Below are 57,671 nucleotides of genomic sequence, written 5' to 3'. Positions count from 1 at the left end.
GGGCGCCACGCTGGCCGACGCCGCGAGGAGCGCCAAGGAGACCGCCGGGACCGCGGCGTCCAAGGCCGGAGACGCCGCCGCCCAGGCGAAGGACTGGACGACCCCGCGGGTCGAGGCGGCCATCGACTGGCTGCTGCCCCGCGTCGAGCACCTGTACAAGGAGAGCGTCAAGGCGGCCGCTCCCAAGGTGGAGAGCGCGGCCCTGAAGGCGTCGCCGGCCATCGACAGCGCGCACGACAAGCTGGTGGACGACCTGCTGCCCAAGCTCGTCGCGGCCATGAACGACGCCGCGGTCAAGGCGGGCGCTGCGGTCGAGCACGCTGCCGACTCCGCCGCGACCCGGGGCAAGGGCAGGGCCGCGGCGCTGGCTGCGGCAGCCGAGGCGGCCTCGGCCAAGAAGAAGCACACCGGCGCCAAGGTGTTCTGGCTGCTCGCCGCCCTGATCGGCATCGGCGCGGGAGTCGCCGCGTGGACCCGGTCGCGGTCCAGCGTGGACCCGTGGGCCGAGCCGTGGGAGCCGACGGACACCGGTTCGGCGCACACGCGCGTGGGCGATGCCGCGGACGCCGTGGGCGAGGCTGCCGGCAGCGCCGTCGCCAAGGGCCGCGACGCCACCCGCAAGGCGGCGGAGAAGGTCACCGCCGCCACGGAGAGCCTCACCGAGAAGGTGGTGGAGGCCAAGGACGACCTGACCGAGAAGGTCTCCGAGGCCACGGACGCCGCCAAGGAGAAGGTCGCCGGCGCGACGGAGGCGGCCAAGAAGGCCACCACGCGCCGGACGGCCAAGCCGGCCGACGCCACGGCGCCGGTGGTGGTCGACACCGACACGCCGCCCGCGGCGGAGCCGGTGATCGACTCCCCGCCGGACCCCGTCAAGAACCTCGACGAGGGCGACCGCCCGCTCTGACGCCTTCCGACCCGCACGGCCCCCGGTCCTCACGGACCGGGGGCCGTCGTCGTGGTGCCTAAACGTTTTGGCCGTTGACCCTCGTCCGGCCGCCTGAGGACGATGCGCGAGGCGCGTCGTGCCGGGGCCGCACCTAGGCGACGCCGGGGCCTCCCGCCGACCCCGCTGAGTCGACCGTCCCCAGTGCCGTGGAAGAGGACCCCATGCACCGCCCCAGAACCCGTGGTCGCGTCGCGATCGCGTGCACGACCGCCCTGACCGTCGCCGCCGGCCTGCTCGTCGCTCCGCTCGCCGGCGCCGCGACCGCCGCCGACCCGGCGTACAACTACGCCGAGGCCCTCCAGAAGTCGATGTTCTTCTACGAGGCGCAGCGTGCGGGCGACCTGCCGGCCGACAACCGCGTGAGCTGGCGGGGGGACTCGGCGCTGACCGACGGTGCCGACGTGGGCAAGGACCTCACGGGCGGCTGGTACGACGCGGGCGACCACGTGAAGTTCGGGCTCCCGATGGCGTTCAGCTCGACCATGCTCGCGTGGGGCGCCATCGCCGCCCCCGCCGGCTACACCAAGGCCGGGCAGCTGGACGAGCTCAAGAGCAACCTGCGCTGGGTCAACGACTACTTCATCAAGGCGCACACCGCGCCCAACGAGCTGTATGTGCAGGTGGGCGACGGCGAGGCGGACCACAAGTGGTGGGGCCCCGCCGAGGTCATGACGATGGCGCGTCCGTCGCACAAGATCAGCGCCTCGTGCCCGGGATCGGACGTCGCGGGCGAGACCGCGGCGTCGCTGGCGTCGGCCGCGATCGTCTTCAAGACCGACGACCCGGCGTACTCCGCCACGCTCCTGTCGCACGCCAAGCAGCTCTACGCGTTCGCGGACACCTACCGCGGCAAGTACTCCGACTGCGTGACGGCTGCGGCGGCGTACTACAAGTCGTGGTCGGGCTACCAGGACGAGCTCGTCTGGGGCGCCTACTGGCTCTACAAGGCGACCGGTGACGCCACCTACCTGGCCAAGGCGGAGGCGGAGTACACCAAGCTGAGCGTCGAGAACCAGACGACGACCCGGTCGTACAAGTGGACCGTCGCGTGGGACGACAAGGCCTACGCGATGTACCCGCTGCTGGCCATGGAGACCGGCAAGCAGCAGTACGTCGACGACGCCAACCGGTGGCTGGACTACTGGACCGTGGGCGTGAACGGCCAGCGGATCCCGTACTCGCCCGGTGGCCAGGCCGTCCTCGACTCGTGGGGCTCGCTGCGGTACGCGGCGAACACGTCGTTCGTCGCGCTGGTCTACTCCGACTGGCTGCCCGACGCCACGCGCAAGGCCCGGTACCACGACTTCGGCGTGCGCCAGATCAACTACGCGCTCGGCGACAACCCCCGCAAGAGCAGCTACGTGGTCGGCTTCGGCGCCAACCCGCCGCAGAACCCGCACCACCGCACCGCGCACGGCTCGTGGCTCGACTCGCTGACCGCACCGACCGCGACGCGGCACGTCCTGTACGGCGCACTCGTCGGCGGACCCAGCGGCGCCAACGACGCGTACACCGACCTGCGGTCCGACTACACCGCCAACGAGGTGGCCACCGACTACAACGCCGGCTTCTCGAGCGCGCTCGCGCGGCTGACGCAGGAGTACGGCGGCACCCCGCTGGCCGGCTTCCCCGTGGCGGAGCAGCCGGACGGCGACGAGATCTTTGTCGAGGCCATGCTCAACCAGCCTCCCGGTGGCACGTTCACCGAGGTCAAGGCCATGATCCGCAACCAGTCGGCCTTCCCCGCCCGGGCGCTCAAGAACGGCACCCTGCGGTACTGGTTCACCCTCGACGCCGGCGACTCGGCGGCGAACCTCACGCTCTCGGCCAACTACAGCGAGTGCGGCCCGCAGACCGCGAAGCCAGTGAGCGCGGGCGGCACGCTCTACTACGCCGAGCTCAGCTGCGTCGGTCAGAACATCCACCCCGGCGGCCAGTCGCAGCACCGCCGCGAGCTGCAGTTCCGGGTGACCGGTGGTTCCACGTGGAACGCGACCAACGACCCCTCGTTCGCGGCCCTCACCACCACTGCCCTGGCCAAGACGAAGGCGATCACGCTCTACGACGGCGGCCGGCTCATCTGGGGCACCGAGCCCACCGGGACGGTCACCGACACGACCGCGCCGACCGTGCCGGGCACACCGGCCGCGTCCGGCATCACGTCGACCGGCGCCTCGCTCGGCTGGACGGCCTCGACCGACGCCGGCAGCGGCGTGGCGGGCTACGACGTGTACCGGGTCCAGGGCACCACCTCGACCCTGGTCGCCTCGACGACCAGCACGTCGACGGTCCTTTCCGGCCTCACGCCGAGCACCGCGTACTCGTACGCCGTGCGGGCCAAGGACGTCGCGGGCAACGTGTCCGCCGCCTCCGCGGTCGGCACGTTCACGACGGCCGACCCGCCCGTCGAGGTCCAGCCGCCAGGAGCGCCCGGGACGCCGGTCGCGTCCGCGGTCACCGCGACGGGGGCCACCCTCACCTGGACCGCGGGCATCCCGGGGACGTACGCCCTGGCGGGGTACGACGTGTACCGGATCAGCGGGTCCACGTCGGCGCTCGTGGGCTCGACCACCGGGACCACGTTCGGGCTCACCGGTCTGACCGCCGGGGCTGCCTACACGTACGCGGTGCGGGCCAAGGACGTCGCCGGGAACGTGTCGGTCGCGTCCTCGTCCGTCACGTTCACCACCACGGCCGCGACAGACACCACCGCCCCGACCGTGCCCGGCACGCCGGTCGCCTCGGCGGTCACCCAGACCGGCGCCACCCTCGCCTGGGCGGCGTCGACCGACACCGGGAGCAGCGGTCTGGCCGGGTACGACGTGTACCGGGTCCAGGGATCGTCCTCGACCCTGGTGGCCTCGACCACCGCCGCATCGACGACGCTCGCCGGACTCACCGCGAGCACCGCGTACACCTACGCGGTGCGGGCCAAGGACGGCGCCGGCAACACGTCGGCGACCAGCCCGTCGGTGACCTTCACGACCCTGCCGACGACGACCGGCAGCAGCTGCGCCGTGGCGTACTCCGCCAACAGCTGGAACGTCGGCTTCACCGGGAGCGTCAAGGTCACCAACACGTCGACCACCCCGCTGACCTGGACCCTCGGGTTCACGTTCCCCTCCGGTCAGAAGGTGACGCAGGGGTGGAGCGCGACGTGGACCCAGACCGGGTCCGCCGTGACGGCCACGGGCCTCGGGTGGAACGCCACCCTCGCGCCCGGTGCCAGCACGGACATCGGGTTCAACGGGTCGCACACCGGTACCAACACGGCCCCGACCGCCTTCACGGTGAACGGGGTGGCCTGCACGGTCTCCTGACCTGCGGGACGACGACGGGCGCTCACCTCGCTGACCGGGGTGGGCGCCCGTCGGCGTTGCCTGCGGCGCTCAGTCCGCGCTGTGCACCGGGCGGACGTGCTCGCCCATCTCGGCCAGCTGCGCCTTCATCTCGCCGACCGTCAGGGTGTGCGCGACCCGCGGGGAGTAGAGCATCGAGCTTGTGATCGCGCCCGTGGCGCCGATCCGGAACGCGTCCGCCACGTGGCTGACCAGCCCGGCCCCACCCGAGGCGATGACCGGCAGCGACACGGCCTCGGTGATCCGCTGCGTGATGTCCAGGTCGTACCCGGAGCCCGTGCCGTCGCGGTCGATGCTGTTCACCACGATCTCGCCGGCGCCCAGGTCCTGCCCTCGCTTGGCCCACTCGACCGCGTCCATGCCGGTGTAGGTGCGGGCGCCGTCGATGGCGATCTCGTACCCGCTGGGGATCGTCGCCGTCGGCTCCACGCGCTTGACCTGCATGCTCAGCACGATGCACTGGCGGCCGAACTCGACCGACCCCTGCGTGATGATCTGCGGGTTGCGCACCGCCATCGAGTCGATGCTGATCTTCTCCGCGCCGGCCCGGAGCACCTCGTGCATGTCCTCGAGGTGCCGGATCCCGCCGCCGACCGTGAGGGGCACGAACGTGCGGTGCGCTGCCTTGCGGACCATGGCCAGGTCGATCTGGCGCTTCTGGGCGCTGGCCATGATGTCGTAGATGACGATCTCGTCGACGTCCTCGTGGTACAGCCGGTCGGCCAGCTCGGCCGGGTCCCCCACGTCGATGTTGTCCTGGAACTGCTGGGCCTTGGTGACGCGGCCGTCCTTCACGTCGAAGCAGGCGATCAGCCGGTTAGCGAGCATCGAGATCCTTCACCTCGTTCATGTCGAGATCGCAGAACGCCTTGAGCACCTGCAGGCCGGCGCGCGCGCTCTTCTCGGTGTGGAACTGCGTCGCCATGATGTTCTTGTAGGCCACGGAGGCAGCGAATTCCTGGCCGTAGGTGGTGACGCCCACGAGGGTGGAATCGTCCGTCGGCTTCGCGTAGAAGGAATTCACGAAGTAATAGAACCCGCCCGGCGTGAATGCCCGCGAGAACGGGTGGTCCCCGCGGACGTCGACATTGTTCCAGCCCATGTGCGGGACCCGGACCTGGGACCTGTCGAACTCGTGCACCGACCCCTTGAGCCAGCCGAGGCACTCGACGTCGCCCTCGTCCGAGTGCTCGAACAGCACCTGCAGCCCGACGCAGACCCCGAGAAAGCCCTGACCATCGGCCAGAACCTTCTCCGACAGGTGGTCGATCCAGCCCTCCTGGGCCAATGACTCCATGGTCACGCCGGCCGCCCCGACCCCGGGGAGGATGTACCTGTCGACCTCGTCGCACTCGCCGGGCTTGGCCACCAGCGCGTGGGGGACACCGAGGTGCTCGAGCGCATAAGAAATGCTCTGCGAATTACCGGTGCGGTAGTCGATGATCCCGATCACTTGCCCAATCCTACACCGGACGCCTGTCTCATATGTCGGACGTCAGTCGAGGAACAGGGCCTTCAACCGCACGGTCGTGAACACCAGCCCGAGTCCGATCATGACCACGAAGTACGCCACGTGCGTGAGCATCGAGCCGTCGACCACCCCGAGCGTCAGCCCGCGCACCAGCTCCACCGCGTGCCACAGCGGGAGCGCCTTGATGAGCCCCTGGATCCAGCCCGGGTAGACCGTGATGGGGTAGAAGGTGGCCGAGAACAGGAACATCGGGAGCATCACGAAGTTGATCCAGTCCATCTGCTGGAAGGTCTTCATGTAGCTGGTCACGGCCATCCCGACGCTGGCGAACCCGAACGCGACGAGCAGCACGGCCGGCAGTGCGAGCGCCGCCGACCAGGCCAGGTTCAGGCCCATGACCTGCATGACCGTCAGGAATCCGAAGGCGTAGACGCCTCCGCGCAGGAGCGCGTAGGTGATCTCGCCGAACGCCACGTCGAGCGGACCGAGCGACGTCGCCAGCATCGCGTCGTACAGCTTGCCGAAGTGCATCTTGAAGAACACGTTCCACGTCGAGTCGTAGACCGCGCCGTTCATGGCGGACACCGCCAGCAGGGCCGGCGCGATGAAGGCCGCGTACGGCACCGAGGTCCCGTCGGGGAGCTCGACGTCGCCGATGAACGAGCCAAGCCCGAGGCCCATGGCGAGCAGGAAGAAGACCGGCTCGAAGAAGCCGGAGAGCACGATGATCCCGCTGGAGCTCTTGGTCGCCCTGAGGCCGCGCGCGACGACGGACCGCGCGTTGCGCGCGTACAGCGAGCTGATGGCGCTGCGGGTGGGCTCGTGGGTGGTCGTCGTCGTCATCCTGCTCGGAGCCTCCTCACGAAGGCCCGCCGGGCCATGACCCAGCCGGTGGCGGCGAGCACGAGCAGCACGGCCAGGTGCACCCACACGGGCCACGCGCCCGGCGGCGAGCCGTAGGACAGCGACCGCCCGATCTCGCTCGCGTGCCACAGCGGCGACACCCAGCCGATCCACTGCAGCCACACGGGCAGGGTGGTCAGCGGGAAGAACGTGCCGGAGAACAGGAACAGGGGCGTGAAGACGAACCGCTGCACCAGGGCGAACTGCCCCTTGTCCTCCGTCAGGCCCGCGGAGAACGCCATGACCGGCAGGCCGAACGCCAGACCCGCCAGCACGCCGACCAGGGGCATGAGCGCGCCGGTGACCGGATCGCCCACGGCCCCGAACGCGACGATCAGCAGGTAGTAGATGGTCGTGGTGAACAGCATGCGCAGGACGACCGACAGGACCAGCCCGGCGGCGATCTGCGGGGGTGCGATCGGCGAGGCGTTCATGCCCCAGAAGATCCGTCGCCACTTGAACCCGGCCATGATCACGAAGGTGAACTCGTCCATGGCCACGGTGACCGCGGCGGTCGCCAGGAGCGCCGGCGCGACGAACCACACGTAGTCCACGAGCCCGTCCGCGCCGGACGCGATCGGCTGGTCGAGGAACGCGGCCAGGCCCAGTCCGATGCCGAGCAGGTACAGCAAGGGGTTGCCGACGCTGCCGACCACGATGGTCCAGCCGTACGCCTTCATGCCGCGCAGCTGGTGCTCGGCGATGTACCAGGCCCCGAACCGCCGGGGCCTGACCGCGGCCTCGACCGCGGCGTCGGTGACTGTGGTGGTCATTCGATCAGGCTCCGCCCTGTGAGCCGCAGGAACACGTCCTCCAGGCTCGAGCGTCGCACGAGGGACGTGGTCGGGTGCAGACCCAGGTCGGTCACCCGCTCGAGCACCGCCTCGCCGTCGTCGGCGTACAGCAGCACCCGGTCCGGGAGCACCTCGATCCGCTCGACCAGACCGGCCATCCGCACGGCGGCCTCCGCGTTGCGGTCGGACCCGAAGCGCAGCTCGACCACCTCCCGCGTCGAGTACTGCCGGATCAGGGACGACGGGCTGCCCTCCGCCATGATCCGGCCCTTGTCCACCACCACCAGCCGGTCGCAGAGCTGCTCGGCCTCGTCCATGTAGTGCGTGGTGAGCACCAGGGTGGTGCCGCGCTCCTTCAGTCGGAACAACCGGTCCCAGAGCACGTGGCGCGCCTGCGGGTCGAGGCCGGTGGTCGGCTCGTCGAGCATGAGGATGCGCGGCTCGTTGATGAGCGCGCGGGCGATGGTCAGCCGGCGCTTCATGCCGCCCGACAGGTCGTCGACCTTGGCGTTCCGCTTCTCCTCCAGCTGCGCGAAGCCCAGCAGCTCGTCGGCCCGCGACGCGCACACCGCCCGCGGGATCCCGAAGTAGCGGCCGTACACGATGAGGTTGTCGCGCACCCGCAGCTCGGTGTCGAGGTTGTCCTCCTGCGGCACGACGCCCAGCAGCGAGCGGATCTCCGGCCCGTGCGTGTCGGGGTCGAGTCCGAGGACCGTCAGGTCGCCGGCCGTGCGCGACGACACGGCGCCGACCATCCGCATGGTGGTCGACTTGCCCGCTCCGTTGGGGCCCAGCAGGCCGAACGACTCGCCCGGGGGGACCTCGAAGTCGATGCCGTCGACGGCGGTGAAGTCGCCGAAGCGCTTGGTCAGGCCGTGGGCGGCGATCACGGGAGCGGTCACAGCGGACCAACCTAGACGAGCGGACCCACACGAGCCGAGTGCTTTCAGGTTGACCGGGGCAGCGGAGCGGGGAAGCCTGCGGCCATGGACGACCTCTGGCCGATCTCCGGGCTCCGTGTCCGCAGCGGCGACCTCGAGCTGCGGTACATGGACGACGAGCACCTGGCGGCGCTCGCGCGGCTCGCCGGCGAAGGCGTGCACGCGCCCGACGCGATGCCGTTCATGGTGCCGTGGACGCGCGGGACCCCGACCGAGGTGGCTCGGAGCGTCCTCGCGTACCAGTGGGGTGCGCGAGGAACCGTGTCGCCGGCGAAGTGGAACCTCGAGCTCGCGGTCGTGCGGGGCGGTGAGGTGGTCGGCACCCAGGCGGTGATGGCGAGCGAGTTCCTGGTCACCCGGACGGCGGAGACCGGTTCGTGGCTGGGTCGGCGCCACCAGGGCCAGGGCGTCGGCACCCGGATGCGGCTGATGATCCTGCACCTGCTGTTCGAGGGCTTCGACGGTGTGCGGGCGACCACCAGCGCGTTCGACGACAACGGCCCCTCGAACGGGGTCACCCGGCGGATCGGCTACGTCGAGAACGGCATCGAGATCGTTGCTCGCGAAGGTCAGCCCGCGGTCAGCCGGCGCTATCTGCTGGACCGGGCGACATGGGAGGCGCGGCCGGAAGAGCTCCGTCCCGACGTGACGTTCCTCGGCCTCGACGCCGCCCGGGAGCAGCTCGGCCTCTGAGTCAGCGGTCCTCCGCGTCGTGCACGTACCGGGCCACCTGCACGCGGTTGGTCACCTCGAGCTTGGTGAACAGGCTGCCCACGTGCGTCTTCACCGTGGCCACCCCCAGGTGCAGCGACCGGGCGATCTCGGTGTTGGTCAGCCCGCTGCTCACCGCGTCCGCGACCTCCCGCTCCCGGTCGGTGAGTCGCGCCAGGAGCGTCCTCGCCTTGCGCCGGCGCCCGTCGTCGGCCGGGCGCGTGACTGCGGCGATCAGCTGGCTGGTGACACTGGGCGACAGCATCGGCTCGCCGAGCGCCACGCGCTGCACGGCGACGACCAGATCGGCCGGTGGGGTGTCCTTGAGCAGGAACCCGGCGGCGCCCAGCTGCAGCGCGGTGAGCACCATCTCGTCGGTGTCGAACGTGGTCAGGACGATGATCCGTGCCGTGGTGCCTCGTTCACGCAGCCGTCGGGTGGCGGCCAGGCCGTCCATCCGCGGCATCCGGATGTCCATGAGCACCACGTCGGGGAGCTCGCGCGCGACGACGTCCAGCGCCTCCTGACCGTCGGCCGCCTCACCGACCACCTCGAGGTCCGGTGCCCCGCCCAGGATCATGCGTAGACCGGCGCGCACCAGCGCGTCGTCGTCGACCACGACCACCCTCACGCCGGCCACGGCAGCCTCGCTTCCACGACGAACGCCCCGTCCGGTCCGATCCCGTGATCGAGCTCGCCCCCAGCCAGCTCGGCGCGCTCCTCCAGCCCGGCCAGCCCCACCCCGCCGCGCTGCCCGCCGGGCGGTGTCCGGACCGGGTTGCGGATCGCGATCTCGAGCTGGGCGCCGGGTCCGCCGGCCAGCCGGACGCTCACCGGCTCGCCGGGTGCGTGCTTGCGGGCATTGGTCAGGGCCTCCTGGACGATCCGGAACGACGTGCGGGACAGGGTCTGCGGCTGGGGCTCCTCGACGAGCCCGCTGGTGTCGAGGTCGACGTCGGAACCGGCCTCGCGCGCGTCGGCCAATAGCGCGGGCAGCTCCGCGAGGGTGGGCTGCGGGGGCTCGATGCCCTCGGCACCCGCGCCGGCCCGGAGGACTCCCAGCACCTGCCGGAGCTCGCTGAGGGCCAGGGCGGCGTTCGACTGGATCGTCTGCGCCGTCTCGCGCGTCTCCTCGCGGGTCAGGTCGTCGCGGTACGCCAGGGCGCCCGCGTGCAGGGCGACCAGCGAGATCCGGTGCGCGAGCACGTCGTGCATCTCCCGCGCGATCCGGGTGCGCTCGGCGTCGCGGGACCGCTCCGTGGCCAGCTCCCGCTCGCGCTCGGCCGTCGCCACCTGCTCGCGCAGCGACGCCACCAGCTCCCGCCGGGTCCCGATGTAGTAGCCGGTCGCGACGACCGCCGCGAGGTACGAGATACCCACGAGGAGCCCGACGAGCACGAGGTAGCCGCTGTTGTCCCGGTCGGGGAAGGCCGCGCGGTAGAACAGCTCGGACGCCAGTCCCGTCACGAGCGCCGTCGCACCGGCCGCGACCACCCAGCCGCGCCGGCGCCAGGTGGCCAGCGAGACCAGCGCGATCGTCGCCGCGCCGACGCTCGCCGAGGAGACGGTCGTCGCGAGGAGGATCAGCAGGGCGACCGGCAGGGGGTACCGGCGACGCAGCGCGAGCAGGCAGGTCGTCATCACGCCCAGTGCCAGGTCCACCACGAGGAGCGTCCCGGCGACGTTCTCCGCCGCCTCGGGCGAGACCGACAGGTGCTCGGCGGCGGTCACGCCCCAGGCGGCCAGCCCGACACCCGCCGCCACCAGGTACCGCCACACGCTCGACCACGTGGACAGCGCGGGCTGCGGCTGCGGCGGCAGGTCGGGGTCGAGGGCCATGACGGCAGCCTAGGCAGCGTGCGCGACGACCTCGCCCACCTTCAGGCCGGACCGCCTCCACCGTCCGGTGGACCCGGTCGCGGACGGCCCCGAGCCCGGCGCGTAGTGTCCGGATCGTGCGCTCGTCAAGGACCCCGCTGCGTGGCGCCTCGGTCACGGCTCTGCTCGTCCTGCTCGCGTCGTGCTCGCCGGTCGAGGGGCAGCGTGGGCCCCGGCCCATCGTCGCGTGGTCGGTCTCGGGAGACGTGCTCCAGCTGGTGGTCGACACGTGTCACGGCGACCCGCGGGCGACCGTCGAGGAGACCGACGACGAGGTGACCGTCACGGTCGTCTCGACGCGGCACGACCCCGGTGACGCGTGCCAGGACGTGGTCGAGGTGACGCTCAGGGAGCCGCTAGGCAGCCGGACGTTGATCGACGGGTTGTCGGGGCAGGAGCCGGAGCCCGTCGAGGGCTGAACGGGCGCGACGCCGCTACGCGTCGACGGTGGCGACCGGCTGCCGCAGGATCGTGCGCATCTTCTCGGGCGCGACCCTGCGGCGGTCGCTGAGGTAGATCTCGTGGTGCGTCCCCGTCATCCGCAGCCCACTGTCGGGGATGAACTCGTGGTGCAGCTGCGCCAGCACGGGGGCCTCGTCGTCGTAGGAGCCGACGTGCAGCGTCTGCACGCACCGGCCTTCCGACAAGGTCTCCAGCCGGACGTCGTCGAGACGCGCGGGGCGGTCCTTCTTGGCCCGGACCTGCTCGGCGGCGGCGGAGTACCGGTCATGGTCGATCCAGTCCGGGACCATCAGCAGCAGCGTCCAGTCCCACCGGGACTTGTCCCGCGCCACCGTGAACGAGTCCATGTCGTCGGCCCGCCACAGGCCCTCCAGCGGCGGCACCACGTAGTCGCGGCCGAGCTCCCGCTTGCTGGCGAACTTCAGCGTGTACGCCACCGGGTAGAGCGCGGCGACCGCCTCCGCGAACTCGGGCGCGGTGTTGGGGTCTCCGTGCCCGTCGATCATCAGGTACTGCATCTCCGGCACGTCCACGAGCCGGAACGTGCCCCGTTGCGCGCGGTAGCCGTCGAGCGTCTTCGTGAAGTCGGTCTTCTCAGACACGAGTGCCCCTGTCGACATGGTCGGCAGGGGCAGCGGTCACACTGGTGGAGCCAAGGGGACTCGAACCCCTAACCCCCTGCTTGCAAAGCAGGTGCGCTACCAATTGCGCCATGGCCCCGTTGCGCATCCCCGGGGCGGATCACTCGAACGTGTCGGTGACCTCTGCCCACAGGTCTCGCTCGTMGCGATCCTGCGCGTACTTCTGCCACACGACGAATCCGACGGCGGCGGCTACCGCCAGGAGCAGGAGCTTCTTCATCGGTTCCCCCACGGGTTTGGGAGTGGGCCTAACAGGACTTGAACCTGTGACCTCTTCCTTATCAGGGAAGCGCTCTAACCGTCTGAGCTATAGGCCCGTGCACTACGCGCGCCGCAGTGGCGCCGGATGAGACTACCCCAGCGCGGGGGCCGCGCCCAAACCGGCTCTCGTCACTCGTCCGTCATGGTCACGTGCACGCCGCCGACGAGCGCCGCCACGATGTTGTAGAGGAACGCGCCGATGGTCGCGAGGGCCGTGAGCAAGAAGACGTCGATCACCGCGATGAGCGTGGCGCCGGAGATGATCCGCTGGAACTCGACGTACTGCAGGATGTCGATCCCGCTCTCCGTACCGGTGATCTGGGTGACCAGGTCGTTCGCCTTGGTGAACACCTGGAGCCCGTTCAGCGTGAACCAGACGACGGCCGCACCCACGACGATCATCACGCCGATGGCCACGGACAGCAGGAACGACAGCTTCATCACGGACCACGGGTCGACGCGGGAGATCGCCAGCCGGACCCGGCGCGGGGCGCCGTGGGGACCGACAGCGGGGATGCGTCCCGTGGTCGGCCGCGCGCCGGTGAGGTTGTCGGACGCGGTTGCCGGCCGGGGGGCCGTGGTGCTGGCCGCCGGGGCAGCTGCCGGGGTGGTCGTCATGGTCGGTTCCTTGGTACGGGGTCGAGTGGCCGCGGCTATCGCTGCGGACGTCGCGACGCCGGCCTTCTTCAGCCAGACGGTGGCGGTGTCCACCGCCACCATCATCGGGGACGGAGGGTCGTGCTCGTCGCCGACTGCCGGTGCGGAGGTGTCACGATCCTGTGGAGATGTCGGGGTGGCCGGCGCGGTCTCCGTCTGCACGGAGCTCGTCTGGCGTTCCGGCGCCTCCGCCCGCGCCACCGGCGGCGACGACTTCGTCGGGGCGACCGTCGGGGGCATGACGCTGGCCGGCACGGTGAACGCGGTGGTGCCGTTGGAGCCGTTCAGCCCCGGCACGTGCGTCGCGGCGTCGTCGGTCGACGTGCCGTTCCACGCCGACGTCGATCCTGCGCGTGGCGCGGACGTCGTCGTGCGACCGGCGGTCGTCGGCGTCGTCGGTCGCTTGCGCGGCGGGATCGAGGGGGGCGTGGAATCGGTCATGCGTCCTCCGCTGACGGGTCGGTCACTGCCTGGTCGACGGGCGTCTCGGCGACACCGGGAGCGTCCGGGACGTCGGAAACCTGGCCATTCTCAGCGCCCACGGTACCCGGCTCCTCGGCGAGGTGTCGCTCAGTGTTCCGCGCGACCGCGATGATGCGGTCCCCGTTGTCGGGCTTGGCGAAGATAACGCCCTGCGTCGTGCGACCCGTGGCGTTCACCTCGGCCGTCGCCGAGCGCACGATCTTGCCGCGCTCCATGATGACGAGAACCTCGTCCTCGGGGTCCACCACGAGGGCGCCCACGAGGTCGCCGTTCGCCTCCGGGAGGTTGGCCACCTTGATACCCAGACCGCCGCGACCCTGCTGGCGGTAGTTCTCCACGGTGAGCGCGGTGCGCTTGGCGATGCCGCCCTCGGTCACGGTGAACAGGAACGCGTCCTCACGCACCACGTCCATGGCGAGCAGCTCGTCGTCTGCGCGGAACTTCATGCCCGTGACGCCCGAGGTGGCCCGGCCCATCGGGCGCAGCGACTCGTCGGAGGCGGTGAACCGCACCGACTGGCCCTTGCGGGACACCAGGATCAGGTCCTCGTCGGAGTCGACCAGGCGGGCCGAGACCAGCTCGTCGGGCAGGCCGTCCTCGTCCTCGCGCAGGTTGATCGCGATGACGCCGCCCGACCGGTTGGAGTCGTAGTCCGACAGGCGAGTCTTCTTCACCAGACCGCGCTGCGTGGCCAGGACCAGGTACTCGGCGTTGGTGTAGTCGCGGATGTCGAGCACCTGCGCGATCTTCTCGCCCGGCTGGAACGCGAGCAGGTTGGCCACGTGCTGGCCCTTGGCGTCCCGGCCGCCCTCCGGCAGCTCGTACGCCTTGGCCCGGTAGACGCGTCCGAGGTTGGTGAAGAACAGCAGCCAGTGGTGCGTCGTCGTGACGAAGAAGTGGTCGACCAGGTCGTCCTCGCGCAGCTGCGCGCCGCGCACGCCCTTGCCGCCGCGGCGCTGCGCCCGGTAGTTGTCCGACCGGGTCCGCTTGGCGTAGCCGCCGCGGGTGATGGTGACGACCATCTCCTCCTCGGCGATGAGGTCCTCGACGCTGACCTCGCCGTCGAACGGCAGGATCGTCGTGCGCCGCTCGTCGCCGTACTTCGCGACGATCTCGCCCAGCTCCTCGGAGACGATGTCCCGCTGGCGCTGCTCGGAGTCGAGGATCGCCTGGTACTCCGCGATCTCGGCCTCGAGCTTGGCGTACCGCTCGAGGATCTCCTGGCGCTGCAGCGCCGCAAGCCGGCGCAGCTGCAGGTTGAGGATCGCGTTGGCCTGGAGCTCGTCGATGTCGAGCATCGCCATCAGGCCGGCGCGCGCCTCGTCCGCGTCGGGGGAGCGGCGGATGAGCGCGATGACCTCGTCGAGCGCGTCGAGCGCCTTGAGGTAGCCGCGGTAGATGTGGATGTCGGCCTCGGCCTCGCGCAGCTTGTACGCGGTGCGACGGACGACGACCTCGAGCTGGTGGGTGACCCAGTGGCGCACGAACGCGTCGATGCTCAGCGTGCGCGGCACCTCGTCGACGAGCGCGAGCATGTTCGCGCCGAACGTCTCCTGCAGCTGCGTGTGCTTGTAGAGGTTGTTCAGCACGACCTTCGCGACGGCGTCGCGCTTGAGCACGATGACGAGGCGCTGGCCGGCGCGGCCCGACGTCTCGTCGCGCATGTCCGCGATGCCGGTCACCTTGTTCTCGCGGACCAGGTCCGCGATCTTCTTCGCCAGCGTGTCCGGGTTCACCTGGTACGGCAGCTCGGTGACGACGAGGCAGATCCGGCCCTGGATCTCCTCGACCTCCACGACCGCGCGCATGGTGATGGAGCCGCGACCGGTCCGGTACGCCTCCTCGATGCCCTTGTGCCCGAGGATCGTCGCGCCGGTGGGGAAGTCCGGGCCCTTGATCCGCAGCAGGAGGGCAGCGAGCAGCTCCTCCCGCGACGCCTCCGGGTGGTCGAGGTGCCACTGGACACCCTCGGCCACCTCGCGCAGGTTGTGCGGCGGGATGTTGGTGGCCATGCCGACCGCGATGCCCGCCGAGCCGTTGACCAGCAGGTTCGGGAACCGCGACGGCAGGACCGTGGGCTCCTGGGTGCGGCCGTCGTAGTTGTCCTGGAAGTCGACGGTGTCCTTGTCGATGTCCCGGACCATCTCCATGGACAGCGGGGCCATCTTGCACTCGGTGTACCGGGGTGCGGCCGCGGGGTCGTCGCCCGGGGAGCCGAAGTTGCCCTGCCCGGACACCAGCGGGTAGCGCAGCGACCAGTCCTGGACCAGTCGCACCAGGGCGTCGTAGATCGACGTGTCACCGTGCGGGTGGTACTTGCCCATGACGTCGCCGACGACGCGCGAGCACTTGGAGAACTGGCGGTCCGGCCGGTAGCCGCCGTCGTACATCGCGTAGAGCACGCGGCGGTGCACCGGCTTGAGGCCGTCGCGCACGTCCGGCAGGGCGCGGCCGACGATGACGGACATGGCGTAGTCGAGGTACGACCGCTGCATCTCCAGCTGCAGGTCGACCTGCTCGATGTTGCCGTGCTCGATCTCGTTGCCGGTGGTCTCGCTCAACGGGGTTCCTTACTTCGGTTGCGTACGTGGGTGTAGGCCGGACGTCTCCGATCAGACGTCGAGGAACCGCACGTCCTTCGCGTTGCGCTGGATGAACGAGCGGCGGGACTCGACGTCCTCGCCCATGAGGACCGAGAAGATCTCGTCGGCCGCGGCGGCCTCGTCGAGCGTGACCTGCAGGAGGGTGCGGTGCTCGGGCGACATGGTCGTCTCCCACAGCTCCTGGTAGTCCATCTCGCCCAGACCCTTGTACCGCTGGACCGAGTTGTCCTTGGGCAGCCGCTTGCCGGCCGCCTGGCCGTCGGTGATGAAGACGTCCCGCTCACGGTCCGAGTACACGTAGTCGTGCTCGGCGTTGGCCCACTTGATCCGGTACAGCGGCGGCTGCGCGAGGTACACGTGGCCGTGCGTGATGAGGTTCGGCATGTAGCGGAACAGGAGGGTGAGCAGCAGGGTGCGGATGTGCTGACCGTCGACGTCGGCGTCGGCCATGATCACGATCTTGTGGTACCTCAGCTTGGACAGGTCGAAGTCCTCGCCGATGCCGGTGCCGAACGCCGTGATCAGCGCCTGGACCTCCTGGTTGCCCAGGGCGCGGTCCAGGCGGGCGCGCTCGACGTTGAGGATCTTGCCGCGGATGGGCAGGATCGCCTGCGTGCGGGGGTTGCGGCCGCGCACCGCCGAGCCGCCGGCCGAGTCGCCCTCGACGATGAAGATCTCGCACTCCTCCGCGCGGTTCGACTGGCAGTCGCGCAGCTTGCCCGGCATGCCGCCCGACTCCAGCAGACCCTTGCGGCGGGTGGCCTCGCGCGCCTTGCGGGCAGCCATGCGGGCGGCCGCGGCCTGGATCGACTTGCGGATGACGTCCCGCGCCTCGTTCGGGTGCGAGTCCAGCCAGTCGCCGAGCTGCTCGTTGACCACGCGCTGCACGAACGTCTTGGCCTCGGTGTTGCCGAGCTTGGTCTTGGTCTGGCCCTCGAACTGCGGCTCGCCCAGCTTGATGGAGATGACCGCCGTGAGGCCCTCGCGGATGTCGTCGCCCGTGAGGTTCTCGTCCTTGTCCTTGAGGATGCCCTTCTCGCGCGCGTAGCGGTTGATCAGCGAGGTCATCGCCGCACGGAAGCCCTCCTCGTGCGTGCCGCCCTCGGTGGTCGAGATCGTGTTGGCGTACGTGTGCACCGACTCGGAGTACGCGTTGGTCCACTGCATGGCGATCTCGACGGCGATCCGGCGCTCGGTGTCCTCGGACTCGAAGTCGATGATCTCCGGGTGGACGACCTCCACCTTCTTGGCGCCGTTCAGGTGCTTGACGTAGTCGACCAGGCCGTCGTCGTACTTGTAGGTGACGGTCCGCGCGGCCGGCGCTCCGCCCTCGTCCTCGGGCTCCTCGCCGCCGACGACCTCGTCGCCGGTGTCCAGGTGCGCCGGACGCTCGTCGGTGAGCGTGATCTGCAGGCCCTTGTTGAGGAACGCGTACTGCTGGAAGCGCGCGCGCAGCGTCTCGAAGTCGTACTCGGTGGTCTCGAAGATGGCCGGGTCCGCCCAGAACGTCTGCGTGGTGCCGGACTCGTCGGTCGCCTCGCGCTTCTGCAGCTCACCGAGCGGCTTGCCTCCGTCGGCGAAGTCCTGCTGCCACACGAACCCGTCGCGCTTGACCACGGTCTCGACGCGGGTGGAGAGCGCGTTCACCACAGAGATGCCGACGCCGTGCAGACCGCCGGAGACCGCGTAGCCCGCGCCGCCGAACTTTCCGCCGGCGTGCAGGATCGTCATGACGACCTCGACCGTCGGACGGCCCTCGGTCGGGTGGATGGCGACCGGGATGCCACGTCCGTTGTCCACCACGCGCACGCCGCCGTCGGGCAGCAGCGTGATCTCGATGTGGTCGCAGTAGCCGGCCAGCGCCTCGTCGACGGAGTTGTCGACGACCTCGGTGACCAGGTGGTGCAGACCACGGGCACCGGTGGAGCCGATGTACATGCCGGGGCGCTTGCGCACCGCCTCGAGGCCTTCGAGCACCGTGATCGCGGAGGCGTCGTACCCGCCGTTGCCGCTCTTGATGGTGCTGGACGGGGTGGTGCTCTGCTCAGCCACGGGCGGTGGTGCTCCTCAAGCTCTCACACGCGACGGAGCGCGCCGACCGAACTTCGCCGGGTCGGATCACTCCATGACGCTGGAGTTCCGGGCACAGATGCGCCAGGAATGACCTTCACAGTCTACCTGGTGGACGGGCTCAGACCCTCTTTTCCCACAGGGGTCGGCCGAGCTCTTCGGCAGTCAGCGGAACGTGTCGCGCTCCCCGCGGCCCGCCACGCGCTTCGGACCGGTCTTGAACCGGGGTCCGCCGGGGTTCAGCACCGTGATCTCCAGGACGATCCCGTCGCCCAGATCGGCCGCGAACCGGCCCAGCATGGCCGGGGCCAGGAACTTCAGCTGCGTGGCCCACGACGTCGAGTGCGCGCGGAGCGTCAGCGCCCCGCCCTCGAACGACACGTACTCGCAGTGTTCGGCCACCTGCGGGCCGACGAGCTCCGCCCACCGGTGCTTGAGCACGCCCGCCACCTGGTCCGACGTCCCGCCGAGCTGGTCGAGCAGGCCGCTGACCGTCGAGCCGATGAGCTGCGGGTCCCGCGCACCCGGGCCCGCCGTGCCGACCGCCACCTGGACCAGAGGGCGTCGTCGAGCCGGGTCCCCAGGCCGGAACCCGCGCTGTGCCGCGGCGGCCTTCGCGCGGCCCAGTGCTCCGAGAGCCACCTGGCGCGGGGGTGTCAGGTCCACCAGGTCATGCAGCGGGGTGCCGTCCAGTGGCCGGGGCTTGGGGAACAGGCTGTCGTCAGAGGACACGGGCCACCTCGCCGCCCATGACGTCCACACGTGCGCCGGCCAGCGGTGCGGGCACGTCCTCCGCGACCGCCGCGGTGATGAGCACCTGCCGCGCCGGGGCGACCAGCTCCGCCAGCCGGTCCCGCCGGCGCGCATCGAGCTCGGCGAACACGTCGTCGAGGATGAGCACGGGCTCGCCGTCGGGGCCCCAGTCACCGCCGACGCCTTCATCGCCCCTGGTCAGAAGCTCGTACGACGCCAGGCGTAGTGCGAGCGCGAACGACCAGGACTCCCCGTGGCTCGCGTACCCCTTGGCCGGCAGGCCTCCGAGCGTGAGGACGAGGTCGTCGCGGTGCGGTCCGACGAGGCTGACCCCCCGCTCGATCTCCTTGCTGCGCAGCCGACCGATCGCCTCCAGCAGCTGCGCCTCCACCAGGTCCGCCGACGCCGTCTCGTCGGTGCTCTCGAGGACCGTGTCGAGCGAGGCCTTGTAGGTGACGATGGCATCGCCCTGACCCGCACTGACCTGCGCGTACGCCCGCTCGATGTGCGGTGCCAGGGCGCGGACCAGGTGGCGCCGGGCGACGATGATCTGCGCGCCGGTCTGCGCGAGCTTGGCATCCCACACGTCCAGCGTGCGCAGGTCCGCACCGGCACCGCGACGCGCCACTGCGGCCGACTTCAGCAGGGCCGACCGCTGCCGCAGCACCCGGTCGTAGTCCGCGACCGTCCCCGCGACCCGTGGCGTCAGCTGCACCAGCAGGTCGTCGAGGAACCGGCGTCGGCCATCGGGATCGCCCTTGACCAGCGACAGGTCCTCCGGCGCGAACAGGACCGTCCGCAGGATGCCGAGCACGTCGCGAGCCCGGGTGGGTGAGCCCCCGTTGACCCGCGCGCGGTTGGCCTTCCCCGGCGTGACCTCGATCTCGACGAGGGTCGACCGCGGCCGGCCCGGCTCCAGCTCGCGGACCACCTTCGCCCGGACGACCGCCCGGGTGGTGCCGGCGCGCACCAGGGCGGCATCCGTCGGGACGCGGTGGCTGCCCAGCGTGGCGACGTAGCCCAACGCCTCGACCAGGTTGGTCTTGCCCTGGCCGTTGGGCCCGACGAGCGCGGTGATGCCGGGCTCCAGCGGGAGCTCGACCTGCGCGTACGAGCGGAAGTCCGTCAGGGAGAGGTGCGCGACGTACATCGTCGGTTCAGGCGGGCGGTGCGGGTGGGGCGCCCGCCGGCTTCACGGCGTGGCCGCCGAACTGCTGGCGCAGAGCGGCGACGGCCTTCATCGCCGGGGACTCCTCCTGGCGGGACGCGAAGCGCGCGAACAGTGACGCCGAGATCACCGGAGCCGGCACCGCGAGGTCGATCGCCTCGTCGACGGTCCAGCGACCCTCGCCGGAGTCCTCGACCCAGTCGTCGATCTCGCCCAGGCCCGGGTCCTGCTCGAGCGCCTTGACCAGCAGCTCGAGCAGCCAGGAGCGCACGACCGTCCCCCGCTGCCACGCGCGCATCGTCCCGTGCACGTCCGTGACCAGGTCCTTTGCCGCCAGCAGCTCGTACCCCTCGGCATAGGCCTGCATCAGCCCGTACTCGATCCCGTTGTGCACCATCTTGGCGAAGTGACCAGCACCGACCTTGCCCGCGTGCACAAAACCCTCGGCGCGCGGACCCTCCGGCCGTAGCGCGTCGAACACCGGCATGACGGTCGCGACGAGCTTCTCGTCCCCGCCGACCATGAGTCCGTAGCCGTTCTCGAGCCCCCAGACACCGCCGGACACCCCGGCGTCGAGGAAGCCGACACCCGTCGCCGCCAGCAGGTCCGCGTGCGGCTGGTCGTCCTGGTAGTACGAGTTCCCACCGTCGATGACGATGTCACCGGCCGTCAGCAACCCGGCCAGGTCGTGCACCACCGCGTCGGTGATCTCACCCGAGGGCACCATCACCCAGACGACACGCTCGCCCGCGGGGAGCGACTCGACCAGCGCCTCGAGCGACGGGACATCGGTGACGTCAGGGTTCCGGTCGTACCCGGTGACCTCGATGCCTGCTGCCCGGATGCGCGAGCGCATGTTCGCGCCCATCTTGCCCAGACCGACCAGACCGATGTGCATGGCGTGCCTCTCTCGTCGCGACCGCGTCTCACTCTGCCGCAGGACGCGACGGTGCGCCGATCAGCTGGCGAAACGGATCGGCACCAGCAGGTACCGGTACTCCGGGTTGTCCTCGCCGTCCAGCGTCTCCTGGCCGGTGAACTCCACGGGCTTGTTGGGGTGCGTGAACGACAGCCGGACGAACGTCGTGCTCAGCGCGCCGAGCCCGTCGAGCAGGAACTGCGGGTTGAACGCCACCGAGATGTCGTCGCCCACGAGCGTGGCCTCGAGGGCCTCGGACGCCTGCGCGTCGTCGCCCTGGCCGGCGTCGAGCACGACCTGACCCTCGCTGAACGACAGGCGGATCGGGGTGTTGCGCTCGGCGACCAGGCTGACGCGCTTGGCCGCGTCCGCGAGGGCGTGCGTGCTGACGATCGCGTGGATGGGCGTCTCGTCCGGGAACAGCCGGCGGACCGCGGGGTAGTCCCCGTCGACCAGGAGGCTCGTGGTCTGGCGGCCGGCGGCCTCGAACCCGATCATGTCGACGCCCGAGCCCGTGGACAGCGCCACGGTGACCGAACCGGCGCTGCCGAGCGACTTCGCGGCGTCCGACAGCGTGCGCGCCCGGACGAGCGCGACGGTCGAGATGTCCGGCGACGACGGCTTCCAGGTGAGCTCGCGCAGGGCGAGCCGGTAGCGGTCGGTGGCCAGCAGGGTGACCTTCTCGCCCTCGATCTCGACGCGCACGCCCGTGAGCAGGGGCAACGTGTCGTCCCGGCTCGCGGCGACGGACACCTGGGCGACCGCGTGCGTGAGCTCGTCGCCGTCGACGGTGCCGGTGGTCGGCGGCATCACCGGGAGGTTCGGGTAGTCCTCGACCGGCATCGTCAGGAGCGTGAACCGGCTGGCTCCGCAGGTCACGACCACCTTGGTGCCCTCGAGCACCACGTCGACCGGCTTGTCCGGCAGGGAGCGGGAGATCTCCGCGAGCAGGCGTCCCGAGACCAGCACGGAGCCGGCCTCGCTGACGTCCGCCGGGATCTGCGACCGCGCCGAGACCTCGTAGTCGAAGCTGGAGAGCTGGACCGTGCCCGTGGTGTCGGCCTCGAGCCGGACTCCCGCCAGGACAGGGACCGGCGGCCGGGTGGGCAGGCTGCGCGCCGTCCACGTGACGGCGTCCGCGAGCACGTCGCGGTCGACCCGGAACCTCATACCTCACCTCTCGTCGAGCTGGCCCGGCCGACGTCCCACCACGGTTGTGGGGAGTGCGGGCTGACAGGCATCAGGCGAACACTACGCGAGAGGTCGGACGCTCGGTACGGGCAGTCGGATGACAACAACAGCCGTGTTGTTCTCCGTGGGGTCTGGGGCCGGTCGGGGCCTTTGGCGGTGTGTGGATCCCCCTCATAGAGATGTCTCATCATCGTCATCGGTCCTGTGCATCATGTGGATGGTCGGTGTCCGTGCAGGTCAACCCTCGATCAGCCTGTGCACGCGAGCTGTGGGCCGAAACGGACTCTCCGTGGACGGGGGTGGACGGCTGTGGTCGGGCCGTTCTGCGTCCACCGATCAGGGCCCGCCCGTCCACACCGTGACGGGGGGTCATCCACCGTCATCCACAGGTGAGTGCACAGGTGTGGAGATTCGTCCCATGCATGTCTCATTCCGAGGGTGAAGGTTGAGGTCAAGAGCCTCGTATCGTTTCGATGGTGAGAGTTGTCTCATGGCATTTCGTGGGAATCGATCGTTTGTGAACGCCGGAGATGTCCCGTTGGCGGTATTTCCGCAGATCAGAGCGTTCCGGTTGTCGCCCGGAGCGACGGATGCGTCGTTCAGGTGAATGCCGTCACAAGCGTCCCCAGGTGCCTGTGGACGGCTGTGGATAACTAGGGCTGATCAGCCCCGGTTCTGCTGCTTGATCCGGTTGGTGAGCTCGGTCACCTGGTTGTAGATCGACCGGCGCTCGGCCATGAGCTCGCGGATCTTGCGGTTGGCGTGCATGACCGTGGTGTGGTCCCGGCCGCCGAACGCCTGGCCGATCTTGGGCAGCGACAGGTCGGTCAGCTCACGGCACAGGTACATGGCGATCTGGCGGGCCGTCACGAGCACCCGGGAGCGGCTCGAGCCGCACAGGTCGTCGATGCTCAGGCCGAAGTAGGCCGCCGTCTGCCCGATGACCTGGGTGGCGGTGATCTCGGTGGTCTGGTCGTCGGTGATGAGGTCCTTCAGGACGATCTCGGCGAGCGACAGGTCGACCTGCTGCCGGTTGAGGTTCGCGAACGCCGTCACCCGGATCAGGGCACCCTCGAGCTCACGGATGTTGGTCGAGATCTTGCTCGCGATGTACTCCAGGACGTCCGGCGGTGCCTCCAGGCGCTCGCTGCCGGCCTTCTTGCGCAGGATCGCGATGCGCGTCTCGAGGTCCGGCGGCTGCACGTCGGTGATGAGGCCCCACTCGAAGCGGGACCGCATCCGGTCCTCGAAACCGTTGAGCTGCTTGGGCGGCAGGTCGGAGGTGATCACAACCTGCTTGTTGGCGTTGTGCAGGGTGTTGAACGTGTGGAAGAACTCCTCCATCGTCTGTTCCTTGCCCTGCAGGAACTGGATGTCGTCGATGAGGAGGACGTCCACCTCGCGGTAGCGCCGCTGGAACGCGCCGGCCTTGCCCTCGCTGATGGAGTTGATGAAGTCGTTGGTGAACTCCTCGGAGTTCACGTAGCGCACGCGCACGCTGGGGTAAAGGTTCTGGGCGTAGTGGCCGATCGCGTGGAGCAGGTGCGTCTTGCCCAGACCCGAGTCGCCGTAGATGAACAGCGGGTTGTACGCCTTGGCCGGCGCCTCGGCGACAGCGACGGCGGCCGCGTGCGCGAACCGGTTGGAGCTGCCGATGACGAACGTCTCGAAGAGGTACTTCGGGTTGAGGCGCGCGGGCTCCGCGGGCTGACGGCGGTTCGGCCGGTCGTCGTTGCGGCCGGGGTACCGGCGGTCGCGTGCCGAGCTGCCGTGGTTCGGCTCCTCGTCGTCGTCGTCCTGGACGAGCGACAGGTCGGGTCGCGCCTCGCGTCGGGCGTCGGCCTCGTCGGCCTCGCGCGCGTCGTGCGACGGGCTGTAGGGCTCGTGGTCCGGTGCGGACGTGACGACCCGCAGGGCCGGCGGTGCGTCCTCCGCGAGCTCGGGGTCGACCGTGATGGCAAACCGGGCCTCGCGTCCGAGTGCGGTGCTCAGTGCGCCGGTGACCTCACCGCGGACGCGGGACTCGAGGTAGTCCTTGGTCAGGTCGTTGCCGACGGCGAGGAGAAGGGTCCCGTCGAGGAGACCGAGCGGACGGGCCAGCCGGACGAAGGCGATCTGGCGTGGCGTGATGTCCGGGCTCGACTCGAGGGTCGACACCACGTKCCCCCAGACCCGGGAGAGCTCTTCGTCCTGTGACACGTGCTACCTCGGTTGTTCGATCGCGTGGGTGGTCGAGTCTCGCATGACCGTACGTTGTCCACACAGTTGTCCACACCTGTGAGCAGATGGTCACGCGGGTTCCGTGGGCGCCGGTTCGCGACGAGGACGGTGCCGACAGCGCCGCTCTCCCACGTGTTGCGCGTCGTGCCGCACCTCTGTCCACCACGTCGTGGTCCACAGCCTGCGCACCCCTGGCAACGATGACCGATCGTAGTGGCAGCGGTGTCCGGGCGGCAGGGCGCGAGCGGGTGACTGTGGCAAGATCGAACCGGCGCGTCGCGTGCATTTGACCGGCCAGTACGGCGGGAAGTACGGTATTGCAGCCTTCTCGATGGCTCCTGCTGGCGCGCCCTGACGCCGCACGCACGCGATGCGTGTCCTGGGAGCATCGATCCTGGCAGCCTGAACCTGGTCGCGCGGCACATGCGAGGCCCACCCGATGTAGTTGGAGACTCTCGTGACCAAGCGCACCTTCCAGCCGAACAACCGGCGCCGGGCCAAGACCCACGGCTTCCGCCTGCGCATGCGCACGCGTGCCGGCCGCGCGATCCTGGCGGCTCGTCGTCGCAAGGGCCGCGCGGAGCTCTCGGCCTGACATCACCGTCGGTGCTGTCCGCCGCGCACCGGATGCGCCGCGCTGCCGACTTCGAGCAGGCGGTGCGCCGAGGTGCGCGCGGCGGACGGGACACCCTCGTGGTGCATCTGACGACCAGGACCGACCACTCGCCCTCGGGGCCTGTGGTCGGTCTTGTCGTGTCCAAGGCGGTCGGCAACGCGGTGACGCGGAACCTGGTCAAGCGTCGGTTGCGCGAGCTGGTGCGTGCTCGGCTCTCCGGCCTGCCGGCGGACGCGGGGATCGTGGTCCGGGCTCTGCCGCCGGCGGCGACGCAGCCGTTTGCGGTCCTGGGCTCTGATCTGGATGCCGCGCTCGAGACCGCAGCGCGGCGCGCCCGACGTCGGACCGAAGGTTAATCATCCCATGACCATTCGCTTGGTGGCGCGTGCTGTGGTGCGTGCTCCTGCCCTGCTCCTGCTCCTGCTCTTGCGCGGATACCAGCGGTTCATCTCCCCGATGACGCCGCCGACCTGCAAGTTCTACCCGTCCTGCTCGCAGTACGCCGTGATCGCGGTGCAGCGCCACGGTGCCCTTCGCGGCACTGCGCTCGCCGTCTGGCGCGTCCTGCGCTGCAACCCCTGGAACCTGGGTGGCGTGGACGACGTTCCACCAGCACGACCCGTCCACCGCCATCTCGACGTGGCCTCGTCCACACACTGATCCCCCGAGGAGTTCTCCCCGATGAGCTGGTTCGACGGTCTGCTCAAACCGATCATGGTCGTCGTGGCCTGGATCATGGTCCAGTTCCACGCCCTGCTCACCGCACTCGGACTCGACCCCGAGAGTGGTGCCGCGTGGGGACTCTCGATCGTGGGCCTCGTCATCGTGATCCGGATCCTGCTGATCCCCCTGTTCTTCCGGCAGATCAAGGCATCGCGCGGCATGCAGCTGCTCGCGCCGGAGATGCAGGCGATCCAGAAGAAGTACAAGGGGAAGTCGGACCCCGCCTCCCGTGAGGCGATGAGCCGCGAGACGATGGCGCTCTACCGGGAGCACGGCACCAACCCGTTCGCGTCCTGCCTGCCGATCCTGCTGCAGTCCCCCATCTTCTTCGCGCTGTTCCGCGTGCTCATCGAGCTCCCTCGGATCGCCGCCGGGACGTACCCGCCCATCGGCCCGATGACGCCCGAGCTCGCCGCACAGGCCGAGGCGGCGACGATCTTCGGCGCCCCGCTGTCGGGCACCTTCATGCAGGCCGGCGACAACTGGCACATCCGGGTGGTCACGGTCGTGCTGATCATCGCGATGTCTGCGACCACGTTCCTCACGCAGCGCCAGCTGACCATGAAGAACATGCCGCCTGCCGCGCTGCAGGGGCCCATGGCGCAGCAGCAGAAGGTGCTGCTCTACGTGCTGCCGCTGATCTTCGCGTTCTCCGGCGTCAACTTCCCCATCGGTGTCCTCATCTACTGGACCACCACCAACCTGTGGTCGATGGGTCAGCAGTTCTACACGATCCGTCGCATGCCGGCCCCGGGCTCCCAGGCCGAGATCGCCATGAAGGAGCGCAAGGCTCGCAAGGCCAAGTCGCACGGACTCATCGAGGAGCCCGAGTCGACCGTCATCATCGAGGAGAAGCCGCGCGGGCAGCGCGAGCAGCCCAAGCGCAAGGACCGCAACAAGCCGCGCGTCATCGAGGACCGCACGGTCAAGCCCGTCACACCGAAGGACGACGAGTCCGACGGACCCAGCACGCCGGCGCCCGGCGCCCCCACCAAGCCAAAGAAGTAGCGCACCCGCGCGACGTTGATCGGAGAGAGACTCCATGACTTCGACCCAGCCTGAAGCCCCCGTCGAGCCGACCAGCACGAAGCGACTCGAGGAAGAGGGGGAGATCGCCGCCGACTACCTCGAGGAGCTGCTGGACATCGCCGACCTCGACGGCGACATCGACATCGACATCGACCACGGCCGCGCCGCCGTCGAGATCGTGTCCGAGGACCCTGCCGACCGTTCGCTCAGCTGTCTCGCCGGCCCTGACGGTGAGGTCCTGGACGCGCTGCAGGAGCTGACCCGACTGGCCGTACAGGCGAAGACCGGTGAGCGGAGCCGCCTGATGCTCGACGTCGCCGGCTACCGCGCTGCACGCCGTGCCGAGCTGGTCACGGTCGCCACCGAGGCGATCGAGCGGGTGAAGGCGTCCGGGGAGGCCGTGGCGCTCGGTGCCATGAACCCCTTCGAGCGCAAGGTGGTGCACGACGCCGTGGCCGCTGCGGGGATGTCCAGTGACTCCGACGGCGTGGAGCCGAACCGGCACGTGGTGATCCGCCCGGCGTGATCCATGCCCCTCAAGGGCGTAAGGCGAAGGGGTGGACCCGTGGGGGTCCACCCCTTTGTCGTACGTGTTTCACGTGAAACACGGGGCGAGGGTTGGGAGTGGCTCCGGCGGTGATGTGAACAAGACTCGCTGTTTCACGTGAAACGAGGCTGCGCCGCTGCTCGGCTGTCCCGCAGACGAACCTGTGTCTGTTGGGGCGAGTGAAGCCGGCGCCGGCCGGCTGTGGCCCTCTCTGGTGCCGACGGTCCGGCCTTGATGCGACCGTTCGTGGCGAGTCGAGCTGGCTTCCTGGCTGGACGAGGGTCGTTGCGGCACGCCTACGTCGTCGGAGAGGGTGTGCCTGGCGTCCCGGCGCAGCACCTGTTCGGCAGTGAGCCTCTCGCACGGATCTATCGGAGGCCTCATCCCGCGTCGCCGAGCGGAGGTCGTCCTCGTCGTTTCACGTGAAACATGCGCTCGGAAGCTGGCCCGCCGCGCAAGGTGGTGCGCGTGGGTGCAGTGCTCGAGATCGTCGGGCCACTAGGCGGCACCGCTTCGCGCTCCGCCGGCGCTCGCTGGACTTGGCACGGCTTGCGGGTACCCACAACCGATGGACATGGCGCGAGGCGCTTACCTGCCCTTCGACTCCAAGTACTCGTGAGTGGTGTCCCTCATGAGCGGGTCGCACCCGTCGCGAGTAGGGGAACAACGGCCACGTCATGCTGTCGGAGATCTCGCCGTGAGACTGCAGGCAATTCTCCGTCGGTTTCCCAAACAGCTCGCAGTCAAAGGGAGAGTTCCTCCCTGCGCCGCATCCGCGTGCCACCCTGCGATATCCGGTCGTACGGACTGGCAGTCGTCTCGGCGTTCGCCGGGTCGCGAGGCGTCGGTTGGCTCGTGGGGGCACGGCACGGCGGCACGGCGGCACCACGGCACGTCGGCACGGCCGCTCGGCGCTCGTCTCTGCTTGTGAGGCCCCCATCCCTGGGGCTCATCTCAATGCCGCACCCAGAGCAGACGAGAGTTCGCCGACAGGTGGCAGGGCGACCCTGGTGATCACACCTCGTGATGTTCCACGTGAAACATGCGATCGGACGGCGAGTCGGCTGTGCGGTGGCGTTCGCGAGGAGCGTCCCGATCACCCCCTCCAAGGCACGCTGGCCGATGGCGCGCTACGAAGTCAGGGCCGTCGGCGTTCGGCGAGTCGGCACCGAGTGTCAGCTGGGCCATTCCAAGGCGAGATCGCGGCGCGGTGACTACTCAGACCGCCCCCCACCGGCAGGTCGCCGGGCGGGCCAGACGCCCTGGCGTGATCAGTGACCGAGTCCATAGCGTCTGTCTCGGCGATCGCGATCGAGCCGTACTTGTCTCGATCGGCTACAGGCAGGAGGGACCCGGCGGCTTGCCGGCGGAAGCGCAGTTCGAAGTCGGATGCCCCGCGGACCCCTGGGCGGTCACTGAGGTGCGCGCTCGACGGTGTCGACCAGATGGCACTCTCGGGCGTGGCGTGAGCTAGATGCGCGGCCATGGGCTACGGAGCCTTCTGTGGCGGGTGCGATGGTGGTCGGGCTCGGGTGTTGAGCGGCGTCGTGCGATCTCAGGTGGCGGGAGTATCCGTGCCACCTAACGGCAGGGCTTGCGCATGAGGCTCCCGGCCTCGGGCGAAGCTGATGGCGAAGGCACCCCGACATGGGTCGAAGCAAGAGCAGCAGCAGTTGCGAGCCAGCCAGTGCGTGGGATGTAGAGCTCAGTCGGGTAGGCAGTCGTGTTTCACGTGAAACAGCAGGCCGTCGCCAGCGACGGCCGGCCGCAATACCGTCCACGGTTCTCACGCCCTCAGCGCCCGGGAATGGCGACGGGCAATCGACAACGCGGGCACATGTAGTGAGCGCTGGCGAGCTGCGACGTGAGCCGGCTGCACCCGGGATCGGAGTGCGGTCGACGGCCGCGACGCTCGGTGTGCGGAGCGTGGGCGCACGAGTGGCGAGGGAGCGCGGCGTCCGACCATCGGGTGCACGAGCGACGCGGGTCGAGGGGCGGGTAATGACCGGGTGGACGAGTGACGTGCGTCGGGCGACAGGTCGTGGACGGGTGGACGAGCGATGCGCGTCGGGCGACAGGTCGTGACCGGGTGGACGAGTGACGTGCGTCGGGCGACAGGTCGTGACCGGGCGGGCCAGCGATGCGCCTTCGGGCGACAGGTCGTCACCCGGTGGGCGAGCGAGTTGGGCAGAGCAGCTAGACGAGTGACGTGTCAGACAGCGTCCGCGACCTGCGACGTGCGAGTGCCGGAATCGGGACGGTCGAGCGGGGCGAGCGGTCGCCACGGTTGGCAGGTGACGCACATCGAGGACTCGCGGCGTCCGAGGCGGCCTGACGATGAGCGCAGAGGCGGGCCCCGCTCCAGTCGCTCCGTCCTCGCGGCCCGGGATGACACCGTCACCTACGGGCACGACAGCGGCGACGCCGGGTGGGAGGGAGGTCTCCGAGCCACCGCAATCGCCCGGCGAGTGCACCGCCATCTCTCCACCGAGCCATGACGCCGACCCACACATGAACGGGCCTCGCCTGATGCTTGGCACCACCGTCGCGGACAATGACGTACGACCCGGCTCAGGGCACCGCCAGGCCTGGTTGCGGGCGTCCGCGTCGGCTGGACGAGTTGCGCGAAGGAGGAATCCGCCAAAGCTCGCGGTCGGCTACTGCCGCACGGGTGTTTCACGTGAAACGGCCGCGGCCGACCATGCGGTCGCGAAGGAGCGAGGCACGTGGCACCTCGCGTAAACGAGCCCCCGGAGGCTGGTACCCGCGTCAGTTCCACGGCCGCGCCGCTGATGACTCCGTGCTCATCGAGAACCGGACAAGTCGATCGGCGACATGTCCTGTGGACGGCGAGGGGAGGGAACCCTCGCACGGTACGGTAGGGCCGCGCGAGAGCCAGGGCAGCCCATCGATCGTCGTCACAGGCGCCCTCACGCGATGTTCAGCAGCACTGTTTCACGTGAAACCTGGGGGACCTGACAGTGGCGGAAGTTCAGTCGGACGCGACCGACAGAGCCGACCCGCTGGATGGCGACGCCCGCCTCGAGCAGTACTTCGGTCCCGCGTGGACGGCAGTCCTGGGGTTCCACGACCTGCTGGTCTCCCAGGGGGAGCTGCGCGGGCTGGTCGGCCCTCGGGAGCTGTCCCGTCTGTGGGAACGCCACCTGCTGAACTCCGCCGCCGTCGTTCCGTTCCTCCCGCGTGAAGGACGGATCATCGACCTCGGCAGCGGGGCTGGATTGCCGGGCATCGTGGTCGCGGCGATGCTTCCGGACGCCGAGGTCGTTCTGCTCGAACCCATGGAGCGGCGAACGGCGTGGCTCAGCGAGGTCGCGGAAGAGCTCCACCTCGGCAATGTCGTGGTGCGGCGGGGCCGGGCACAGGACGAGCACGGCAGCTTGCTCGGGGACGCGGTGACCGTGCGAGCGGTGGCCTCGCTCGACAAGCTCTACCGGCTCGCGCTGCCATTGCTTGTCGCCGGGGGTTCGCTCGTCGCGCTGAAGGGCGGCAAGGCGGAGGACGAGATCGAGGCGGCCAAGCATGTCGGCCGCAAGCTCGGAGCAGGCGTGGCATCCGTGGTGGACGCCCCCACGATCGAGGGAGTCGAAGTGACGAGAGTGGTCCGCGTCGTACGGGAGGCAGTGCCTGGTGTTCGGTAGGAAGAAGCGTCGTCCGGAAGCGGAGACTGGTCAGGCCGTCGACCGCGCGCCCGACGGGACCACCGCGAGCACCCCGGCCTGGGCACCTCAGCAGGGACCTGCGCAGCCCGACGTCCCGCCGGCAGCGCAGCACGACGCAGGCACGCGGCCCACGGAAGTGACCGCTGTGCCGCAGGCCGCGACTCGCCAGGCGGTCCAACAGGTGCCCGAGCGCGAAGCCCGCGGCACCCCCCGGGAGGTCCCGCCCGCTCCGCAGGACGCACTGCGGCCAGCTGTAGAGCAGGCCGCCCACCCCCTTGCGCCGGTGGGTAGTGGCTCCTTCCAGAACGGGATGCCGCGGACAGCCGAGCAGCACCTGGCCGCGCGGGAGGTCCCGCAGCGGGAGCAGGCGAACGAGCAGCACCCGGCCGCGCGGGAGGTTCCGCAGCGGGAGCAGGCCAACGAGCAGGACCCGGCCGCGCGGGAGGTCCCGCAGCGGGAGCAGACGGACCAGCAGCCCGGCTCGCCGACGTCGGGCGCGTCCCTGTCGAGCTCTGAGCCGGCCAGCGGACCGGCCGCCGCCGGCGTGGCCCACACCGCTGCCTCACACCCACAGGCCGGTGTCGAGACGGAGTCGACCGCCCATGACGCGGGCGCGTCGGCCATGCGCCAGAGGCGGAGCGCCCGGCCCGAACCGGTGAGCGCGGGAGAGCCGTACATCCCGACCGTCGCCGCTCCTGCATCGCAGGACCACAGTGCCCCCGTTTCACGTGAAACATCGCACAGTGACTCGGAGCTCGCAGCGGCGGCCGACACCGCAGGGTCATGGGACGACCAACGTATCGCCGCAGGTCACGCAGGCGAGAGCACCGAAGAGTCGGTACCCCTCGCTGATGCTGGGGGGAGTACCAGGACAACCGGACCGGACTCCCAGCAGGCCGAGAGCACGGGACAGGTCCCGGCACGTGACACCATCTCGCCCATGCCTGCTCGCCATGATCTGGACCCCGAGGAGAGCCGTCGCGCGGCGCTCGTCGACAGCCTCCCGGTGGTGTCCGACGACACCCCGCTGATGGCGGAGCTGAAGCAGGATGCCCGCCGTCGGATCGAGCTCCGCGGACGACGGTTCCCGCGCCCCCCGCAGACGCGCATCATCACGGTGGCCAACCAGAAGGGCGGCGTCGGCAAGACGACGACGACCGTCAACCTGGCCGCGGCTCTGGCACAGGCCGGCCTCAACGTGCTGGTCCTCGACAACGACCCGCAGGGGAACGCGTCGACGGCGCTCGGTGTCGAGCACCGCGCGGGGACGCCCTCGATCTACGAGGTCCTGGTCGACGGCGCGCCGATGGCCGACGCGGTCCAGGAGAGCCCGGACGTACCGAACCTCTGGTGCCTGCCGGCCACGATCGACCTGTCCGGTGCCGAGATCGAACTGGTCTCGATGGTGGCGCGGGAGACGAGGCTGCGGAACGCTCTGGACGCCTACCTCGACGGCCGGGTGGCGAGCGGGCAGGAGCGGATCGACTACGTCTTCGTCGACTGCCCCCCGAGCCTCGGGCTGCTGACGGTGAACGCGTTCGTGGTCGCACGTGAGGTGCTGATCCCCATCCAGTGCGAGTACTACGCGCTCGAGGGGCTCAGCCAGCTGCTGAAGACGATCCAGCTGATCCAGGCCCACCTGAACCCGAGGCTGCACGTGTCGACGATCCTGCTGACGATGTACGACGCGCGCACCAACCTGGCGCAGCAGGTGGCGACCGAGGTCCGCACGCACTTCCCGGAGCGCACGCTGCGCACGACGGTGCCGCGGTCCGTCCGCATCTCGGAGGCCCCGAGCTACGGCCAGACAGTCATGACCTACGACGCCGGATCCTCGGGAGCCCTCGCGTACCTGGAGGCCGCCCGTGAGGTGGCGGAGCGAGGCGCCACCGAGCTCGAGGACGACCACCACAGCAACGGGCAGGCGTCGAACGGCTCCGCCCCGACAGACCATGAGCACCAGACGGCTGCGGCCGTCCGTCAGGAGGAACTGTGAGCGAGAAGCGACGCGGTCTGGGCCGGGGCCTCGGAGCCCTCATCCCCACGGGCCTGGACGGCCAGCGGCCGACCGGGGCGGAGCGTCCCGTCGACGTGTTCTTCCCCGATCGCGAGCGAGAGAACGGTGAAGCGGCCGCGGCGGCCGCCGCGCTGGCGACCGCGACCCTGACGGAGGAGCCACCCACGGTCGAGCCGACGACGGCCGAGCCGACGTCGGCGACCGGGCTCGACGGGTCCACGAACGGGGTGGCTCACCTCGAGCACAACGGGACACCGCTCGTCGAGGCAGTCGCTGCGGAGCCGCTCGTCGCGGAGTCGGCCGACGGGCTCGTGCCGGTGCCCGGTGCGCGGTTCGCCGAGCTGCCGGTGGGGGAGATCCGGCCGAACCCGAAGCAGCCGCGCACGGTCTTCGACGAGGACGCGCTCGACGAGCTGGTCGGATCGATCCGCGAGGTCGGCGTCCTGCAGCCGATCGTCGTGCGCGATGCCGGCGACGGCTACGAGCTGATCATGGGCGAGCGGCGGTGGCGCGCCACGCAGGCGGCCGGTCTGGCGACGATCCCCGCGATCATCCGTGACACGGACGACTCCGACCTGCTGCGCGACGCTCTCCTGGAGAACCTGCACCGCTCCGAGCTGAACCCGCTGGAGGAGGCGGCCGCGTACCAGCAGCTGCTGGACGACTTCGGCTGCACCCACGAGCAGCTGGCGACGCGCATCCAGCGGTCTCGCCCGCAGATCTCCAACACGCTCCGCCTGCTCAAGCTCCCGCCGCTGGTGCAGCGCCGGGTGGCCGCAGGTGTCCTGTCGGCCGGACACGCTCGCGCGCTGCTCGGACTCAACGACGGCGCGGCGATCGAGCGCCTGGCCCAGCGGATCGTCGCCGAGGGCCTGTCGGTTCGCGCGGTCGAGGAGATCGTCTCCCTCGGCGGGGACGCAGCGCCGGTCGCACGCCGGACCGCACCCCGCGCAGGCGTGAAGAACGAGGCGCTCGACCACCTCGCCGCACGACTCTCGGATCGATTCGACACCCGCGTCAAGGTGAGCCTCGGCAAGTCGCGCGGCCGGCTGACGGTCGAGTTCGCGTCGGTGCAGGACCTCAACCGCATCCTCGCCAGCTTGGCTCCGGAGGACCCGGGCCTGCTCAAGGGCTGACCGCGTACAGCTCACCCGTCCACAACCGTACGAAAACGGTCAGCGGGTGAGCGCGGCCTCGACGAGCGCGCGGTACAGCTCGCCGAGGGAGAGGCCCGCGGCCTCTGCGGCCTGCGGGAGCAGCGACGTCTCGGTCATGCCGGGGGCCACGTTGACCTCCAGGAACCACACGGTGCCGTCCGCATCGACGATGAGGTCGGTGCGGGACAGCGCGTCGAGCCCGAGCGCTCGGTGCGCGGCGACGGCCACGTCGGCGACCGCGGCCGTCAGCTCGGGAGAGAGCCGGGCCGGCGCGAAGTACTCGGTACGTCCCGGGTTGTAGCGGGCGTCGAAGTCGTAGGGGCCGTCCGTGACGATCTCGACGGCGGGGAGCGCCACGGGTCCGTCGCCGGTGTCGACCACGCTGACGGCGACCTCGGTGCCGGCCACGGCCCGCTCGATGAGCGCCGTGTCGCTGTACGCGAAGCAGTCGACCATCGCCTGAGGAAGGGCATCCGCGCTGGTCACGAGCGTGACACCGAGCGCTGAGCCGCCGCGGGAGGGCTTCACGACGACCGGCAGCCCGAGCCGGCCGACGATGGCGTCGAGCACCTGGCGCGCACCCAGCTCACGAAACAGCGACTGCGGCAGCGTGACGAACTCCGGCGTCGACAGGCCCGCCCGTGCGGCGACGGTCTTGGCGATCGGCTTGCTCCACGCGATGCGGCTCTCGCGCGGGCCGGTGCCCAGGAGGCGCAGCCCGAGCATCTGCACGACGTCGCGCACCGAGCCGTCCTCGCCGCTGGTCCCGTGCAGGAGGGGCCACACGAGATCGGGCTGCAACTCGACGAGGGCGGGCACCAGGTCGGCGTCGACGTCGTGGACCGAGACCTCCACCCCCACGGACCGCAGGGCGTCGGCGACCCGTCGCCCGGAGCGCAGGGAGACGTCGCGCTCGTGGGACAGGCCCCCGGCCAGGACGACGACGCGGGGGGACGGGGTGGCGGTCACGGTGCGAGGACTCCGATGGCGAGAGGACGGGGGCGGGTCAGGCGACATCCGGGCCCGGCTGCTGCACGTCGCCGTGCCCGGCGGACCCGGTCGTGCCGAACAGCTCCACCAGCTCACGCTCGCCCGCGACAACACCCGCGAGGCGGCGCACGCCCTCACGGATGCGCTCGGGCGTGGGGTAGCAGAACGACAGGCGCATGTGGTCGGCGCCGGAGCCGTCGAAGTAGAACGCGGTCCCCGGCACGTAGGCGACGCGGGCGGTGACAGCCCGCGGCAGCATGTCCTTGGCGTCGAGGCCGTCGGGGAGCTTGACCCACGTGTAGAAGCCGCCGTCCGGAACGTTCCACGTGGCGTCGGGCAGGTGCTCGGCCAGCGCGGAGATCATGGCGTCCCGCCGCTCCCGGTACTGCTCGCGGTAGACCTTGATCTGGCCCTGCCAGTCGCAGGTGGACAGGTAGGTGGAGATCGCGATCTGCGAGGCGTTGGACGGACAGAGGATCGCGGACTCGCTGGCCAGCACCAGCTTCTCGCGCACGGCGTGCGGGGCGACCACCCAGCCGACGCGGTAGCCGGGCGCGAACGTCTTGGAGAACGAGCCGAGGTAGAGCACGCCCTCGTCGTCCAGAGAGCGCATCGCGGGCCGCGGGTCCCCGGAGAAGCCGAGCAGCCCGTACGGGTTGTCCTCGAGGACCAGGACGCCGTAGCGACGGGCGATCTCGAGCACGAGCGGCCGTCGCTCGATGGACAGCGAGACGCCCGCCGGGTTGTGGAAGTTGGGCACCGTGTACAGGAACTTGACCCGACGACCCTCGCGGGCGAGCGAGGCGAGGGTCTGCTCCAGCGCGGCGGGGATCAGCCCGTCCGCGTCGATCGGCACGTGCACCACGTCCGCCTGGTACGCACGGAACACACCGAGCGCGCCGACGTAGGACGGGGCCTCCGCGACGACGACGTCGCCCGGGTCGATGAAGATGCGGGTGACCAGGTCGAGCGCCTGCTGCGACCCGGTCGTCACGACGACGTCGTCGGGGTGCGCGTCGATGCCCTCGAGCGCCATGACGTCGAGGATCTGCTCACGCAAGGTCTCGTCGCCCTGACCGGACCCGTACTGCAGCGCCTGCAGGCCGCGCGTGGCGACGACGCGCTGGGCCAGGTCTCCGAGGATGTCCAGCGGGAGTCCCTCGAGGAACGGCATCCCCCCGGCGAGGGACACGACCTCCGGACGGTTGGCGACGGCGAACAGGGCGCGGATCTCGGACGACCGCATGCCGTGCGTGCGCTCGGCGTAGGAGCCGAGCCACTGGTCGAGGCGCGTGCCGGTGCCGGCGGCGGAGGACGTGGGGGGGCCCGACGTCTCGCCGTCGGGAACGGGGTGCGCAGTCATGCACCTGAGTTTGGCACGCGAGCGACCATGCTCCGTGCACCGTCCCAGCGACACGAACGGCCCCGCCGCAGTTGCGACGGGGCCGTTCGGCAGGGAGTGCGGGTCTCAGACCGTGGCGAGCACGCTCTCGATGTCCTCGGCGATCATCGACTTGGGCCGTGCGCCGATGACGGACTTCACCAGCTCACCGCCGGCGTAGAAGTTGAGCGTCGGGATGGACACGATGCCGTAGTCGCCCGTGACCTGGGGGTTCTCGTCGGAGTTGACCTTGACGATCTTGACGCGGCCCTCGTACGTGGCGGCCAGCTCCTCGAGCACGGGAGCGACCATCCGGCACGGTCCGCACCAAGGAGCCCAGAAGTCGACGATCACGGGGATCTTCGACTCGAGGACCTCGGACTGGAAGGTGGCGTCGGTGACCGGGGTGGTGGCGCTCATCGGATCTCCTCGGCGTAGGTCTCCACCGGCGGGATCGGGTGCACGAGGTCACCGAGCGAGGCCAGGAAGTGCTGGGCGTCCAGGGCCGCGGCGCAGCCGGAGCCGGCCGCGGTGATGGCCTGGCGGTAGGTGTGATCGACCAGATCGCCGCACGCGAAGACGCCCGTGAGGTTGGTGGCGGTGGACCGGCCGATCACCTGCACGTAGCCCTCGTCGTCCAGGTCCACCTGGCCCTTGACCAGCTCGGAGCGCGGGACGTGCCCGATGGCGACGAAGACGCCGGTCGCGGGGTGCTCGCGGGTCTCGCCGGTGACCGTGTCGCGCAGCGTGACGCCGGTGACCTTGGCATCACCGTGGATCGCGACGACCTCGCTGTTCCACGCGAACTCGATCTTCGGGTCGTTCTCGGCGCGGTCGGCCATGATCTTGGAGGCGCGCAGGTGGTCGCGGCGGTGCACGAGGGTGACGCGCTTGCCGAACCGGGTCAGGAACGTGGCCTCCTCGACGGCAGAGTCGCCGCCGCCGACCACGATGATCTCCTGGTCGCGGAAGAAGAACCCGTCGCAGGTGGCGCACCAGGACACCCCGCGGCCGGACATGCGCTTCTCGTCGTCCAGGCCCAGCTCGCGGTACGCGGAGCCGGTGGCCAGGATGACGGCGCGGGCCTGGAAGGTCTCGCCGTTGAGCGTCTCGATCGTCTTGATGTCGCCGGTGAGGTCGAGCGACGACGCGTCGTCCCACAGCACCTCGGCGCCGAACTTCTCGGCCTGCTTCTGCAGACCCTCCATGAGCTCCGGGCCCTGGATGCCGTCCGGGAAGCCGGGGAAGTTCTCCACCTCGGTGGTGTTCATCAGCGCGCCGCCGGCGGTGACGGAGCCGGCGATGACGAGGGGCGTCAGACCCGCACGGGCCGCGTAGATCGCGGCGGTGTAGCCGGCCGGACCCGAGCCGACGATGACGAGATCGCGGACGGTGGTGGACTGCTCGGTCACGAGACTTCCTTGCGGTTCGGCATGCCGGAGACGATCCGGCGGGGCTGACGGATCAACAGATCCTAGGCCGGATCTGTTCCGGACCCGCGTCAGGACGCGGCACCGTCAGGACAGGGCGATCTCCGTCAGCTCGAGCCGGAAGCCGCCGTCGGGTGCCGTCGGGAGCTGCGTGATCCACAGGACGATCGACTGCGTCTCCGTGGCGGGGTTCAGGGTGAACACCGCGTCCGGTCCGAACGGTCCGGACGCGAGCACCGCCCCGCTGGTCGGGTTCGCCGCGTCGGTCGCGCGGATCTCCACGTTCCCGCCCGTGCTGTTCGAGTGCAGCGTCACGGTGCTGACCGTGGTCTTCGTGGTCAGGGTGATGGCGTAGCCGACGGCGTCCTTGAACCCCGCGAAGTCGTCACGCTTGTAGGTCTGGGTGTACCAGAACGTCGCCGGGTCGCTGTCGTACGCCTTGGCGACGTCCTCCTGGTGCTCGCCGTCGGCGTCGGACGGGTCGATCGTCGTCGCGGAGGCGATGACGGGTGCACCGCCGACGGGGGCGGCGGGCGCGGCCGGTTCCTCCGCCGCGGGTGCGGCCGGGGTGGACGGCGCCGCGGCGCTCTGCGACGTGTCGGGATCGGCCGTCGAGTCGCCCGGGTCGAGCGAGGAGAACAGCGCCCGGAACGCGAGGACCACGCCGATGATCACGACGAGGACGACGACGATCAGGACGAGCGCGGTCGGGTCGAACCGGAGCTTGCTGGGCGGCGTGGACTCGGCCCCGATGACGTCGCCGAAGTCGAAGGTGTCGGGCCGCCCGGCGGGGGGCTCGACGGGCGGTGGCGGTGCGGCGGCGCGGCCGGCCGGGGGCACGGAGGACGGCGCGCTCGCTGCGGTGGACCGGGCCACGGGTCGGCGCACGACGGTCGGGAGCACGGGAGGCGCGGGCGCCGGCTCGGGGGCGGCCGTCGGGGGCAGCTGCGTGGTGGCGGCCGTCGGCGGCAGAGCCTGCGTGGTTGCGACGGCCGGGGGGAGGGCCTGCGTCGCCGCAGCGGGCGGGGCCTGCTCGGGGGCGGCGGCACCGAGCGAGCTGGTGCGTGACGGCGTCGCCGGCGGGGGGGTGCCGGGCCGGTTGGCGCCCGGCGGGTCCTGCTGCTGGAACGCCGTCCGCACGGACTGCCTCTGCACGGTCACGGGCGCGGTGTCCTGCTGGTCGTCCTCGTCGGGCACGGGAATGCCTCCTCCGGGTGCCGCGGCACCGGTGGGCGGGAACTGCGCGGTGACGGGGCCACCGAGCGTGGACGGGTCGGGCGCGGACGTCCGGATCTCGCCCCAGGGCTCGAGCTCACGCACCAGCTCTCCGGGGCTGTGCGGGCCGTCGTCGTTGGGTCCCAGGGTGACCACGCAGAGCGTGTCCAGGTCGTTGGGCACACCGGGGACCAGGTCGGCGGGCGCCACCGGGGCGCCGTCGACGATGGGGGCGGGGGGCAGCGTCTCGCCGCCCGGCGTCTGCGGGGCACGCGGGTCGGCCGGCCACAGCCCGGTGAGAGCGGCGTAGAGCAGCCGGACCAGGCCCACGGCGTCGGCCCGCGAGGTCGACCGGGCGTCGCCGCCTGAGTCGCCGAGGAGGGCCGCGTCGAGCGCGAGACCGCCCAGCAGCACCCGGCCGTCCGGGCTCACGTGCAGGACGGACGGGCGCAGGGCGAGGTGGTGGACTCCGCGGCGCCGGGCGACCTCGAGCGCCGACGCGGCCTCACCGACCACCGCGCGCGCCTGCTCGGCCGTGAGCGGGGTCTGCGCAACCAGCCGCGCGAGCGACGGGCCGACGCGCTGCTCGGAGACGACGTAGCCGTAGCCCTCGTGCGTGCCGACGTCCAGCACGCGCACGAGGCGGGAGTCGGTGACGAGGGCCGCCCGCCGTGCGGCATCAAGCGCGGGGGCGACCGCGCCGTGCTCGAGGATGCGGACGCGGACGGGCCGGTCGAGGATCTGGTCCGTGGCCTGCCAGGCACTGGCGCCCTCGAGGTCGGACACCACCGGGGACAGCACGCGGTACCGGCCCGCGAGCACGGTGCCCCGTCCGACGACGTCGCTCACCAGCACCTCCGTGTCGAACACCTGGACAGGACACCCTGCATGCTAGACGTGCCGGATCAGCGGCGTCGCCCGGGCAGCCGACGGAGTACCGGCAGGAGCAGGCTGTCCAGCTCGCGCACGCGCAGCACGCGCAGCGCGCCGACGTACACCAGGCCCATCACGGTGCCGACGACGGCGCACTCGACGATCGACGCCATCAAGCCGGTCGACAGGCCCCGACCGAGCAGCAGCAGGACCAGCCCGCCGATCCCCGCGGACACGAGGGCGGCCAGGGTCGACCGTGCCAGCACCCGGACCACGCGAGGGCCGTCGATGCCGTCGAGGCGCCGCCGCAGCCGCCACTGGGCGAGGAGTGCGCCGACGACGTAGGACGCGCTCATCGCTGCCCCGGTGCCCACGACCCAGGAGGTCGGGTGCAGGAGCTGCTGGGACAAGACGGCGCCGAGCACGACGACGGCCGCCATGACCACCTGGATGGGCACCATCGACCGGGCGTCCTCGTAGGCGTAATAGGCCCGTTGGAACATCGACCAGGCGCCGAAGGCCGGGAGCCCCAGGATCATCGCCAGGACGACCGCGGACACGGCGTCGGCCGATCCCTCGGTCGCCGTCGCCAGGACGACCCGGGTGAGCGGCAGGGCTAGCACGACGATGGCCGCGGTCGCGAAGATCGTGAACACACTCACCACCCGCAGCCCCGAGGACAGCGTGCCGCGGACCCCGTCGACGTCGGCGTCGTGCGCTTGCGCGGACAGCCGGGTGAACAGGGCCGTGGCCAGCGACACCGTGACCAGGGAGTGCGGCAGCATGAAGATGAGGAACGCGACGTCGTACGCGCCGGGACCGGCCACCGCGGTCTTGGCGACACCATCGGCGACGGCGGCCGCCGGTGCGGCTGACCCGATGCGGGTGACGACCAGGAACCCGAGCTGCCCCACCGCGAGGCCGGCGAGCGTCCAGGTGGCCACCCCGCCCGCCGTGCTCAGGCCCGATCCGCGCAGCCCCCAGCGCGGCCGGTAGTGGACACCTGCCCGGCGCAGTGACGGGATGAGCACGACGGCCTGCGCGATCACACCGAGCGTCGCGGCGGCCGCGAGCAAGGCCGTCTGCCCGGGCGTCCAGGAGGCGGCCTCGACGACGCCCGACTCCTCCCACCCACCGAAGACGGCGATGAAGACGCCGAAGCCGACGATGGCCACGATGTTGTTGACCGCGGGCGCCCACATGTACGGACCGAACGAGCCGCGTGCGTTGAGCACCTGGCCCAGCAGCGCGTAGACGCCGTAGAAGAACAGCTGCGGGATGCACCAGTAGGCGAACGTCGTCGCCAGGGCGTCCTGCGCCGAGTTGCCGAAGCTCGAGTACAGGTTGATGAGCACCGGGGCCAGCAGCGTGAGCACCACGGTCGCGGCGGCCAGCACCACGAACCCCAGGGTGAGCAGCCGGTCGACGTACTCCTGCCCCGCCTTGCGCCTGTACGCGCGGACCACCTGCGGCACGAGGATCGCGTTGAGCACGCCCCCGGCCAGCAGCATGTAGAGGACGTTCGGCAGCTTGTTGGCCACCGCGAACGCGTCGGCGGCCTGGCCCGTGGCGCCGATCGCGCTGACCATGACCATGCCGCGCAGCAGCCCGAGGACCCGGGAGACGGCGGTGCCGGAGGCCATGAGGGCGGCGCCGCGACGCATCCCGTCGTCGTCGGTCACCGAGGATCCTCCGCCGGGTGGGTCTCGTCGGGAGCGACGCCCCCGAGCACAGGCAGCGACGTGGGTGCGTCAGCCTCCGCCTCGGTGCGCGCCCCGCGGCGTCCGCTCTGGCCGCGACGCACGGTCCGGATGATGCCGAGGACCAGGCCGATGGCGAGCAGGACGCCGACGACGATCGTGCCGATGCTCTCGATCGTGGGCGCCACCTGAGCGGTGAACCTGACGGTCGGGGAGACGGCCATCCCGTCCGGGGCCGTCAGCCGCGCGGTGACGGCCACCGTGCAGTTGGCCCGGGCGCTCAGCGGGACCCGCACGCTCGTCTCGCTCTCCGCGTCGACCTGCACCTCGGGGATCTCGCCGACCTCCAGGCACGCCGTGCGCGGTGTCACGTCGAGCAGGACCGTGGCGGGGACCGCGAGGGCGTTCTGCACGACGATGGACAGGGTGCTGCTCGCCGCGATCACCCGGTAGTCGCTGACCGGGGCGATGCTCAGGCCCGTGGTCCGCGCGCCGACCTCGGTGACGACGGACGTCACGAGCTCGTCCCGCCCGGCAGGGTCCGCGCGCCACGCGACCGAGAGCGGGGCGAGGACCTCGGCGTCGACCCCCTCGAGCAAGGTCGCGGGCTCGCTGGTGACCTGGGCGAACGCGACGGCGTGCGCGCGGGCGTCTGCGAGAGCCCACACGCCGCTCGGGGCGAGCTCGTCGGGGTCGGTGGTGCGGGAGGGGAGCGTGGCGCGGGCCTCAGGCTCCGCGGTGTCGAGGAGCCTCGACACCGGGGCGACCCGCACCCAGGGCGCGCTGTCGAACGCGGTCAGCAACGCCGACACGTTCTGCGGGTCGGGCTCCCACGTGCGTCCCGGCGCGAGCAGGAGGTGCGGCGGCTCGTCCCCCTCGCGGGTGATGACGGCCAGCTCGGCGAGGGCACGCTGGACGGTGGTGGTCGTCGTGGCGCCCGGCTCGATCTCGTCCGGCGCTGTGAGCAACCCGGTGAGGATGGCGTCGGGCCGAAAGGCGGTGATCGCACCCGCTGGAGTCTGGACCCGCGCGGCCGCACCGGGAGTCGTCTTGACGTCCGTCTCCGTGGCGGGCGGGAAGACGATCGCGTCGGCACCCACCTGGGAGGTCACACCGGCGGTCGCCTGGTCGGGCGTGTCGGTCCCGGGTGCCCACAGCAGGCCCGAGGACGTGGTGAGGCCGGGGATCCCGGTCTGCGCGGTGCGGTCCGCCGCCACTTGGACCAGGTCCGGGTGCTGGCCGTGCGCGGCCGCGGCGATGTCCGGGTCGGACCAGGGCAGCGCCACGACGTCGTGCGCGCGGAGCCGGGTGGTGAGGTCGGTGGCCCACGCCCGGGTGCTCGGTGAGCCCGCGGCTGCGGCGGCGAGCAGAGCCGGGTCGACGGCGACGCCGATGTCCGCGTCGGCAGCGACGACGGCCGTGAGGTCGTGCAGGCGCCCGCCGGTCCCGGTCTGCTCCTCGAGCTCGGCCACGCTCTCGTCCGTCCCGGTGGGCTCCGTGGGCGGGCCGACCATCGGGACGAGGACCGAGACGTCGGTCTGCGGCACGTCGTCGGTGGTGAGCCACAGGACGAAGGTGCGCTGGAGCCCGACGCGGCTCGACCCGTCCAGCGCCTCCACGACGAGCCCGCGGGGACCCCAGGTGTCGGCGCCCTTGAGCAGCCCGATGCGGTCGGCCGGGATCATGAGCTCCACCGAGACGCTGGCGCCCGGGAGCAGCGGTCCGGCGACCGGCACCGTGGTGTCGCGACGGGTCCGTGACAAGCCGCTGGTCCCGGCGGAGGCCCACGCGTCCACGTCCGCGCGGGAGAAGACCCGGAACCGGCTCAGCCGGAGGGCGGCTCCTGGCTCCTCGATCGCCTCGTCGCCGTCGTTGCGCAGGATCGCCCGGACGTGCAGGTCCTCGCCGGGCCGCAGCACGCTCGGGGACACCTCGGTGATCTGCACGGTGACCGGGAGCTCGGGTGCGTCGGTGGCTGCCATCGCCGGAGGTGCTGCCGCGAGTGCGCCGACGAGCGCCAGGGCCGCGCAGAGCACCCGGCGCCGCAGCGAGCGCCCGCTCATGCCTCGCCGACGAGGACCACGAGCGCCGCCTCGGCCAGTCGGCGCTCGTTCGGATAGGCGAGCACGCCGTGCAGCTCGGCCACCGGGATCCAGGCCGCGTCCTCGGCCTCGCCGTCCGGGTCGCCTTCGACCGAGAGGGTGCCGCCGGTGGCTCCGAGCAGGAAGTGGTGCACGACCTTGTGCACGCGGCGGTCGTCGCCGCTGAACCAGTAGTCGATGACGCCCAGCCGGCGCAGGACCTGTCCGGTGATGCCGGTCTCCTCCGCGATCTCGCGGACGGCGGCCTCCTCGGGCGTCTCGTCGCCCTCCAGGTGGCCTTTCGGCAGGCACCACTCGAGGCGTCCGGCGCGGTTGCGCCGCGCGATGACCGCGGCGTGGTCGACGCCGTCGCGGCGGCTGACGACGATGCCCCCGGCGGAGGTCTCGTCCACCACGGGCAGCGGCGCGGCGGGGACGCGGACCAGCGAGTGCCGGGGGTCGATCCGCAGCGGATGGCCACCCGGCGGCGCTGGGACGCCCCCGGGGACGGGTGGGCGCGCCGGGCTCGACATATCGACACTGTAACGACTGGGACGGTGCGCTCCGGCCCGCAGACGCCTGAGCAGAGCCTCGGGTCTGGCAGGCTTGGACGAGTGCCGTCCCTCGATCCGACCGTCAGCCCCGAGTCCCCCGACCTGAGCGCCGCCCTGGTGGCGCTGCAGAAGCGCGCGCTGGGCGTGCTGGCAGGGCTGCCCGCGGATGCGCTCGAGCTGGGCGAGCTGTTCCGCGCGGCCGGCCACGAGCTGGCGCTGGTCGGCGGCCCGGTGCGGGACGCGTTCCTGGGCCGGGCGTCGGCGGACCTCGACTTCGCGACGTCGGCGACGCCCGACCAGACGCAGGCGATCCTTGCGCGCTGGGGTGACGCGCACTGGGACATCGGCAAGGAGTTCGGCACCATCGGCGCCCGCCGATTCGCCGGCCGCCGCTCGTCGCTGGCGCAGGACGTCGTCGTCGAGGTCACCACGTACCGCACGGACGAGTACGACCCGGCGTCGCGCAAGCCGCAGGTGGCGTTCGGCGACTCGCTCGAGGGCGACCTGTCCCGCCGCGACTTCACGGTGAACTCGATGGCCGTCCGGGTGCCCGAGCTGACGTTCGTCGACCCCTTCGACGGACTCACCGACCTCGCCGCCGGCGTCCTGCGCACCCCGGTGGACCCGCGGCAGTCGTTCGACGACGACCCGCTGCGCATGATGCGGGCCGCCCGGTTCGCCGCCCAGCTGGGGTTCGCCGTCGACCCCGCGGCCCGCGAGGCGATCGTCGACATGGCCGACCGGATCGCGATCGTCTCCGCCGAGCGGGTGCGCGACGAGCTGAGCAAGCTGCTGGTCGCGACGCAGCCCCGTGCGGGCCTCGAGGTGCTGGTCGACACCGGCCTGGCGGACCACGTCCTGCCCGAGCTGCCCGCGCTGCGCCTGGAGATCGACGAGCACCACCGGCACAAGGACGTCTACGAGCACTCCTTGACCGTCCTCGAGAAGGCGATCGCGCTGGAGACCGGCCCCGACGGTGTGGTGCCCGGTCCCGACCTGGTGCTCCGGCTGGCGGCCCTGCTGCACGACATCGGCAAGCCGAAGACCAAGCGGCTCGAGGACGGCGGCGGTGTCAGCTTCCACCACCACGAGATGGTCGGCGCCAAGCTCGTCGCCAAGCGGCTGAAGGAGCTGCGGTTCGACAAGTCCACCGTCCAGGCGGTCGCGCGGCTGACCGAGCTCCACCTGCGCTTCCACGGCTACGGCGAGGGCAGCTGGACCGACTCGGCGGTGCGCCGCTACGTCACGGACGCCGGCCCGCTGCTGGAGCGGCTGCACCGGCTGACCCGGTCGGACTCCACCACGCGGAACCTGCGCAAGGCGGCCCGGCTGTCCGCGGCGTACGACGACCTCGAGGCCCGGATCGCGCAGCTGCGGGAGCAGGAGGAGCTCAGCTCCATCCGCCCCGACCTCGACGGCACGCAGATCATGGAGATCCTCGGACTGGCGCCCGGGCGCGAGGTCGGCGAGGCGTACAAGCACCTGCTCGAGCTGCGGATGGAGCGCGGGCCGCTGGGGCCGGACGCCGCGCGCGACGAGCTGCTCAGCTGGTGGGCAGCGCGCTCCTGACCACGAGCAGGCAGACGTCGTCCTCCTGGTACGGGCCGATGAAGCGCTCGACCAGCCGGTCCTTGACCGTCGTCGCGTCCACGTCGTCGGGCAGCGACGCGAGCTCCCCGGTGAGCAGGGCGATCCCCTCGCGCAGGCCACGGTCGCGTCGCTCGACCAGTCCGTCGGTGTACAGGACCAGGGTCGCGCCCGGGGGCACGTCGATCGTGGCCTCGGCACCGCCGGGACCGGCAAGGCCGATCGGCGTGGACAGTCCCTCGTCCAGTGCGCGGACCTCGCCCCCCGCGAGGCGCAGGAGCGGTGGCGGGTGCCCCGCACGTGCGTAGGTGACGTGGGCGCCCTCCCCGTTCGGCCGCCAGCGCAGGTACGCGCACGTCGAGATGTCGGCGATGTCGAGGCCCCGCACCAGCTCGTCCGCCCTGGCCAGGACCTCGCCCGGCGACGACCCCTCCCACGCGTAGGACCGCAGCAGCGAGCGGAGCTGGCCCATCGCTGCCGCTGCGCGCAGGTCGTGGCCGACCACGTCGCCGACGGCGAGCCCGATGGCACCGTCCGGCAGCGGGAGCACGTCGAACCAGTCCCCACCCACCTCGGCCTGCCGGCCGGACGGGATGTACGCGGCAGAGATGTCGAGTCCGGGGATCTCGGGGATCTCCGGCAGGAGGCTGTGCTGCAGGGTCAGCACGGCGGTGCGCTCGGCCAGGAACAGTCGGACGTTGTCGAGCGCCAGCCCGGCCCGGCGCCCCAGGTGCGCGGCCGTCACCACGGCGTCCGCACCGAACCCGTCGACCGCCACCAGGGTGAGCACGCCGAGCACCCGGTCGCGCGCACGCAGCGGCACCACCATGGCCTGACCCAGGCCGAGCCGACGCAGCAGGTCCAGCTGGTCGGGGGTGGTCCGCCCGGGCAGCGACGCGGTGTCGATGGCGTAGGGGGTCGCGACGAACCCGGGGCTGCTGGTCAGCGCCTCGACGATCTTGGGGGCGCGCGTGAGCCAGCTGATGTCCTGGTTGGCCAAGGCCCGGATGGTCTCGCGGTCGTGCAGGTCGCCGGCGACGAGGTGCACGCGGGAGAACCGACCGCGGTCGTCGGTGATGGCGACGAATCCCCAGCTCGCCAGCGCGGGGATCGCGATGTCCCCGAGGGCGTCGACCGCCGCGTCGTAGTCGAGGTTCTTGGCCAGCTCGTCGCTGATGTGGGCGAGCAGGTCGAGCCGGGCCGCCGTCTCGTCGACGAGGTCGAGCTCGAGGTCCCGCACCTGGTCGGCGGCCACCCGCTCGGTGACGTCGGCCTGGATCCCCACGTGGTGCGTCACCCGCCCGGTCTCGTCGACGACCGGGCTGATCACCACCTGGTTCCAGAACGGGGAGCCGTCGCGGCGGTAGTTGCGGATGACGGTCGCGACCGCTCGCCCGTCGTCCATCGCGGTCCGGATGCGCCCCACGGCGATCGGGTCGGTGTCCGCGCCCTGCAGGAACCGGCAGTTGCGGCCGAGCACCTCGTCCGCCGGGTAGCCCGTGAGCCGGCTGAACGCGCCGTTGACCCACACCAGCGGGTCGTCGGGCCGCATCGCGTCCGAGATGGACAGTGCGAGATCGCTGGAGAGCACGGCGTTCAGCGGCAGGTCGTCCTCGTGCTCGACCACCTTGTCGTCGCTGCTCACGAGGCCAATCGTGCCTCGGTGACCCGCCCCGCGGGTACCCCCCGGGAGGCCGATCCGTACAGCGCGGCGAACCCGGCGTACGCGAGGGCGAGCACCAGGAAGAGGCCCTGGGAGTAGCCGGTGTCGGGCAGGGTGACCGCACCGAGCGCGGCGGCGCCGACGAACGCGGCGTTGTACAGGACGTCGTACAGCGCGAACGCCCGTCCGCGGAACGCGTCGTCGGTGTCGCGCTGCACGATCGTGTCGACCGCGATCTTGGCCCCCTGCGCGGCCAGGCCGAGCGCACCGGCGGCGACCAGCACCGCGACCCGGGACGCCGAGGCGACGAGCAGCAGCTGGCTGACGGCCGCCAGGCCGAGGCAGAGCACGATCCACCAGTGCGGGCCGGTGCGCGGCGAGAGCACGGGCGTGAGCACCACCGCGAGCACGAACCCGGCCGCCGACGCTCCCAGCACCAGCCCGAACGTCTTCAGCCCCTGGCCCGCGTCCGCGGGGTCGGACAGCAGGTTGCGGGCGATGAGGATGCTCGCGATGAACGTGACGCCGTAGAGGAACCGGTGCGCGGCCATGATGCCGAGCGCCCGTGCGGGGGTCCGTCGCTGGACCAGGTGCCGCGCGCCGGCGACCAGACCGTGGGCGAGGCTGCTCAGCGCCGCCCTCATCTGGCGGGCGTCGGCGCGCTCGTCGGGACCCAGCCGGTCCTTGCCCAGCCGGGTGGCCAGCGCGGCGGCGGTCGCCATGACCGCGGCGGCGACGAACAGCGCGGCTCCGTCGCGGGTGTGACCCGCGGGCAGCACCAGGCCGAGCACGAAGCCGATCCCGGCACCGACACCGGCAGCCGCGGCACCGAGGGTCGGGGTGAGCGAGTTGGCGGTGAGCAGCAGCGGACCGTCCACCGTGCGAGGCAGCGACGCGCTCAGCGCCGACAGCAGGAAGCGGTTGATCGACAGGTTGACCAGCGCGAGCACGTAGACGGCGGGCCCGACCCCGTCCGTCACCATGATCAGCGCGATGACCACCGTGATCGCCACCCGCACGAGGTTGCCGACGAACAGCACCTGGCGGCGGCGCCACCGGTCGAGCAGCACGCCCGCCCACGGTCCGACGATCGTGAACGGGAGCAGGAGCACCGCGAACGCGGTCGCGACGCCGGCCGCGGTGCTGGCGTTCTCCGGCGAGAAGAAGAAGAGCGTGGCGAGCCCGACCTGGAACATGCCGTCGGCCGTCTGGCTCACGAGCCGGACGGCGAACAGCTTGCGGAAGTCCTTCAGAGGCCACAGGGCCTTGAGGTCGGCGATCACCTGCACCGGGTCATCCTCCCATCCGGTCGTGCCGCCGGATCGCGCCCTGCGGCACGACGAAGGCGCGCACCCCCGCAGGGATGCGCGCCTTCGTGTGTCAGATCAGCGGGTGGTGCTGCGTTCCGCTACGGGCGGGTGCGCTGGCGCGCCTCCACCCTTCGCTGCACTTCGGTCAGCGCTCGCGCTCGCCGCGGATGAAGGCCTCGACCTGCGAGCGGCCCTCGGTGTCCTCGGTCTGCACGGGCGGGGACTTCATGAAGTACGTCGACGCCGACAGGATCGGGCCGCCGATGCCGCGGTCCTTGGCGATCTTCGCGGCGCGGACGGCGTCGATGATGATGCCGGCCGAGTTGGGCGAGTCCCAGACCTCGAGCTTGTACTCGAGGTTCAGGGGCACCTCGCCGAACGCGCGACCCTCGAGGCGGACGTAGGCCCACTTGCGGTCGTCGAGCCAGGCGACGTAGTCCGACGGGCCGATGTGGACGTTGCGGTCCGACTTCTTGCCGCCGAGCGGGCCACTCAGGTTGGAGGTGACGGCCTGCGTCTTGGAGAGCTTCTTGGACTCCAGGCGGTCGCGCTCGAGCATGTTCTTGAAGTCCATGTTGCCGCCGACGTTCAGCTGGTACGTGCGGTCCAGCACGACGCCGCGGTCCTCGAACAGGCGGGCCAGCACGCGGTGCGTGATGGTGGCGCCGACCTGCGACTTGATGTCGTCGCCGACGATCGGGACACCGGCGGCCTCGAACTTCGCGGCCCACACCGGGTCGGACGCGATGAAGACGGGCAGCGCGTTGACGAACGCGACGCCGGCGTCGATGGCGCACTGGGCGTAGTACTTCGCGGCGATCTCGGACCCGACGGGCAGGTAGCAGACGAGGACGTCGGCACGGGCCTCGCGCAGGGCGGCGACGATGTCGACCGGCTCGGCGTCGGACTCGGTGATGGTCTCGCGGTAGTACTTGCCGAGGCCGTCGTTGGTGACACCGCGCTGCACCGGCACGCCGAGCGGCGGGACGTCAGCGATCTTGATGGTGTTGTTCTCCGAGGCACCGATGGCCTCGGACAGGTCGAAGCCGACCTTCTTCGCGTCCACGTCGAACGCGGCGACGAACTCGATGTCGCGGACGTGGTAGTCGCCGAACTGCACGTGCATCAGGCCGGGCACGGTGCCGCTCGGGTCGGCGTCGGCGTAGTAGTGCACGCCCTGGACGAGCGACGCGGCGCAGTTGCCGACGCCGACGATGGCGACGCGGATGGAGGTCATCCTCGCTCCTTCTCGGTGGTTCGCGCGGGGGCGACGTCGTCGTCCTCCACGGGTGTGTCAGCAACGGCCGGATGACCGGTGCCTGCGGGACGGGTGCGGCGCACGCCGCGCTCGTTGTCGATCAGCCCGTCGAGCCAGCGGACTTCACGCTCGACCTGTTCGAGGCCGTGCCGCTGGAGCTCGAGGGTGTACTCGTCCATGCGCTCGCGGGTGCGGGCGAAGGACTGGCGGACCGTCTCGAGCCGTTCGGTCAGGCGCGAGCGCCGACCCTCGAGGATCCGGAGGCGGGTCTCGGCGTCGGTCTGCCCGAAGAAGGCGAACCGGACGTCGAAGTTCTCGTCCTCCCAGGCGGCCGGTCCCGACGACGCGAGCACCTGCTGCAGGTGCTCCTTGCCGTCGGCCGTCAGCTGGTAGACGATCCGGGCACGCTTGGACGCCACACCGTGTGGGGTCGCGAGCGACTCGATCCCCTGGATCCACCCGCGGTCGACCAGCGACTTGAGGCAGGGATACAGGGAGCCGTACGACAGGGCGCGGAACGACCCGAGCACGAGGTTGAGCCGCTTGCGCAGCTCGTAGCCGTGCATCGGGGACTCGTGGAGCAGCCCGAGGATGGCCGGCTCGAGCACGTCGGAACGACCGCGCACGGGGGGCACCTCCTCGGGATGTTGGTGAGTCGATGTATCAACTCGATACATCCGGAGAGTATGTCGAGAACGAGGATACGAGCAAGTCCGGCCCTGACGGTGACCCCCGTCACCTCTGCCCTCCCGGGTGCGGCGGCGGTTCGTGCGCGGCGTGCCGATCATGTGAAGGCTCGTCGGATCCACGCGTGAGCCCTCGCGACCGGGACAGGGAGGTCCCCCATACTGAGCAGCGCGGCTGACGCCTGCCCGGATCCGGGCGGACCGGCCGGACCCAGTCGTCGGACGGAAGGCAGCGCGTTGGCAGGCACGAATCGGAGGGCTCCCGCCCGGGGCAAGCGCAGTGCGCCCCGTGGGTCGACGGCGTCCTCGTCGCGCAGCAGCGCCCCCAAGCGTCGGTTCTTCGACTACCCGCGGTCGGGCTTCCACGGCCTGCACCGCTGGCTGCCCTCGTGGCGGTTCGTGCTCGGCACCATCCTCGCGGTGGGCTTCCTCGGCGCCGGCGCGTTCGTCGGTGCGTACGCATACACGACGATCCCCGACCCGGCCGACGACACCCGCGCCGAGACGACCACCGTCTACTTCGCCAACAACCCCGACGGCTCGCCGGGCGGGGTCATGGGCACGTTCGCGGCCCAGAAGCGTCAGATCGTCCCCTACGAGTCGCTGCCGGAGTACGTCGGCCAGTCGGTCGCCGCCGCCGAGGACAAGACCTTCTTCACCAACAACAGCGGCATCTCGATCACCGGCATGGGCCGCGCGTTCCTGAACAACCTGCGCGGCGGCGCCACCCAGGGTGGGTCGACGCTGACGCAGCAGTACGTCGAGCGGTACTACGTCGACAAGACGACGACCGACTACGTCGGCAAGTTCAAGGAGACCCTCCTGGCGATCAAGATCGCCAGGGAGGAGACGAAGCCCGAGATCCTGGGGCGGTACCTCAACACCATCTACTTCGGCCGCGACTCCTACGGGATCCAGGCCGCCGCGCAGGCGTACTTCGGTGTCGACGCCGCCGCGCTGACCCGTGAGCAGGCGGCCCTGCTGGCCGGGATCATCCCGTCGCCCAACAACTGGGACCCGGCCGTCAGCCCCGCCAAGGCCGAGGCGCGTTGGAACATCGTGCTCGACTCCATGGAGGAGGAAGGCTGGCTCACCGCGGCCGAGCGGGCGCCGATGGTCTTCCCTCCCACGGTCGAGTACAAGGAGTCGGACACGATGCAGGGGCCCACGGGGCACCTGCTGAAGATGGTCCGCGACGAGCTCATGGGTGAGCCGCTCGCCTTCACCGAGGACGAGATCAAGCGGCGCGGGCTCAAGGTCGTCACCACGATCCAGCAGCCGCTGCAGGCGTCCGCCCAGGACCAGGTCGCCGCGTTCCGTCTCGGCACGCTGCCCGGGCAGGACGGCGCGACGCCCAGCGAGCTCACCCGTGTGTCCCTCAGCTCGATCGACCCCAGGGACGGCGCCATCGTCGCGCTCTACGGCGGCCCGGACTTCCTCGCCGACCAGAAGAACGCGGTCACCTACGACAACGTCCAGCCCGGGTCGACGTTCAAGCCGTTCACGCTCATCGCCGGCCTCGAGCAGGGCGTCGGGCTGAACACGCGGTTCAGCGGGCGGACGCCGCAGGAGTTCGGCGACTGGAAGGTCAGCAACTTCAGCAACGGCCAGTTCGGCAACATCGACCTGGTGGAGGCGACCGCGCAGTCGGTCAACACGGTGTACGCCCAGCTGAACCTCCAGATCGGTCCGGAGAAGACGGCCGAGGTGGCCGAGCGTGCGGGCCTCCCCGCGCCCGTGGACACCAACCGCGCCAACGTGCTCGGCACCGAGACGCTGAAGCCGATCGACATGGTCGGTGCGTACGCCACCATCGCCTCGGGCGGCATGCGGGTGGACCCGTACATCGTCCGCTCCGTCACCAACTCGAACGGCTCGGTCGCGTACGAGCACAAGGACCCCACGGAGCGGGCCTTCGCGCAGGACGTGATCGCCGACGCGACGTACGCGATGACCCAGGTGGTGCAGAAGGGGTCGGGCAAGCAGTGGATCAAGCCGCTCGACCGTCCGATCGCCGGCAAGACCGGCACCACGCAGGACAACAAGGCGGCCTGGTTCGTCGGCTTCACCCCCAACATCGTCACGGAGGTGTCGCTCAGCCAGATGAACGGCACCACCCAGGAGTCGATCTCGCCGATCGGCAAGGTCAAGTTCGTCACCGGTGCGACCTGGCCCGCGTTCCTGTGGCAGTCGTACATGAAGACGGTCTTCGAGCAGCCGCAGTACGCGGACGTGGTCGACTTCCCGCCGCGGGCCAACGTGGGCGCCAAGCCCACCGCGACCGCCAGCGCGACGCCGACCGAGACGACGGCGCCTACCGAGCAGCCCACGGAGCAGGCCCCCACCGAGGTGGCCGTGCCCTCCGGGCTCGAGGGCAAGCTCGAGGCGGACGCGACGGCGACCGTGGTGAACGCCGGGCTGGCGACGAACGTCGTGTCGGAACCCTCCGACAGCGTGACCGCGGGCCGGGTCATCCGGGTCGACCCGAAGGGCGGCACCATGCTCGCCCCCGGGAGCCCGGTGACCCTCGTCATCTCGACCGGGCCGAAGGCCCAGCCGACGCAGGAGCCGCCTCCGCAGCCGACTCCGACGGAGACACCGGCAGCCCCCTGATCCTCGGCGAGGGGCGGGCAGCCGCCCCTCGCCGGAGCTTCCAGGTCCTCGCCCGTCCACAGCCGATTTCGGCGGTGGCCCCGGGCCGGGTAGCCTTGGAGATTGCTGTGCCCGGAGGGGCCCGTCGTCATGGACGGATCGCTCCGCGCAGCGACGCACACACCCTCCTGCCACGGATCGACCGTGGCCGCTGAGACCAGAGGAGGTGGGTATGAGCCTGCGTCAGTACGAACTCATGATCATCCTTGACCCCGAGATCGAGGAGCGCACCGTTGCTCCGTCGCTCGACAAGTACCTGACGGTCGTCAAGACCGACGGTGGCACTGTCGACAAGGTCGACATCTGGGGCCGTCGTCGGCTTGCCTACGACATCCAGAAGAAGTCCGAGGGCATCTACGCCGTCATCGACTTCCACGCGACGCCCGCGACCGCCAAGGAGCTCGACCGCCAGCTCGGCCTCAACGAGGTCGTCCTGCGGACCAAGGTCCTGCGCGCCGACGCCTGATCTCTTGTGGGTGGCCGCCCGTAACGTGCGGCTCCACATCTTCCGACTGATCGAACGAACGAGGAGCTGGGCATGAGCGGTGAGACCGTCATCACGGTGATCGGGAACCTGACCGGGGATCCCGAGCTGCGCTTCACCCCCTCGGGGGCAGCTGTCGCGAACTTCACCGTCGCGTCCACCCCCCGTACGTTCGACCGCCAGAGCAACGAGTGGAAGGACGGCGACACGCTGTTCCTCCGCTGCTCGATCTGGCGGGAGGCGGCCGAGTCGGTCGCCGAGTCGCTCACCAAGGGCACCCGCGTCATCGTGACCGGCCGGCTCGTGCAGCGCTCGTATGAGACCCGCGAGGGCGAGAAGCGCACCGTGTACGAGCTCCAGGTCGACGAGGTCGGCCCGTCCCTGCGCTACGCCACGGCCAAGGTCACCCGGACCCAGCGTTCGGGTGGCGGCGGCGGTGGCTTCGGCGGCGGGGGCGGCGGCGGCTTCAACGGTGGCGGCGGCGGTGGGTTCGGCGGCTCCGGCGGCGGTGGCGGCACCCAGCAGGACGACCCGTGGGCGACGCCCGCGGGTGGTGCTGGCGGTGCCGGCTACTCCGACGAGCCCCCGTTCTGATCGGCGCCTGACACTCAGACATTCCCCATCCCTGGGCACGGCAACGCCCAGGGCTCCAGCAGACAAGGAGCACCACGATGGCCAAGCCCGTGGTTCGTAAGCCCAAGAAGAAGTTGAACCCGCTCAAGGCGGCGAAGATCGACGTCGTCGACTACAAGGACACTGCGCTGCTGCGCAAGTTCATCTCCGACCGCGGGAAGATCCGCGCTCGCCGGGTGACCGGTGTGTCCACGCAGGAGCAGCGCGCGATCGCGCGCGCTGTCAAGAACGCCCGCGAGATGGCCCTGCTGCCGTACTCGTCGTCGGCACGCTGAGAAAGGGGACCATCATGGCGAAGATCATCCTGACCCACGAGGTCACCGGTCTCGGTGAGCCCGGCGACGTGGTCGAGGTGAAGGACGGGTACGCCCGGAACTTCCTCGTCCCGCGCAGCCTGGCGACGCCCTGGACCAAGGGCGCCGAGAAGGACGTCACCGCGATCCGCAAGGCCCGCAAGGCCCGCGAGATCGCGACGCTCGACGACGCCAAGGCGATCCGCGACTCGCTGCAGAGCAAGCCCGTCGTCGTGTCGGCCAAGGCCGGCGAGTCGGGCCGTCTGTTCGGTGCCGTCACGACCTCCGAGATCGCCGAGGCGGTCAAGAAGTCCGGCGCTCCGCAGATCGACAAGCGGAAGGTCGAGATCGGTCAGCCGATCAAGGCCCTCGGCGAGTACCAGGTGTCGGTCCGTCTGCACGCAGACGTGTCCGCGACGGTGACCGTCAAGGTCGTCGCAGCCTGAGCTGAGCACTCCTGAGAAGCGCCCCGTTCCCCTGAGGGGAGCGGGGCGCTTCTATGCGCCCGTCACCATCCACGCCGTGCCGCGGGCGCGCCAGCCGGTGGTGGCCGCGCGTGCCAGCATGAACACCCCCGCGAACGCGGCCCAGAGCCACGCCAGACCGGCGGCCCCCGGCGGGGCGGCCTCACGGACGGCCAGCGCGAACGGCACGTAGACCACCAGCGTCGCCATGCCCGCCCACGCGAGGAACCGGCCGTCGCCCGCGCCGATGAGCACGCCGTCGAGCACGAACACCCAGCCGGCCATCGGCATGGTCACCGCGGCGACCACGAGGGCGGCGACGGCGGCGCGGCGGACGTCGTCGTCGGACGTGAAGAGCGGGACGTAGAGCGCTGACAGCCCGCCGACGACGAGGCCCAGCGCGGCCCCGGCCCCCACGCCCCACTGCAGGGTCCGGCGCAGGATCGCGCGGACCCTGGGGACGTCGGCGGCGCCCAGGGCGTGGCCGACGAGGGCCTGCGCGGCGATGGCGAGGGCGTCCAGCGCGAACGCCGCGAGCCCCCACACCGCGTTCACCACCTGGTGCCCGGCCAGCTCGACCGCGCCGAGCCCGGTGGCCACCCACACCGTCAGCAGGATGGCGAGGCGCAGCGACAGCGTCCGGACGAACAGCGGGGTGCCTGCGCGTGCGTTGGCCCAGATGCCGCCGGCCGCCGGCCGCAGCTGGGCGCCCGTGCCGCGCGCCCCCCGGACCACGACCGCGGTGAGCGCCACAGCCATGCCCAGCTGCGTGAGCGCGGTGCCGAGCCCCGACCCGGCGATCCCCATGCCGACGCCGTAGACGAGCACGACGTTGAGCGCGGCGTTGACCACCGCGCCGACGGCCGCCACGACCAGCGGCGTGCGGGTGTCGAGCAGCCCGCGCAGCGCGCCCGTCGAGGCGAGGACCAGGAGCATCCCGGGCAGGCCCGGTGACGACCAGCGCAGGTAGATGACGGCCTGCTGCGCGACCTCACCGGACGCCCCGAGAGCCTCCACCAGCCAGGGCGCGCTCAGCCACGTGGCCGCTGCGAGCACCACCCCGAGGCCGAGCGCCAGCCACATCCCGTCGACGCCGACCTGCAGGGCGCCGGTCCGGTCCCCGGTGCCGAGGCGCCGCGCGACGGCAGCCGTCGTGGCGTAGGCCAGGAACACGCACAGCCCGATGACGGTCATCAGGACGGTCGACGCGAGCGCCAGACCGGCCAGCGGGGCGGTGCCGAGGTGGCCGACCACGGCGGAGTCGACCAGCACGAAGAGCGGCTCGGCGACGAGTGCGCCCAGCGCCGGGACGGCGAGCGCGAGTATCTGCCCGTCCAGGCCTTGGGGTCGGTGTCCGACAGGTGAAATCTCGGCCAACCTTTCTCGCGTCCACAGCACGTGTACAGCGTTTGCCCGGGTGAGAGGCAGATTCGGGTGCTGATTCACCCGCTCGTCCACACCCCTGTCCACGGCCTGTGGACAAAATCGGACACGATCCACAGCGCGACTCACAGTAGGCGAGCGTTCCTCCACAGACGCGCCGGTGTCCTCCCACAGGTGCGGGCCGTGTCGCCCACAGGCCCGCGAGCCGGTTTGGCGGCGCTCCTCAGGACCCCTAACGTCGCGTGTGCGGGACCTGCCAGTGTCAGACCCCCCATGGAACATGTGTACGACGACGACGATGGGGACCAGGTGACGATCGAGGAGCTCGAGTACGGCGCGCCGTCGGGCACCCACCGCGGCGGTGGCGGCGGCTATGACCGGACCCCTCCGCAGGACCTCGACGCCGAGCGCTCGGTGCTCGGCGGCATGATGATCTCCAAGGACGCGATCGCCGACGTCGTCGAGCAGATCCGCGGCACCGACTTCTACCGCCCGGCGCACGAGGTCGTGTACGACGCGATCATCGACCTGTACGGCCGCGGCGAACCGGCCGACGCCATCACGGTCGCGGACGAGCTGACCAAGCGCGGCGAGATCCAGCGCATCGGCGGGGCCCCGTACCTGCACACGCTCATCTCGTCGGTCCCCACCGCCGCGAACGCCGGCTACTACGCCCGGATCGTGCGGGAGCGGTCGGTGCTCCGCAAGCTCGTCGAGGCCGGCACGCGCATCGTGCAGCTCGGCTACGGCACCGACGGCGGCGACGTCGACGAGATCGTGAACAACGCGCAGGCGGAGGTCTACGCGGTCACCGAGCGACGGTCGTCCGAG

Annotated in this window: 49 protein-coding genes and 2 tRNA genes (2 of these 51 cut by a window edge); 19 read left to right on the top strand and 32 right to left on the bottom strand. The window is 70.9% G+C overall.

Going from position 1 to position 57,671, the window contains the following annotated elements:
• Positions 1-907, top strand: partial view of a hypothetical protein gene (locus AC1DXT_RS01420; protein WP_477059597.1) — the 3' portion only. 68 nt of this gene lie to the left of the window's left edge; only the last 907 of its 975 coding nucleotides appear in the window; its start codon lies off the left edge, out of view; the stop codon is at positions 905-907.
• A gap of 203 nt (positions 908-1,110) precedes the next feature.
• Positions 1,111-4,269, top strand: a complete 3,159-nt coding sequence (locus AC1DXT_RS01415; RefSeq protein ID WP_477059596.1) for a glycoside hydrolase family 9 protein — start codon at positions 1,111-1,113, stop codon at positions 4,267-4,269.
• A gap of 69 nt (positions 4,270-4,338) precedes the next feature.
• Here the strand turns inward: AC1DXT_RS01415 and hisF are convergent, their stop codons facing one another.
• The 5 genes from hisF to AC1DXT_RS01390 are packed head-to-tail and all read right to left on the bottom strand — an operon-like array spanning position 4,339 to position 8,378.
• Complete coding sequence (gene hisF / locus AC1DXT_RS01410) at positions 4,339-5,136, bottom strand: imidazole glycerol phosphate synthase subunit HisF (protein WP_477059595.1); 798 nt, start codon at positions 5,134-5,136, stop codon at positions 4,339-4,341.
• Entirely contained in the window at positions 5,126-5,761 is a 636-nt protein-coding gene (gene hisH / locus AC1DXT_RS01405; protein ID WP_477059594.1) for an imidazole glycerol phosphate synthase subunit HisH, read from the bottom strand. Before hisH ends, hisF begins: the two co-directional genes overlap by 11 nt.
• A 42-nt stretch (positions 5,762-5,803) precedes the next feature.
• Positions 5,804-6,622, bottom strand: a complete 819-nt coding sequence (locus AC1DXT_RS01400) for an ABC transporter permease (RefSeq protein ID WP_477059593.1) — start codon at positions 6,620-6,622, stop codon at positions 5,804-5,806.
• Positions 6,619-7,455 (bottom strand): ABC transporter permease, encoded by an 837-nt coding sequence (locus tag AC1DXT_RS01395; RefSeq protein ID WP_477059592.1) that lies wholly within the window; start codon positions 7,453-7,455, stop codon positions 6,619-6,621. The genes AC1DXT_RS01400 and AC1DXT_RS01395 overlap by 4 nt, the downstream gene beginning before the upstream one ends.
• Positions 7,452-8,378 (bottom strand): ABC transporter ATP-binding protein, encoded by a 927-nt coding sequence (locus tag AC1DXT_RS01390; protein ID WP_477059591.1) that lies wholly within the window; start codon positions 8,376-8,378, stop codon positions 7,452-7,454. The genes AC1DXT_RS01395 and AC1DXT_RS01390 overlap by 4 nt, the downstream gene beginning before the upstream one ends.
• Before the next feature lie 84 nt (positions 8,379-8,462).
• Here AC1DXT_RS01390 and AC1DXT_RS01385 point away from each other — a divergent pair, with 84 nt between their 5' ends.
• A complete protein-coding gene (locus AC1DXT_RS01385; protein WP_477059590.1) occupies positions 8,463-9,110 on the top strand; it encodes a GNAT family N-acetyltransferase in 648 nt (215 codons plus the stop codon).
• A 1-nt stretch (position 9,111) separates the two neighbouring features.
• Here the strand turns inward: AC1DXT_RS01385 and AC1DXT_RS01380 are convergent, their stop codons facing one another.
• Positions 9,112-9,759 carry a response regulator gene (locus AC1DXT_RS01380; RefSeq protein ID WP_477059589.1) on the bottom strand — a complete coding sequence of 216 codons (648 nt, stop codon included), beginning with the start codon at positions 9,757-9,759 and terminating at the stop codon, positions 9,112-9,114.
• On the bottom strand, positions 9,756-10,967 hold the full coding sequence (locus tag AC1DXT_RS01375; RefSeq protein ID WP_477059588.1) for a sensor histidine kinase: 1,212 nt from the start codon (positions 10,965-10,967) through the stop codon (positions 9,756-9,758). The genes AC1DXT_RS01380 and AC1DXT_RS01375 overlap by 4 nt, the downstream gene beginning before the upstream one ends.
• Before the next feature lie 116 nt (positions 10,968-11,083).
• Here AC1DXT_RS01375 and AC1DXT_RS01370 point away from each other — a divergent pair, with 116 nt between their 5' ends.
• On the top strand, positions 11,084-11,425 hold the full coding sequence (locus AC1DXT_RS01370; RefSeq protein ID WP_477059587.1) for a hypothetical protein: 342 nt from the start codon (positions 11,084-11,086) through the stop codon (positions 11,423-11,425).
• A gap of 15 nt (positions 11,426-11,440) precedes the next feature.
• On the opposite strand, the gene AC1DXT_RS01365 is transcribed toward AC1DXT_RS01370, so the two are convergent.
• The 12 genes from AC1DXT_RS01365 to dnaA form a co-directional block, all read right to left on the bottom strand.
• Entirely contained in the window at positions 11,441-12,088 is a 648-nt protein-coding gene (locus AC1DXT_RS01365; protein WP_477059586.1) for a GyrI-like domain-containing protein, read from the bottom strand.
• Positions 12,089-12,112: 24 nt separating this feature from the next.
• A tRNA-Ala gene (locus tag AC1DXT_RS01360) sits at positions 12,113-12,188 on the bottom strand.
• Positions 12,189-12,209: 21 nt separating this feature from the next.
• Positions 12,210-12,329, bottom strand: coding sequence for a DLW-39 family protein (locus AC1DXT_RS01355; protein ID WP_477059585.1), 120 nt, complete (start codon positions 12,327-12,329; stop codon positions 12,210-12,212).
• A gap of 23 nt (positions 12,330-12,352) precedes the next feature.
• Positions 12,353-12,426: transfer RNA gene (locus AC1DXT_RS01350), tRNA-Ile, on the bottom strand.
• A 73-nt stretch (positions 12,427-12,499) separates the two neighbouring features.
• Positions 12,500-13,468, bottom strand: coding sequence for a DUF3566 domain-containing protein (locus AC1DXT_RS01345; protein WP_477059584.1), 969 nt, complete (start codon positions 13,466-13,468; stop codon positions 12,500-12,502).
• Positions 13,465-16,071 carry a DNA gyrase subunit A gene (gene gyrA / locus AC1DXT_RS01340; RefSeq protein ID WP_477059583.1) on the bottom strand — a complete coding sequence of 869 codons (2,607 nt, stop codon included), beginning with the start codon at positions 16,069-16,071 and terminating at the stop codon, positions 13,465-13,467. Before gyrA ends, AC1DXT_RS01345 begins: the two co-directional genes overlap by 4 nt.
• 51 nt (positions 16,072-16,122) lie before the next feature.
• Entirely contained in the window at positions 16,123-18,165 is a 2,043-nt protein-coding gene (gyrB, locus tag AC1DXT_RS01335) for a DNA topoisomerase (ATP-hydrolyzing) subunit B (RefSeq protein WP_477059582.1), read from the bottom strand.
• Between the two features lie 183 nt (positions 18,166-18,348).
• Complete coding sequence (locus AC1DXT_RS01330) at positions 18,349-18,915, bottom strand: DciA family protein (RefSeq protein ID WP_477059581.1); 567 nt, start codon at positions 18,913-18,915, stop codon at positions 18,349-18,351.
• Entirely contained in the window at positions 18,905-20,086 is a 1,182-nt protein-coding gene (gene recF, locus AC1DXT_RS01325) for a DNA replication/repair protein RecF (RefSeq protein WP_477059580.1), read from the bottom strand. The genes AC1DXT_RS01330 and recF overlap by 11 nt, the downstream gene beginning before the upstream one ends.
• A 7-nt stretch (positions 20,087-20,093) precedes the next feature.
• Positions 20,094-21,044: a phosphogluconate dehydrogenase (NAD(+)-dependent, decarboxylating) gene (gene gnd, locus AC1DXT_RS01320; RefSeq protein ID WP_477060789.1), complete on the bottom strand. Its 951-nt coding sequence runs from the start codon at positions 21,042-21,044 to the stop codon at positions 20,094-20,096.
• Positions 21,045-21,062: 18 nt separating this feature from the next.
• Positions 21,063-22,193 carry a DNA polymerase III subunit beta gene (gene dnaN / locus AC1DXT_RS01315; RefSeq protein ID WP_056086230.1) on the bottom strand — a complete coding sequence of 377 codons (1,131 nt, stop codon included), beginning with the start codon at positions 22,191-22,193 and terminating at the stop codon, positions 21,063-21,065.
• Positions 22,194-22,877: 684 nt separating this feature from the next.
• Positions 22,878-24,413 (bottom strand): chromosomal replication initiator protein DnaA, encoded by a 1,536-nt coding sequence (gene dnaA / locus AC1DXT_RS01310; RefSeq protein ID WP_477059579.1) that lies wholly within the window; start codon positions 24,411-24,413, stop codon positions 22,878-22,880.
• Between the two features lie 478 nt (positions 24,414-24,891).
• Between dnaA and rpmH the strand changes: the two genes are divergently transcribed.
• From rpmH to AC1DXT_RS01270, 8 genes are all read left to right on the top strand, one after another.
• Complete coding sequence (gene rpmH, locus AC1DXT_RS01305; protein ID WP_043601468.1) at positions 24,892-25,029, top strand: 50S ribosomal protein L34; 138 nt, start codon at positions 24,892-24,894, stop codon at positions 25,027-25,029.
• An 11-nt stretch (positions 25,030-25,040) separates the two neighbouring features.
• Positions 25,041-25,406 carry a ribonuclease P protein component gene (gene rnpA, locus AC1DXT_RS01300; protein ID WP_477059578.1) on the top strand — a complete coding sequence of 122 codons (366 nt, stop codon included), beginning with the start codon at positions 25,041-25,043 and terminating at the stop codon, positions 25,404-25,406.
• A gap of 7 nt (positions 25,407-25,413) precedes the next feature.
• Positions 25,414-25,710 (top strand): membrane protein insertion efficiency factor YidD, encoded by a 297-nt coding sequence (gene yidD, locus AC1DXT_RS01295; protein WP_477059577.1) that lies wholly within the window; start codon positions 25,414-25,416, stop codon positions 25,708-25,710.
• Between the two features lie 21 nt (positions 25,711-25,731).
• Positions 25,732-26,781, top strand: coding sequence for a membrane protein insertase YidC (gene yidC, locus AC1DXT_RS01290; protein WP_477059576.1), 1,050 nt, complete (start codon positions 25,732-25,734; stop codon positions 26,779-26,781).
• A 34-nt stretch (positions 26,782-26,815) separates the two neighbouring features.
• Positions 26,816-27,328: a Jag family protein gene (locus AC1DXT_RS01285; RefSeq protein ID WP_477059575.1), complete on the top strand. Its 513-nt coding sequence runs from the start codon at positions 26,816-26,818 to the stop codon at positions 27,326-27,328.
• 3,002 nt (positions 27,329-30,330) lie between these two features.
• Positions 30,331-31,008, top strand: coding sequence for a 16S rRNA (guanine(527)-N(7))-methyltransferase RsmG (gene rsmG / locus AC1DXT_RS01280; protein WP_477059574.1), 678 nt, complete (start codon positions 30,331-30,333; stop codon positions 31,006-31,008).
• A 961-nt stretch (positions 31,009-31,969) separates the two neighbouring features.
• On the top strand, positions 31,970-33,025 hold the full coding sequence (locus tag AC1DXT_RS01275) for a ParA family protein (RefSeq protein ID WP_477059573.1): 1,056 nt from the start codon (positions 31,970-31,972) through the stop codon (positions 33,023-33,025).
• The gene (locus AC1DXT_RS01270; RefSeq protein WP_477059572.1) at positions 33,022-34,182 is read left to right on the top strand and encodes a ParB/RepB/Spo0J family partition protein; all 1,161 of its coding nucleotides are present in this window, start codon (positions 33,022-33,024) and stop codon (positions 34,180-34,182) included. Before AC1DXT_RS01275 ends, AC1DXT_RS01270 begins: the two co-directional genes overlap by 4 nt.
• A 39-nt stretch (positions 34,183-34,221) precedes the next feature.
• Here the strand turns inward: AC1DXT_RS01270 and AC1DXT_RS01265 are convergent, their stop codons facing one another.
• The 8 genes from AC1DXT_RS01265 to AC1DXT_RS01230 form a co-directional block, all read right to left on the bottom strand.
• Complete coding sequence (locus AC1DXT_RS01265; RefSeq protein WP_477059571.1) at positions 34,222-35,172, bottom strand: D-alanine--D-alanine ligase family protein; 951 nt, start codon at positions 35,170-35,172, stop codon at positions 34,222-34,224.
• A 37-nt stretch (positions 35,173-35,209) separates the two neighbouring features.
• Positions 35,210-36,556, bottom strand: a complete 1,347-nt coding sequence (locus AC1DXT_RS01260) for an aminotransferase-like domain-containing protein (protein ID WP_477059570.1) — start codon at positions 36,554-36,556, stop codon at positions 35,210-35,212.
• Positions 36,557-36,661: 105 nt separating this feature from the next.
• Positions 36,662-36,994 carry a thioredoxin gene (gene trxA / locus AC1DXT_RS01255; RefSeq protein WP_477059569.1) on the bottom strand — a complete coding sequence of 111 codons (333 nt, stop codon included), beginning with the start codon at positions 36,992-36,994 and terminating at the stop codon, positions 36,662-36,664.
• Complete coding sequence (gene trxB, locus AC1DXT_RS01250) at positions 36,991-37,986, bottom strand: thioredoxin-disulfide reductase (RefSeq protein ID WP_477059568.1); 996 nt, start codon at positions 37,984-37,986, stop codon at positions 36,991-36,993. Before trxB ends, trxA begins: the two co-directional genes overlap by 4 nt.
• 105 nt (positions 37,987-38,091) lie before the next feature.
• Positions 38,092-40,089 (bottom strand): protein kinase family protein, encoded by a 1,998-nt coding sequence (locus AC1DXT_RS01245; protein ID WP_477059567.1) that lies wholly within the window; start codon positions 40,087-40,089, stop codon positions 38,092-38,094.
• Between the two features lie 35 nt (positions 40,090-40,124).
• Positions 40,125-41,774, bottom strand: coding sequence for a murein biosynthesis integral membrane protein MurJ (gene murJ / locus AC1DXT_RS01240; protein WP_477059566.1), 1,650 nt, complete (start codon positions 41,772-41,774; stop codon positions 40,125-40,127).
• Positions 41,771-43,855 (bottom strand): DUF6049 family protein, encoded by a 2,085-nt coding sequence (locus AC1DXT_RS01235; RefSeq protein ID WP_477059565.1) that lies wholly within the window; start codon positions 43,853-43,855, stop codon positions 41,771-41,773. Before AC1DXT_RS01235 ends, murJ begins: the two co-directional genes overlap by 4 nt.
• Entirely contained in the window at positions 43,852-44,406 is a 555-nt protein-coding gene (locus AC1DXT_RS01230; protein ID WP_421742631.1) for an NUDIX hydrolase, read from the bottom strand. The genes AC1DXT_RS01235 and AC1DXT_RS01230 overlap by 4 nt, the downstream gene beginning before the upstream one ends.
• An 81-nt stretch (positions 44,407-44,487) precedes the next feature.
• Between AC1DXT_RS01230 and AC1DXT_RS01225 the strand changes: the two genes are divergently transcribed.
• Positions 44,488-45,996, top strand: coding sequence for a CCA tRNA nucleotidyltransferase (locus tag AC1DXT_RS01225; protein ID WP_477059564.1), 1,509 nt, complete (start codon positions 44,488-44,490; stop codon positions 45,994-45,996).
• On the opposite strand, the gene AC1DXT_RS01220 is transcribed toward AC1DXT_RS01225, so the two are convergent.
• The 4 genes from AC1DXT_RS01220 to AC1DXT_RS01205 all read right to left on the bottom strand — a co-directional run bounded on the left by AC1DXT_RS01220 (position 45,971) and on the right by AC1DXT_RS01205 (position 50,871).
• Positions 45,971-47,659 carry a PP2C family protein-serine/threonine phosphatase gene (locus tag AC1DXT_RS01220; protein WP_477059563.1) on the bottom strand — a complete coding sequence of 563 codons (1,689 nt, stop codon included), beginning with the start codon at positions 47,657-47,659 and terminating at the stop codon, positions 45,971-45,973. The two genes, AC1DXT_RS01225 and AC1DXT_RS01220, sit on opposite strands and share 26 nt — an antisense overlap.
• Positions 47,656-48,966, bottom strand: a complete 1,311-nt coding sequence (locus AC1DXT_RS01215) for an MFS transporter (RefSeq protein ID WP_477059562.1) — start codon at positions 48,964-48,966, stop codon at positions 47,656-47,658. Before AC1DXT_RS01215 ends, AC1DXT_RS01220 begins: the two co-directional genes overlap by 4 nt.
• A 166-nt stretch (positions 48,967-49,132) precedes the next feature.
• Positions 49,133-50,224 carry an inositol-3-phosphate synthase gene (locus tag AC1DXT_RS01210; RefSeq protein ID WP_477059561.1) on the bottom strand — a complete coding sequence of 364 codons (1,092 nt, stop codon included), beginning with the start codon at positions 50,222-50,224 and terminating at the stop codon, positions 49,133-49,135.
• On the bottom strand, positions 50,221-50,871 hold the full coding sequence (locus AC1DXT_RS01205) for a PadR family transcriptional regulator (RefSeq protein WP_056086285.1): 651 nt from the start codon (positions 50,869-50,871) through the stop codon (positions 50,221-50,223). The genes AC1DXT_RS01210 and AC1DXT_RS01205 overlap by 4 nt, the downstream gene beginning before the upstream one ends.
• A 297-nt stretch (positions 50,872-51,168) precedes the next feature.
• On the opposite strand from AC1DXT_RS01205, the gene AC1DXT_RS01200 reads away from it, so the two are divergent.
• From AC1DXT_RS01200 to rplI, 5 genes are all read left to right on the top strand, one after another.
• Positions 51,169-53,544 carry a transglycosylase domain-containing protein gene (locus AC1DXT_RS01200; protein ID WP_477059560.1) on the top strand — a complete coding sequence of 792 codons (2,376 nt, stop codon included), beginning with the start codon at positions 51,169-51,171 and terminating at the stop codon, positions 53,542-53,544.
• Positions 53,545-53,755: 211 nt separating this feature from the next.
• Positions 53,756-54,049, top strand: coding sequence for a 30S ribosomal protein S6 (gene rpsF, locus AC1DXT_RS01195; protein ID WP_034611334.1), 294 nt, complete (start codon positions 53,756-53,758; stop codon positions 54,047-54,049).
• A 72-nt stretch (positions 54,050-54,121) separates the two neighbouring features.
• Positions 54,122-54,661 carry a single-stranded DNA-binding protein gene (locus AC1DXT_RS01190; RefSeq protein ID WP_056086293.1) on the top strand — a complete coding sequence of 180 codons (540 nt, stop codon included), beginning with the start codon at positions 54,122-54,124 and terminating at the stop codon, positions 54,659-54,661.
• Between the two features lie 77 nt (positions 54,662-54,738).
• Positions 54,739-54,975 carry a 30S ribosomal protein S18 gene (gene rpsR / locus AC1DXT_RS01185; protein ID WP_056018476.1) on the top strand — a complete coding sequence of 79 codons (237 nt, stop codon included), beginning with the start codon at positions 54,739-54,741 and terminating at the stop codon, positions 54,973-54,975.
• Between the two features lie 14 nt (positions 54,976-54,989).
• Positions 54,990-55,439: a 50S ribosomal protein L9 gene (rplI, locus tag AC1DXT_RS01180; RefSeq protein WP_056086294.1), complete on the top strand. Its 450-nt coding sequence runs from the start codon at positions 54,990-54,992 to the stop codon at positions 55,437-55,439.
• A gap of 51 nt (positions 55,440-55,490) precedes the next feature.
• Here the strand turns inward: rplI and AC1DXT_RS01175 are convergent, their stop codons facing one another.
• Positions 55,491-56,834, bottom strand: coding sequence for an MATE family efflux transporter (locus AC1DXT_RS01175; RefSeq protein WP_477059559.1), 1,344 nt, complete (start codon positions 56,832-56,834; stop codon positions 55,491-55,493).
• A 315-nt stretch (positions 56,835-57,149) separates the two neighbouring features.
• Here AC1DXT_RS01175 and dnaB point away from each other — a divergent pair, with 315 nt between their 5' ends.
• Positions 57,150-57,671 carry the start of a replicative DNA helicase gene (gene dnaB / locus AC1DXT_RS01170; RefSeq protein ID WP_477059558.1) on the top strand. 2,073 nt of this gene lie beyond the right edge of the window, so the window shows 522 of its 2,595 coding nt (coding positions 1-522); its start codon is at positions 57,150-57,152; the stop codon falls past the right edge of the window.

The organism is Cellulomonas sp. P1_G12_2, from assembly GCF_056405535.1.
The sequence above is the reverse complement of the archived record's forward strand: the minus strand, read 5'-3'. Positions and strand labels throughout refer to the sequence as shown.

What these genes read in the sequence shown, in the direction of transcription:
- rpsF (WP_034611334.1), top strand. Translation starts at nt 53,756, where the DNA reads ATGAGCCTGCGTCAGTACGAACTCATGATCATCCTTGACCCCGAGATC.
- AC1DXT_RS01275 (WP_477059573.1), top strand. Translation starts at nt 31,970, where the DNA reads ATGCCTGCTCGCCATGATCTGGACCCCGAGGAGAGCCGTCGCGCGGCG.
- AC1DXT_RS01415 (WP_477059596.1), top strand. Translation starts at nt 1,111, where the DNA reads ATGCACCGCCCCAGAACCCGTGGTCGCGTCGCGATCGCGTGCACGACC.
- rpsR (WP_056018476.1), top strand. Translation starts at nt 54,739, where the DNA reads ATGGCCAAGCCCGTGGTTCGTAAGCCCAAGAAGAAGTTGAACCCGCTC.
- yidD (WP_477059577.1), top strand. Translation starts at nt 25,414, where the DNA reads ATGACCATTCGCTTGGTGGCGCGTGCTGTGGTGCGTGCTCCTGCCCTG.
- AC1DXT_RS01235 (WP_477059565.1), bottom strand. Translation starts at nt 43,855, where the DNA reads ATGAGCGGGCGCTCGCTGCGGCGCCGGGTGCTCTGCGCGGCCCTGGCG.
- AC1DXT_RS01365 (WP_477059586.1), bottom strand. Translation starts at nt 12,088, where the DNA reads ATGTCGACAGGGGCACTCGTGTCTGAGAAGACCGACTTCACGAAGACG.
- AC1DXT_RS01395 (WP_477059592.1), bottom strand. Translation starts at nt 7,455, where the DNA reads ATGACCACCACAGTCACCGACGCCGCGGTCGAGGCCGCGGTCAGGCCC.
- AC1DXT_RS01285 (WP_477059575.1), top strand. Translation starts at nt 26,816, where the DNA reads ATGACTTCGACCCAGCCTGAAGCCCCCGTCGAGCCGACCAGCACGAAG.
- dnaN (WP_056086230.1), bottom strand. Translation starts at nt 22,193, where the DNA reads ATGAGGTTCCGGGTCGACCGCGACGTGCTCGCGGACGCCGTCACGTGG.
- recF (WP_477059580.1), bottom strand. Translation starts at nt 20,086, where the DNA reads ATGTACGTCGCGCACCTCTCCCTGACGGACTTCCGCTCGTACGCGCAG.
- yidC (WP_477059576.1), top strand. Translation starts at nt 25,732, where the DNA reads ATGAGCTGGTTCGACGGTCTGCTCAAACCGATCATGGTCGTCGTGGCC.
- AC1DXT_RS01210 (WP_477059561.1), bottom strand. Translation starts at nt 50,224, where the DNA reads ATGACCTCCATCCGCGTCGCCATCGTCGGCGTCGGCAACTGCGCCGCG.
- AC1DXT_RS01400 (WP_477059593.1), bottom strand. Translation starts at nt 6,622, where the DNA reads ATGACGACGACGACCACCCACGAGCCCACCCGCAGCGCCATCAGCTCG.
- AC1DXT_RS01230 (WP_421742631.1), bottom strand. Translation starts at nt 44,406, where the DNA reads ATGTCGAGCCCGGCGCGCCCACCCGTCCCCGGGGGCGTCCCAGCGCCG.
- AC1DXT_RS01375 (WP_477059588.1), bottom strand. Translation starts at nt 10,967, where the DNA reads ATGGCCCTCGACCCCGACCTGCCGCCGCAGCCGCAGCCCGCGCTGTCC.
- rplI (WP_056086294.1), top strand. Translation starts at nt 54,990, where the DNA reads ATGGCGAAGATCATCCTGACCCACGAGGTCACCGGTCTCGGTGAGCCC.
- trxA (WP_477059569.1), bottom strand. Translation starts at nt 36,994, where the DNA reads ATGAGCGCCACCACCCCGGTCACCGACGCCACCTTCCAGTCCGAGGTC.
- AC1DXT_RS01385 (WP_477059590.1), top strand. Translation starts at nt 8,463, where the DNA reads ATGGACGACCTCTGGCCGATCTCCGGGCTCCGTGTCCGCAGCGGCGAC.
- AC1DXT_RS01260 (WP_477059570.1), bottom strand. Translation starts at nt 36,556, where the DNA reads ATGACTGCGCACCCCGTTCCCGACGGCGAGACGTCGGGCCCCCCCACG.
- AC1DXT_RS01345 (WP_477059584.1), bottom strand. Translation starts at nt 13,468, where the DNA reads ATGACCGATTCCACGCCCCCCTCGATCCCGCCGCGCAAGCGACCGACG.
- hisF (WP_477059595.1), bottom strand. Translation starts at nt 5,136, where the DNA reads ATGCTCGCTAACCGGCTGATCGCCTGCTTCGACGTGAAGGACGGCCGC.
- AC1DXT_RS01190 (WP_056086293.1), top strand. Translation starts at nt 54,122, where the DNA reads ATGAGCGGTGAGACCGTCATCACGGTGATCGGGAACCTGACCGGGGAT.